Annotated in this window: 49 protein-coding genes (1 of these 49 cut by a window edge); 20 read left to right on the top strand and 29 right to left on the bottom strand. The window is 73.8% G+C overall.

Annotated elements, in window-relative coordinates:
* The 3 genes from ACFY3I_RS26650 to ACFY3I_RS26640 form a co-directional block, all read right to left on the bottom strand.
* Positions 1–148, bottom strand: the start of a protein-coding gene (locus ACFY3I_RS26650; RefSeq protein WP_390863293.1) for a hypothetical protein. The gene continues 692 nt to the left of window position 1, outside the view; only the first 148 of its 840 coding nucleotides appear in the window; it begins with the start codon at positions 146–148; the stop codon falls past the left edge of the window.
* A 135-nt stretch (positions 149–283) separates the two neighbouring features.
* Complete coding sequence (locus ACFY3I_RS26645; protein ID WP_390863337.1) at positions 284–547, bottom strand: hypothetical protein; 264 nt, start codon at positions 545–547, stop codon at positions 284–286.
* Positions 548–779: 232 nt separating this feature from the next.
* Positions 780–1,388, bottom strand: a complete 609-nt coding sequence (locus tag ACFY3I_RS26640; protein WP_390863291.1) for a class I SAM-dependent methyltransferase — start codon at positions 1,386–1,388, stop codon at positions 780–782.
* Positions 1,389–1,530: 142 nt separating this feature from the next.
* On the opposite strand from ACFY3I_RS26640, the gene ACFY3I_RS26635 reads away from it, so the two are divergent.
* The 5 genes from ACFY3I_RS26635 (at position 1,531) to ACFY3I_RS26615 (ending at position 6,656) form a co-directional block, all read left to right on the top strand.
* Complete coding sequence (locus ACFY3I_RS26635; RefSeq protein WP_365291203.1) at positions 1,531–2,304, top strand: MHYT domain-containing protein; 774 nt, start codon at positions 1,531–1,533, stop codon at positions 2,302–2,304.
* Positions 2,305–2,394: 90 nt separating this feature from the next.
* Positions 2,395–4,935 carry a nitrate- and nitrite sensing domain-containing protein gene (locus tag ACFY3I_RS26630; RefSeq protein ID WP_390863289.1) on the top strand — a complete coding sequence of 847 codons (2,541 nt, stop codon included), beginning with the start codon at positions 2,395–2,397 and terminating at the stop codon, positions 4,933–4,935.
* Positions 4,932–5,369: a roadblock/LC7 domain-containing protein gene (locus tag ACFY3I_RS26625; protein ID WP_390863288.1), complete on the top strand. Its 438-nt coding sequence runs from the start codon at positions 4,932–4,934 to the stop codon at positions 5,367–5,369. The genes ACFY3I_RS26630 and ACFY3I_RS26625 overlap by 4 nt, the downstream gene beginning before the upstream one ends.
* A 16-nt stretch (positions 5,370–5,385) precedes the next feature.
* A complete protein-coding gene (locus tag ACFY3I_RS26620; protein ID WP_390863286.1) occupies positions 5,386–5,799 on the top strand; it encodes a DUF742 domain-containing protein in 414 nt (137 codons plus the stop codon).
* 251 nt (positions 5,800–6,050) lie between these two features.
* Positions 6,051–6,656 (top strand): ATP/GTP-binding protein, encoded by a 606-nt coding sequence (locus tag ACFY3I_RS26615; protein WP_390863284.1) that lies wholly within the window; start codon positions 6,051–6,053, stop codon positions 6,654–6,656.
* 3 nt (positions 6,657–6,659) lie between these two features.
* Here the strand turns inward: ACFY3I_RS26615 and ACFY3I_RS26610 are convergent, their stop codons facing one another.
* Positions 6,660–7,088 (bottom strand): PPOX class F420-dependent oxidoreductase, encoded by a 429-nt coding sequence (locus tag ACFY3I_RS26610; RefSeq protein WP_365291193.1) that lies wholly within the window; start codon positions 7,086–7,088, stop codon positions 6,660–6,662.
* A gap of 96 nt (positions 7,089–7,184) precedes the next feature.
* Here ACFY3I_RS26610 and ACFY3I_RS26605 point away from each other — a divergent pair, with 96 nt between their 5' ends.
* Positions 7,185–7,598: a roadblock/LC7 domain-containing protein gene (locus ACFY3I_RS26605; RefSeq protein ID WP_390863282.1), complete on the top strand. Its 414-nt coding sequence runs from the start codon at positions 7,185–7,187 to the stop codon at positions 7,596–7,598.
* Between the two features lie 125 nt (positions 7,599–7,723).
* Complete coding sequence (locus ACFY3I_RS26600) at positions 7,724–8,587, top strand: DUF6397 family protein (RefSeq protein WP_390863281.1); 864 nt, start codon at positions 7,724–7,726, stop codon at positions 8,585–8,587.
* Here ACFY3I_RS26600 and ACFY3I_RS26595 read toward each other — a convergent pair.
* Both ACFY3I_RS26595 and ACFY3I_RS26590 read right to left on the bottom strand, forming a co-directional pair.
* Complete coding sequence (locus ACFY3I_RS26595; protein ID WP_390863279.1) at positions 8,574–9,440, bottom strand: acyl-CoA thioesterase; 867 nt, start codon at positions 9,438–9,440, stop codon at positions 8,574–8,576. The genes ACFY3I_RS26600 and ACFY3I_RS26595 overlap by 14 nt on opposite strands.
* A 64-nt stretch (positions 9,441–9,504) precedes the next feature.
* Positions 9,505–12,018 (bottom strand): DUF3516 domain-containing protein, encoded by a 2,514-nt coding sequence (locus ACFY3I_RS26590; protein ID WP_390863277.1) that lies wholly within the window; start codon positions 12,016–12,018, stop codon positions 9,505–9,507.
* Between the two features lie 145 nt (positions 12,019–12,163).
* Between ACFY3I_RS26590 and ACFY3I_RS26585 the strand changes: the two genes are divergently transcribed.
* Positions 12,164–12,958 carry a metal-dependent hydrolase gene (locus ACFY3I_RS26585; protein ID WP_365291184.1) on the top strand — a complete coding sequence of 265 codons (795 nt, stop codon included), beginning with the start codon at positions 12,164–12,166 and terminating at the stop codon, positions 12,956–12,958.
* Positions 12,959–12,975: 17 nt separating this feature from the next.
* Here the strand turns inward: ACFY3I_RS26585 and ACFY3I_RS26580 are convergent, their stop codons facing one another.
* The 4 genes from ACFY3I_RS26580 to ACFY3I_RS26565 form a co-directional block, all read right to left on the bottom strand.
* Positions 12,976–13,236 (bottom strand): type B 50S ribosomal protein L31, encoded by a 261-nt coding sequence (locus tag ACFY3I_RS26580; RefSeq protein WP_365291182.1) that lies wholly within the window; start codon positions 13,234–13,236, stop codon positions 12,976–12,978.
* Between the two features lie 69 nt (positions 13,237–13,305).
* Positions 13,306–13,776, bottom strand: coding sequence for a DUF5709 domain-containing protein (locus ACFY3I_RS26575; protein WP_365291180.1), 471 nt, complete (start codon positions 13,774–13,776; stop codon positions 13,306–13,308).
* Positions 13,777–13,974: 198 nt separating this feature from the next.
* Positions 13,975–15,756 (bottom strand): ABC transporter ATP-binding protein, encoded by a 1,782-nt coding sequence (locus ACFY3I_RS26570; RefSeq protein WP_390863274.1) that lies wholly within the window; start codon positions 15,754–15,756, stop codon positions 13,975–13,977.
* On the bottom strand, positions 15,753–17,642 hold the full coding sequence (locus ACFY3I_RS26565) for an ABC transporter transmembrane domain-containing protein (RefSeq protein ID WP_390863272.1): 1,890 nt from the start codon (positions 17,640–17,642) through the stop codon (positions 15,753–15,755). Before ACFY3I_RS26565 ends, ACFY3I_RS26570 begins: the two co-directional genes overlap by 4 nt.
* Before the next feature lie 340 nt (positions 17,643–17,982).
* Here ACFY3I_RS26565 and ACFY3I_RS26560 point away from each other — a divergent pair, with 340 nt between their 5' ends.
* A complete protein-coding gene (locus ACFY3I_RS26560) occupies positions 17,983–18,711 on the top strand; it encodes a L,D-transpeptidase family protein (protein WP_390863270.1) in 729 nt (242 codons plus the stop codon).
* Positions 18,712–18,735: 24 nt separating this feature from the next.
* On the opposite strand, the gene ACFY3I_RS26555 is transcribed toward ACFY3I_RS26560, so the two are convergent.
* The 3 genes from ACFY3I_RS26555 to ACFY3I_RS26545 form a co-directional block, all read right to left on the bottom strand.
* The gene (locus tag ACFY3I_RS26555; RefSeq protein WP_390863268.1) at positions 18,736–20,715 is read right to left on the bottom strand and encodes an N-acetylmuramoyl-L-alanine amidase; all 1,980 of its coding nucleotides are present in this window, start codon (positions 20,713–20,715) and stop codon (positions 18,736–18,738) included.
* A 214-nt stretch (positions 20,716–20,929) separates the two neighbouring features.
* On the bottom strand, positions 20,930–22,462 hold the full coding sequence (locus ACFY3I_RS26550; RefSeq protein ID WP_390863266.1) for a M1 family metallopeptidase: 1,533 nt from the start codon (positions 22,460–22,462) through the stop codon (positions 20,930–20,932).
* A gap of 129 nt (positions 22,463–22,591) precedes the next feature.
* A complete protein-coding gene (locus ACFY3I_RS26545; protein ID WP_390863264.1) occupies positions 22,592–23,053 on the bottom strand; it encodes a MarR family winged helix-turn-helix transcriptional regulator in 462 nt (153 codons plus the stop codon).
* A gap of 95 nt (positions 23,054–23,148) precedes the next feature.
* On the opposite strand from ACFY3I_RS26545, the gene ACFY3I_RS26540 reads away from it, so the two are divergent.
* The gene (locus tag ACFY3I_RS26540; protein WP_390863262.1) at positions 23,149–25,068 is read left to right on the top strand and encodes an ABC transporter ATP-binding protein; all 1,920 of its coding nucleotides are present in this window, start codon (positions 23,149–23,151) and stop codon (positions 25,066–25,068) included.
* Between the two features lie 57 nt (positions 25,069–25,125).
* The gene (mltG, locus tag ACFY3I_RS26535; protein WP_365291166.1) at positions 25,126–26,061 is read left to right on the top strand and encodes an endolytic transglycosylase MltG; all 936 of its coding nucleotides are present in this window, start codon (positions 25,126–25,128) and stop codon (positions 26,059–26,061) included.
* Positions 26,062–26,073: 12 nt separating this feature from the next.
* Here the strand turns inward: mltG and ACFY3I_RS26530 are convergent, their stop codons facing one another.
* Positions 26,074–27,150 carry an NAD(P)-binding domain-containing protein gene (locus ACFY3I_RS26530; protein ID WP_390863260.1) on the bottom strand — a complete coding sequence of 359 codons (1,077 nt, stop codon included), beginning with the start codon at positions 27,148–27,150 and terminating at the stop codon, positions 26,074–26,076.
* A gap of 84 nt (positions 27,151–27,234) precedes the next feature.
* On the opposite strand from ACFY3I_RS26530, the gene ACFY3I_RS26525 reads away from it, so the two are divergent.
* Positions 27,235–27,657, top strand: coding sequence for a secondary thiamine-phosphate synthase enzyme YjbQ (locus ACFY3I_RS26525; RefSeq protein WP_390863258.1), 423 nt, complete (start codon positions 27,235–27,237; stop codon positions 27,655–27,657).
* A 39-nt stretch (positions 27,658–27,696) separates the two neighbouring features.
* Positions 27,697–27,954 (top strand): hypothetical protein, encoded by a 258-nt coding sequence (locus ACFY3I_RS26520; protein WP_390863256.1) that lies wholly within the window; start codon positions 27,697–27,699, stop codon positions 27,952–27,954.
* A 23-nt stretch (positions 27,955–27,977) separates the two neighbouring features.
* Here the strand turns inward: ACFY3I_RS26520 and ACFY3I_RS26515 are convergent, their stop codons facing one another.
* The 3 genes from ACFY3I_RS26515 to ACFY3I_RS26505 are packed head-to-tail and all read right to left on the bottom strand — an operon-like array spanning position 27,978 to position 29,979.
* The gene (locus tag ACFY3I_RS26515; protein ID WP_365291158.1) at positions 27,978–28,430 is read right to left on the bottom strand and encodes a hypothetical protein; all 453 of its coding nucleotides are present in this window, start codon (positions 28,428–28,430) and stop codon (positions 27,978–27,980) included.
* Positions 28,427–29,431, bottom strand: a complete 1,005-nt coding sequence (locus tag ACFY3I_RS26510; protein ID WP_365291156.1) for a metallophosphoesterase — start codon at positions 29,429–29,431, stop codon at positions 28,427–28,429. The genes ACFY3I_RS26515 and ACFY3I_RS26510 overlap by 4 nt, the downstream gene beginning before the upstream one ends.
* On the bottom strand, positions 29,428–29,979 hold the full coding sequence (locus ACFY3I_RS26505) for a plastocyanin/azurin family copper-binding protein (protein WP_390863254.1): 552 nt from the start codon (positions 29,977–29,979) through the stop codon (positions 29,428–29,430). Before ACFY3I_RS26505 ends, ACFY3I_RS26510 begins: the two co-directional genes overlap by 4 nt.
* Before the next feature lie 302 nt (positions 29,980–30,281).
* On the opposite strand from ACFY3I_RS26505, the gene ACFY3I_RS26500 reads away from it, so the two are divergent.
* From ACFY3I_RS26500 to ACFY3I_RS26485, 4 genes are all read left to right on the top strand, one after another.
* The gene (locus ACFY3I_RS26500) at positions 30,282–30,884 is read left to right on the top strand and encodes a sigma-70 family RNA polymerase sigma factor (RefSeq protein ID WP_365291152.1); all 603 of its coding nucleotides are present in this window, start codon (positions 30,282–30,284) and stop codon (positions 30,882–30,884) included.
* A gap of 25 nt (positions 30,885–30,909) precedes the next feature.
* On the top strand, positions 30,910–31,698 hold the full coding sequence (locus tag ACFY3I_RS26495) for a zf-HC2 domain-containing protein (RefSeq protein ID WP_390863252.1): 789 nt from the start codon (positions 30,910–30,912) through the stop codon (positions 31,696–31,698).
* Between the two features lie 209 nt (positions 31,699–31,907).
* A complete protein-coding gene (locus ACFY3I_RS26490; RefSeq protein WP_365291148.1) occupies positions 31,908–32,336 on the top strand; it encodes an ATP-binding protein in 429 nt (142 codons plus the stop codon).
* Entirely contained in the window at positions 32,333–32,809 is a 477-nt protein-coding gene (locus tag ACFY3I_RS26485; protein WP_365291146.1) for a hypothetical protein, read from the top strand. The genes ACFY3I_RS26490 and ACFY3I_RS26485 overlap by 4 nt, the downstream gene beginning before the upstream one ends.
* A 27-nt stretch (positions 32,810–32,836) precedes the next feature.
* On the opposite strand, the gene ACFY3I_RS26480 is transcribed toward ACFY3I_RS26485, so the two are convergent.
* From ACFY3I_RS26480 to ACFY3I_RS26445, 8 genes are all read right to left on the bottom strand, one after another.
* Positions 32,837–33,577, bottom strand: coding sequence for a class I SAM-dependent methyltransferase (locus ACFY3I_RS26480; protein WP_390863248.1), 741 nt, complete (start codon positions 33,575–33,577; stop codon positions 32,837–32,839).
* 45 nt (positions 33,578–33,622) lie between these two features.
* Positions 33,623–34,444 (bottom strand): LuxR C-terminal-related transcriptional regulator, encoded by an 822-nt coding sequence (locus ACFY3I_RS26475; RefSeq protein ID WP_390863246.1) that lies wholly within the window; start codon positions 34,442–34,444, stop codon positions 33,623–33,625.
* Positions 34,445–34,609: 165 nt separating this feature from the next.
* Entirely contained in the window at positions 34,610–36,505 is a 1,896-nt protein-coding gene (locus ACFY3I_RS26470) for a hypothetical protein (RefSeq protein WP_390863244.1), read from the bottom strand.
* Entirely contained in the window at positions 36,502–40,029 is a 3,528-nt protein-coding gene (locus tag ACFY3I_RS26465; protein WP_390863242.1) for a DUF5682 family protein, read from the bottom strand. Before ACFY3I_RS26465 ends, ACFY3I_RS26470 begins: the two co-directional genes overlap by 4 nt.
* A 4-nt stretch (positions 40,030–40,033) precedes the next feature.
* Complete coding sequence (locus ACFY3I_RS26460) at positions 40,034–41,197, bottom strand: AAA family ATPase (protein ID WP_390863240.1); 1,164 nt, start codon at positions 41,195–41,197, stop codon at positions 40,034–40,036.
* 34 nt (positions 41,198–41,231) lie between these two features.
* Positions 41,232–46,196, bottom strand: coding sequence for a hypothetical protein (locus ACFY3I_RS26455; RefSeq protein ID WP_390863238.1), 4,965 nt, complete (start codon positions 46,194–46,196; stop codon positions 41,232–41,234).
* Positions 46,193–47,047: a DUF4132 domain-containing protein gene (locus tag ACFY3I_RS26450; RefSeq protein ID WP_390863236.1), complete on the bottom strand. Its 855-nt coding sequence runs from the start codon at positions 47,045–47,047 to the stop codon at positions 46,193–46,195. The genes ACFY3I_RS26455 and ACFY3I_RS26450 overlap by 4 nt, the downstream gene beginning before the upstream one ends.
* 485 nt (positions 47,048–47,532) lie before the next feature.
* On the bottom strand, positions 47,533–47,925 hold the full coding sequence (locus ACFY3I_RS26445; protein ID WP_365291132.1) for a DUF5997 family protein: 393 nt from the start codon (positions 47,923–47,925) through the stop codon (positions 47,533–47,535).
* 83 nt (positions 47,926–48,008) lie between these two features.
* Here ACFY3I_RS26445 and ACFY3I_RS26440 point away from each other — a divergent pair, with 83 nt between their 5' ends.
* Positions 48,009–48,788, top strand: coding sequence for a LysR family substrate-binding domain-containing protein (locus tag ACFY3I_RS26440; RefSeq protein WP_390863234.1), 780 nt, complete (start codon positions 48,009–48,011; stop codon positions 48,786–48,788).
* 237 nt (positions 48,789–49,025) lie between these two features.
* Here ACFY3I_RS26440 and ACFY3I_RS26435 read toward each other — a convergent pair whose 3' ends face one another.
* Positions 49,026–50,468, bottom strand: a complete 1,443-nt coding sequence (locus ACFY3I_RS26435; protein ID WP_390863232.1) for an MFS transporter — start codon at positions 50,466–50,468, stop codon at positions 49,026–49,028.
* A gap of 187 nt (positions 50,469–50,655) precedes the next feature.
* Positions 50,656–51,132, bottom strand: a complete 477-nt coding sequence (locus ACFY3I_RS26430; RefSeq protein ID WP_365291127.1) for an Lrp/AsnC family transcriptional regulator — start codon at positions 51,130–51,132, stop codon at positions 50,656–50,658.
* Between the two features lie 218 nt (positions 51,133–51,350).
* On the opposite strand from ACFY3I_RS26430, the gene ACFY3I_RS26425 reads away from it, so the two are divergent.
* Complete coding sequence (locus tag ACFY3I_RS26425; RefSeq protein ID WP_390863230.1) at positions 51,351–52,838, top strand: FUSC family protein; 1,488 nt, start codon at positions 51,351–51,353, stop codon at positions 52,836–52,838.
* Positions 52,839–52,941: 103 nt separating this feature from the next.
* A complete protein-coding gene (locus tag ACFY3I_RS26420) occupies positions 52,942–53,973 on the top strand; it encodes a lactonase family protein (protein ID WP_390863228.1) in 1,032 nt (343 codons plus the stop codon).
* A gap of 178 nt (positions 53,974–54,151) precedes the next feature.
* Here the strand turns inward: ACFY3I_RS26420 and ACFY3I_RS26415 are convergent, their stop codons facing one another.
* Positions 54,152–55,078, bottom strand: coding sequence for a hypothetical protein (locus ACFY3I_RS26415; protein ID WP_365291121.1), 927 nt, complete (start codon positions 55,076–55,078; stop codon positions 54,152–54,154).
* A 194-nt stretch (positions 55,079–55,272) separates the two neighbouring features.
* Positions 55,273–55,950, bottom strand: coding sequence for a uracil-DNA glycosylase (locus ACFY3I_RS26410; protein WP_365291119.1), 678 nt, complete (start codon positions 55,948–55,950; stop codon positions 55,273–55,275).
* Between the last annotated feature and the right edge of the window lie 176 nt (positions 55,951–56,126).

Below are 56,126 nucleotides of genomic sequence, written 5' to 3'. Positions count from 1 at the left end.
CGGCGCGCGGTGCCAGCTCCAGCGCCGCGCAGGCCTCGGGGTAGTCGTCGCCCAGCACGCTCGGAAACTGCGCCGGCGTCAGCAGCACCGCAGTGAGCACGTACAGCGCCTCGTCGGCGGCGAGAGCCTCCTCGTCCGTCCCGGCCATGCCTGCCTCCCAGTCGTTCGTCCAACGGCGCGCACCCTAGTGCGAGCGGAAGGCCGTTGTCACGACCGGCCACCAGACCCGGAGCTGCGGCTTTCCACCGAGACGGGGACGAAACGACCTCGGTGGGGCGAAGCCTCAGGCGACCGGCAGTCCGAGGAGGTCGCGGGCCACCGTCCCCGGGGACTGCCCCCGTTCCCGTGCCAGGGTGAGGACCGCACGGCAGGCCAGTTCGCTCACCCCGAACGACATCGCCTCCGGCGACACCCAGCCCGCCGTCTCCTCCATCCGGTCCTGATCGTCCTCCGCGCGGGCCGCGACGTGGGCGGCCGCGGCCTCGAACAAGTTGTGCGCACGCCTGTCACGCCGCTCGGGCACCCCCGGGCCCGCTGTGCCAGGCAGTCTGCCCGTGTACGCGCGTATCCGTTCGAACACTCCGGTCACCTTCCCCTGCTCCTGTCGGCTGCCGTTCGCGAACACTCGCCTTCCTCCACCGAACCTAGAGTCGAACTCCCGGCGACAGAAGAGGGCGTCCGTCCCTCGCGAAGCACCGGCGCGCGTCCGGTGCCGGGGCCGGCGGCGGGCAGGGCCTCGCCTCCGGGCGCCCCGACCTCTTCGCCCCGGGCGCCGTCGGTCAGGCCTCGCGGACCGCGAGGGCGAGGAACCGTGCGTCCTCGTCCACGTACGAGGTCAGGTGCCAGCCCGAACGGGCGAGCAGTGGGCCGAGATTGCCTTCCGCGCGCAGGTCGTCGGAGGTGATCCGCCGTCCCTGGCGCGCCGCCAGAGCCGCGCGGCCGACGGGGTGGAACAGGGCGAGCGTGCCGCCGGGGCGGACCACACGCGCCAACTCCCGCAGATTCCGGGCGGGCTCGGGCAGATGGGCGATCAGACCCGCGGCGAACACCGCGTCCAGGGACTCCCCGCGCAGTGGCAGGGCGGCGACGTCCGCGAGCAGCAGGAGCCCGTCGCGTTGCCGTCCGGCGCGCACCGCGGCCTGGAGCATCGCCGGGGTCAGGTCCAGCCCGAGGACCGTGCCCGAGGGGCCCACGGCCGCGCGCAGCGGCGGCAGCGCGCGGCCCGTGCCGCAGCCCGCGTCGAGCACCCGGTCACCGGCGCGCAGCCCCGACTCGGCCACCGCCGCCGCGTAGGCGGGACCGTCGTCGGGGAACCTGCTGTCCCAGCCGGCCGCTCGCGCGGTGAAGAACTCCTGGACGTGCGTGTGGTCGTCGCTCATGTTCCGCATGTTCCCTCACCGTCACGGAGGACGAACCTGCGCGCACGTTCGAGCCGGACGCGATCGTTCCGGCACAGCTCCAGGTCACATTGCATCACCTTTCGAAATGCGCCCCCGTTTGCATTTCCACGCCCCCTAGCGTCCTTTGGCCATGGGACACCTGGACCACGCCACCTTCGGCTGGCTGACCCCCGTGCTGTCGTACGCCATGGCCTGCATCGGCGCCGCACTGGGACTGCGCTGCACCGTCCGCGCCCTCGGCAGCACCGGGCGCGCACGCCGCAACTGGCTGCTCACCGCGGCCTCCGCGCTCGGCACCGGCATCTGGACCATGCACTTCGTGGCCATGCTGGGCTTCGGGGTCAGCGGCACCGACATCCGCTACGACGTGCCACTGACCATCCTCAGCCTGCTGGTCGCCGTGATCGTGGTCACCGCCGGTGTCTTCGCCGTCGGCTACGGCCGCGACCGCAACCGGGCACTTCTGCTGGGCGGGCTCACCACCGGCCTGGGCGTCGCCAGCATGCACTACCTCGGCATGGCGGCCGTCCGGCTGCACGGGGACGTGCGCTACGACCCGATGCTCGTCGCACTCTCCGTGCTCATCGCGGTGGCCGCCGCGACCGCGGCCCTGTGGGCGGCGCTCAACATCAGGTCACCCGTCGCGGTCACCGCCGCGTCCCTGGTCATGGGGGCGGCCGTCAGCAGCATGCACTACACCGGGATGTTCGCGGTGAGCGTGCACGTCACCCCCTCCGGCTCCGCCCTGCCCGGCGCCACGGCGATGCAGTTCATCTTCCCGCTCGCCGTCGGCCTCGGGTCCTACCTGTTCCTCACCTCGGCCTTCGTCGCGCTGTCGCCCACCGCCGTCGAACGCGAGGCGTCCGCCTCGGCCCAGCGGCCCGTCACCAGTACCGCACGCTGACCGGCCGGACCCCGCGCCGTCCCGACCCGCCGCCGGGAGCGGAGCCGGCCCGGCCCCGCGGTCCCCGACCCACTCCCGAGCGAGGAGGCCATGCGTACTTCCCGTAGAACCCCAGCAGCAGGCCCGCAGACACCGGCCCCGCGGCCACCGCGCGGCCGCCGCGCGCACGCGGGAGCCCCCGCCGACGAGCCCGTGGACGTCGTCGGTGCCGCGGCCGGCGACCGGCGCGCCACGGGCCGGCGGCTCCGGCCCCGGACCGTGCGGGCCAAGGTCGTCTGCCTGCTCATGGTGCCGGTGGTGTCCCTGCTCGCGCTGTGGGCCTACGCCACGGTCACCACCGCACAGGACGTCTCCCGGCTGCGCCAGTCCCAGCGTGTGGACGCCGCGCTCCGGACCCCGGTCGCCGGCGCCGTCACCGCGCTCCAGGCCGAACGGACCGCGGCCGTCCGGTACACGGCCGACCCCACCGCCGAACGGGCCGGTGACCTCAGGAGGGCCGGTGCCCGCACCGACCGGGCCGTGGCCGGACTGCGGCTGGGCAAGGACAGCACCGTCGCCGACAGCGGGGAACTGCCCTCCGGTGTCGCCGAGCGCCTGCGGACCTTCGTCACCGGCGCCGGGCAACTGCGCACCCTGCGTTCGGCGGTGGGGGACCGGAGCGCCGGCCGGGACGAGGCCTACACGCGGTACACACAGACCATCGCCACGGCCTTCGCCGTGGACGGCGCGCTCACCGGCGTCCAGGCCGACGACATGGGCGCCGACGCGCGCGTGCTGCTCGAGTTCTCCCGTGCCGGCGAGGCACTGGCCCAGGAGGACGCCGTCCTGGCCGGCGCCCGGCGGAGCGGCGGCCTGGCCGGCGCGCGGCTGAGCCTGTTCACCGGCGCCGTGAACACCCGGCGGGTCCTGACCGACGCCGCCGTAGCCGATCTGCCCGCCGCGCAGCGCACCGCCTGGCATCGCCTCACGGCCGGCCGCGACTACGCCGCGCTGAGCGCCGCGGAGGACGGGATCCTGGGCGGCCGGCCCGGAGCCGGGGCGCTCGCCGCGGCCCCTGAAGGGACCTGGGACACCGCCCACGCGCGCGTGCAGGACGGGATGCGGTCCATCCAGACCGGCACGGCCCGGGCGGTCGCGGGCCGGGCCGATCCGTTCGCCCGCGGCCTGCTCACCCCGGCCGGGGCCGCCGTCCTCTTCGGTCTCCTCGCGGTGGCGGCCTCCCTCGTCATCTCGGTACGCATCGGGCGCGGCCTCGTGGTCGAGCTGGTGAGCCTGCGCAACCGCGCTCTGGAGATCGCCCGGCGCAAGCTCCCCGAGGCGATGGGCAGACTGCGGGCCGGTGAGGAGATCGACGTCCGCGCGGAGGCCCCCCTGGGACCGCCCGCGGAGGACGAGACCGGACAGGTCGCGGAGGCCCTCGGCACCGTCCACCGGGCCGCGCTGCGCGCCGCGGTCGAGCGCGCCGAACTCGCCTCCGGCATCTCGGGCGTCTTCGTCAACCTGGCCCGTCGCAGCCAGGTCCTGGTCCACCGTCAGCTGAGCCTGCTGGACAGCATGGAGCGCCGCTCCGACAACCCCGACGAACTGAGCGACCTGTTCCGCCTCGACCACCTGACCACCCGCATGCGCCGGCACGCGGAGAGCCTGATCATCCTGTCCGGCGCGGCTCCCGGCCGGGCCTGGCGCACTCCGGTCTCCCTCACCGACGTCGTACGGGCCGCGGTGTCGGAGGTCGAGGACTACGCGCGCGTGGAGATACGCAGGTTCCCCGAGGCGGCCGTCACCGGCACGGCCGTGGCCGACCTCACCCACCTGCTCGCCGAAGTCGTCGAGAACGCCGCCCAGTTCTCGCCGCCGCACACGCGCGTACGCGTCTGCGGGGAACCCGTCGGCAACGGCTACGTATTGGAGGTCGAGGACCGGGGCCTCGGCATGGGCGAGGAGACCCTCGCCGAGGCCAACCGGCGCATCGAGCAGTCCGAGGCCCTCGACCTGTTCGACAGCGACCGGCTCGGCCTCTTCGTCGTCAGCCGGCTCGCGGCCCGCCACGGCATCAGGGTGCACCTGCGCACCTCCCCCTACGGCGGCACCACCGCGGTGGTCCTGCTGCCCAAGGCCCTGCTGCACGGGAGTGCGGTGGAACGTTCCGCCGGTCCGGCGGCCGGCATCGGACGGGAACCGGACCGCGAGCACGCGCGCGTGCCCGGCACCGTCCTTCCGCAGGCCGCCGCACCCGTCGCCCCCGCCGTCCGGCCCGTCCTCGCCGCCACCCACGCGCCCCCCGCTGCCGCCGCCCACGCTCCCCGTCCCACCGCGCAACCGGCGCCCGAACCACCTCCCCCCGGAGTCACGACCTTGAGGCCACACCGCCCGCCGCACGACTCCGAATCCCGCGACGACGACCTCCCGCGCCGGGTGCGGCAGGCGCATCTCGCCCCCCAACTGCGCGATCCCCGCTCCGACGAACCCACGCCGGCCCGACGCGGCGAGGAGCGCACCCCCGAGCTCGTCCGCGACCGCATGACGGCCTACCGCGACGGCTGGGCGCGCGGCGGCGGCAGGCGGCCCGGCCGTACGACCACCCCGGAACCCGAAGTGGGCGCCGACAGCACCGAAGGAGACCACGCATGATCCAGGATCCCGGGATGAGGACCGACCACCGGTCCGGCGAACTCGACTGGTTGCTGGACGACCTGGTGCTGCGGGTCGAGGAAGTACGGCATGCGGTGGTGCTGTCCAACGACGGCCTCGCCGTCGGCGCCTCGACCGCGCTCGGACGCGAGGACGCCGAGCACCTCGCCGCCGTCGCATCCGGTTTCAACAGCCTCGCCAAGGGCACCGGACGGCACTTCGGGGCGGGCGGAGTGCGCCAGACCATGGTCGAGATGGACGACGCGTTCCTTTTCGTGGCCGCGGCGGGCGACGGTTCCTGCCTGGCCGTGCTCACCGCAGTCACCGCCGACATCGGCCTGGTCGCCTACGAGATGGCACGCCTGGTCAAACGCGTCGGCGAGCACCTGCACAGCGCGCCGCGGGTCGCCGCCAGGCCGCCCGCCGCCGGATGAACCGGAAGCGCCCCCGATGAATCAGTTCACGACCGGCGCCCCGCGCGAGCCGGGGAGCCAGTGGTACGACGGCGAGGCCGGGCCGCTCGTCCGGCCCTACGCCATGACCGGCGGCCGTACCAGATCCGGCCCCAGCGGGGTGCGGTTCGACCTGATCGCCCTGGTCACGCTCGACCCGGGAGCGCCCGGCGTCGACGACGACACCCCGCACGGCCCCGAACACCGGACGCTGATCGACCTGTGCCGGACGGAGACGCAGTCCGTCGCCGAACTCGCCGCCGGCGCCGACCTTCCCGTGGGCGTGGTCCGCGTGCTCCTCGGTGATCTCCTGGAACTGGGCTGCGTCACCGTGAGCCGTCCGGTGCCCCCGGCACAGCTCCCGGACGAACGCATTCTGCACGAGGTCATCGCGGGATTGCGGGCACTGTAGATGAGCATTCGGAACGAACCGGAGGCGCGCCGGTCAGAACAGACGTGTTCCGGTCCAACCGCCCAGGCGGCGTCGGCAGTTGTCATGATGCTGGCTTCACGTCCGGATCGGACCGACCGGAGCGGCCGGAGCGATGCCGCGTCCCGCGAGGCCCGAGCGGAGTCCCCGGCCTTCAGTCCTCGATCCCCAGTCCTCAGCCCCCAGTCCCCAGAGCAAGTCGTGCGCAGCCGGTCCTCACGAGAGAAGTGATCATGGTCTCCGAGCACTCCGAGCCCGTGACCGACGACACGTCGGCCATGGCGCTGAAGATTCTGGTCGCCGGCGGCTTCGGCGTCGGCAAGACGACCCTGGTCGGCGCCGTCAGCGAGATCCGGCCGCTGCGCACCGAGGAGTTGCTCAGTGAGGCGGGCCAGTCGGTCGACGACACCGACGGCGTCGACCAGAAGGTCACCACCACCGTCGCCATGGACTTCGGGCGCATCACCATCCGCTCCGGGCTCTCCCTCTACCTCTTCGGCACCCCGGGGCAGGACCGCTTCTGGTTCCTCTGGGACGAGTTGTCGCAGGGAGCCCTCGGGGCGGTCGTCCTCGCCGACACCCGTCGCCTGGAGGACTGCTTCCCGGCGGTCGACTACTTCGAGCACCGGCGCATCCCGTTCGTCGTCGCCGTCAACTGCTTCGTAGGCGCCCGGAGCTACGGGGCGCGTGACGTCTCCCGCGCCCTGGACCTCGACCAGGGCACACCCGTGGTGCTCTGCGACGCACGGGACCGGGACTCCGGTAAGGAGGTGCTGATCCGGCTCGTCGAATACGCCGGGCGGATGTACACCGCCCGGCTCCTCGACTCGGTGAGCTGAGCGTCAGCCGGTGAGGTCCTTGAGCGCGACCACCTTCTCCACGGCGACCCGGACCAGCAGTTCGCCCGGGACGCCGTTGCGGGCGCCGAACTCCTGCGCCCGGTCCTCTCCCACGTAACGGGCCGCGATCCGGGTGGCCCAGTCACGCAGCGCGGCCGGTTCCTCCGACAACCGGGCGGTCCCGCTCAGCACCACGAACTCGAAGGGGGGCCGGTCGTCGTCCACGCAGAGGGCGACCCGCCCGTCGCGGGCCAGGTTGCGCCCCTTAACGGTGTCCTTACCGGTGTTGAAGACCAGGTCGTCCCCGTCCAGCAGGAACCAGACGGGCGCCACGTGCGGGCTGCCGTCGGCCCTGACGGTGGAGAGCTTGCCGGTGCGGGTGCCCTGCGAGACGAACGCCCGCCATTCCTCATCGGTCATCTTGTGTGCCATGCCCCCATCCTCCTTGCCCGGACGCCGGTGGTGGGGAAGGCTGGCGGGAGAGATCCTCCCGCCAGGGGGAGACGGCACACGGGGAGACGCAACGACATGGCGCAGAACCAGGGACTCGGCTGGCTGCTCGACGACCTGACCGAGCGCGTGGAGCACGTACGGCACGCGCTGGTCCTGTCGAACGACGGGCTGGTCACCGGAGCGAGCACCGGCCTTCGCCGGGAGGACGCGGAGCATCTTGCCGCGGTCGCCTCCGGGCTGCACAGCCTCGCCAAGGGCTCCGGACGGCACTTCGGCGCGGGCCAGGTCCGCCAGACGATGATCGAGTACGACGACGCGGTCCTCTTCGTCACGGCCGCCGGAACCGGCAGCTGCCTGTGCGTGCTCAGCGGTGCGGAGGCCGACATCGGGCAGATCGCCTACGAGATGACCCTGCTCGTCAACCGGGTCGGCGAACACCTCGGCGTGGACCTCCGGCAACCGGAGCGTTCCTCCTCGATCGACCTCTGACCTGCTGTTTCTCCCCAGACGCGGAGTTGTCCACAGGCCTGCCCGCGGATTCTCCGGAGCGGTTACGGTTTTTTCACGGCGAGCGCATCCGGCGCGAGCCACCCGCTCCACGGGGGAGTACGACCATGACCGGCATCGCCATCGCCCGACCCCGCCCGCTCGGCTGCACCTTCGGCCGCGCCGCCCGTGAACTGGGCCTCAGGCGCTCGGAGCTCGAACTCGGGGTGCACCTCGGCCGGATCCGCACCGTGCCCGACGAGGGCGGCGGAGGAGGCCGCGTCTCCCACGCGGAGATCGAACGGCTCCGGGACCGGGTGGAATCCCTCCGCGAGAGCGTGCGGTCCGTCGGTACGACCGAGAGCGCGGCCCTGATGAACATCCCGGCCGCCCGGTTCACCCGCATCGCGAAACTCGGCCTGGTGACGCCCGTGCACTGGTACCCGAACCGCTACCGGGCGGTGGTCTGGCTCTATCTCGCCGACGAACTGCGACGGTTCGCGGCCGAGGAGGACAACGCCCGTCTCCTCACCGGCCGTACTCCCGGGGAGCTGCGGGACCGGCTGAGGGCCGGAGCGGACCGGCGGGCCCGCAACTGGCGCGGACGGCACTGCGGCTTCCTGCTGAGGGCGGCGACCGGACCGTGGGAGCGGGCCGGAGCGGTGGCGGCCTTCCTGGACCCCGGTGAGATCGACGGCGTGCTGACGGATCCCCACGAGCGCGCGCAGGTGAAGTCCCTGCGGCCGTCCCCGCCGGTCCACGGCGCGGCGGGCACGCCGACCGCGCTGCTCGCCGAGAAACTGATGACGGCGGACGAGCCGGACGAGATCGACTGGTTCCGCGACGACCTGGCACGGGCCGTGGCGGAGGCACGCGCGGTCCGGCCCGCGCCCCGCCCGGCCGGACGACCGCACCCGGTCGGAATCGAGCGCGGGCAGCCGCGCGGCCTGCGCGGCTGGCTGCGCCACCTGCACCGGACTACAGGGCTCTGAACAGCCCCTCCTGGACGACCGACACCAGCAGGCGCCCCTCCACGTCGTAGACCCGCCCGCGGGCCAGCCCCAGACCGCCCGTGGCGATGGGCGACTCCTGGTCGTACAGGAACCACTCGTCGGCGCGGAACGGCCGGTGGAACCACATGGCGTGGTCCAGCGAGGCCATGTCGAAGTTCCGCGGCCCCCACAGGGGTTCGACGGGGACCCGCACCGCGTCCAGCAGGGTCATGTCGCTGGCGTAGGTGAGCGCGCAGGTGTGCACCAGCGGATCGTCACCCAGCGGACCGACCGCGCGCATCCACACCGCGCTGCGCGGCTCGGAGCCCGATATCTCCTCGGTGTTCCAGCGCAGCCGGTCGACATAGCGGATGTCGAAGGGCTGGCGGCGCGCCATCCGCTCCAACTGCTCGGGCAGCTCGCCCAGATGCTTGCGGATCTCGTCGGCGAGCGTCGGCAGCGACTCCGGGTGCGGCATCTCGCGGGCCGGCGGCAGCTGGTGCTCGAAGGCTCCCACCTCAGGCTTGTGGAAGGAGGCGGTCAGATTGAAGATCGTGCGGCCCTGCTGCACCGCGGTGACCCGGCGGGTGGTGAAGGACCGGCCGTCCCTGATCCGCTCGACCTGGTACACGATCGGCACCCCGGGCCTGCCGGGGCGCAGGAAGTACGCGTGCAGCGAGTGCACGGGGCGGTCGCCCTCGGTGGTACGGCCGGCGGCGACCAGCGCCTGGCCCGCCACCTGGCCGCCGAAGACCCGCTGGATGGACTCCTGGGGACTGCGGCCGCGGAAGATGTTGACCTCGATCTGCTCCAGGTCGAGCAGGTCGACCAGTCTCTCGGCCGGGTTGGTCATGGACGGGGTTCTCCTGTGGTCGGAACGGGCCGGGTCGGGATGGGCCGGGTCGGAACGGGCCGGGTCAGAGCTGGCCGACATCGGTGACGCGGACGACCGCGCGGCCCTCGGCGTCGGAGGCCGTCAGGTCGATCTCCGCGCTGATGCCCCAGTCGTGGTCGCCGTTCGGGTCGTCGAAGATCTGCCGGACCCGCCACAGCGCGTTCTCCGGCTCCTCCTTGATCACGAGCAGCTTGGGACCGCGGGCGTCGGGCCCGGTGCCCAGGTCCTCGTACTCGTCCCAGTACTTGTCCATCGCCTCGCCCCAGGCGTCGGCGTCCCAGCCGGCTTCGGCGTCCATATCGCCCAGCTCCTCGACGTGGTCGAGGGCGGCCAGCTCCACACGGCGGAACATCGCGTTGCGGACCAGGACCCGGAAGGCGCGGGCGTTGGCCGTGACCGGCTTGACCTCGTCCGCCTTCTCCTGAGCCTGCTCGGCCGTCATCTCCTCCGGGTTGGCGAGCTGCTCCCACTCGTCCAGGAGACTGGAGTCGACCTGGCGGACCATCTCGCCCAGCCACTCGATCAGGTCCTGGAGGTCCTCGGACTTGAGGTCGTCGGGGATGTTGTGGTCGAGAGTCTTGTACGCGCTCGCCAGGTAGCGCAGCACGATCCCCTCGGTGCGGGCCAGCTCGTAGAAGGACACCAACTCGGTGAAGGACATCGCCCGTTCGTACATGTCCCGGATGACCGACTTCGGCGACAGCGGATGGTCGCCGACCCAGGGGTGGCTCTTGCGGTAGGTGTCGTACGCGTGGAAGAGCAGCTCTTCCAGGGGCTTCGGGTAGCTGACGTCCTGGAGGCGCTCCATGCGCTCCTCGTACTCGACGCCGTCCGCCTTCATCGCGGCCACCGCCTCGCCCTTGGCCTTGTTCAGCTGGGCGACCAGGATCTGGCGCGGGTCGTCCAGGGTGGACTCGACGACCGACACCATGTCGAGGGCGTAGGAGGGCGACTCGGGGTCGAGGAGTTCGAACGCGGCCAGGGCGAAGGTGGACAGCGGCTGGTTCAGCGCGAAGTCCTGCTGCAGGTCGACCGTGAGGCGCACGATCCGGCCACTCGCGTCCGGCTCGTCCAGCTTCTCGACGATGCCGCCGTCGAGGAGCGAACGGTAGATGGCGATCGCCCGGCGGATGTGCCGCAGCTGCTGCCTGCGCGGCTCGTGGTTGTCCTCCAGCAGATGGCGCATCGCCTCGAACGCGTTGCCCGGACGGGCGATCACCGACAGCAGCATCGTGTGCGTCACCCGGAAACGCGACGTCAGCGGCTCCGGCTCGGAAGCGATCAGCTTCTCGAACGTGGTCTCCGACCAGGCGACGAAACCCTCCGGTGCCTTCTTGCGCACCACCTTGCGCCGCTTCTTCGGGTCGTCGCCCGCCTTCGCCAGCGCCTTCTCGTTCTCGATGACGTGCTCGGGTGCCTGCGCGACCACCAGCCCGGCCGTGTCGAAGCCGGCCCGGCCCGCCCGGCCGGCGATCTGGTGGAACTCGCGGGCGCGCAGCGTGCGCACGCGGTTGCCGTCGTACTTGGTCAGAGCGGTGAACAGCACCGTGCGGATGGGCACGTTGACGCCCACGCCCAGGGTGTCGGTACCGCAGATGACCTTCAGCAGACCGGCCTGCGCGAGCTTCTCCACCAGCCGCCGGTACTTGGGCAGCATCCCGGCGTGGTGGACGCCGATGCCGTGCCGGACGTACCGGGAGAGGTTGCGGCCGAATTTGGTGGTGAAGCGGAAGTTGCCGATCAGTTCGGCGATCTGCTCCTTCTCCTCCTTCGAGCACATGTTGATGCTCATCAGGGCCTGCGCCCGCTCCACGGCCTGCGCCTGGGTGAAGTGCACGATGTACACCGGCGCCTGCCTGCTCTCCAGCAGTTCGGTGAGCGTCTCGGTGAGCGGGGTGAACTTGTACTCGTAGGAGAGCGGCACCGGGCGGGTCGCCGAGCGGACCACCGAGGTGGGGCGACCGGTGCGGCGGGCGAGATCCTTCTCGAAGAAGGAGACGTCGCCGAGGGTGGCGGACATCAGGATGAACTGCGCCTGCGGCAGTTCGAGGAGCGGGATCTGCCAGGCCCAGCCGCGGTCGCCCTCGGCGTAGAAGTGGAACTCGTCCATGACGACCTGGCCGACGTCGGCCTGCCTGCCGTCGCGCAGGGCGATGGAGGCGAGCACCTCGGCGGTGCAGCAGATGACGGGCGCGTCGGAGTTCACGGAGGCGTCGCCGGTGAGCATGCCGACGTTCTCGGTACCGAAGATCTTGCACAGCTCGAAGAACTTCTCCGACACCAGCGCCTTGATCGGCGCCGTGTAGAAGGTGACCTCGTCCCGGGCCAGGGCGGCGAAGTGCGCGCCCGCGGCGATCATGCTCTTGCCGGAGCCGGTCGGCGTCGACACGATCACGTTCGCCCCGGAGACCGCCTCGATCAGCGCCTCCTCCTGGTGGGGGTAGAGCGTGAGACCACGCTCCCCGGCCCAGGACTCGAAGGCTTCGTACAGGGCGTCGGGGTCGGCGGTCGGCGGCAGTCGATCGATGAGGGTCACGCACCCATCTTGCCTGGCCCGACCCCCGAGGGGGGAATCGGCTACGAGGCGGATGATCACGACCCCTATGCTGTGTCGCCGACGGAGCGTCATCGCACCCGGTCAACTGGACAGCGGCACACGAGGAATGGGGCGCACAGCGGCCATGATGGGACCAGCACACTCACTGTCGGGAGCCGCCGCCTGGCTCGGCGTCGGAGCCGCGGCCGCCGCGGCCGGGCACGGGATGCCGTGGCCGGTGCTCCTGGTCGGGGCACTGATCTGCGCCGGCGCCGCGCTCGCCCCCGACCTCGACCACAAGGCCGCCACGATCTCGCGGGCCTTCGGACCGCTGTCACGCTGGCTCTGCGAGATCGTCGACAAGCTCTCCTACGCCGCCTACAAGTCGACCCGCAAGCCGGGCGACCCGCGCCGTTCCGGCGGCCACCGCACCCTGACCCACACCTGGGTGTGGGCGGTGCTGATCGGCGGGGGCTGTTCCGCCGCGGCGATCCTCGGCGGCCGCTGGGCGGTGCTGGCGATCCTGTTCGCGCACATGGTGCTGGCGATCGAGGGCCTGCTGTGGCGGGCCGCCCGCGGCTCCAGCAGCGACGTGCTGGTGTGGCTGCTGGCGGCGACCAGCGCCTGGATCCTGGCGGGCATCCTGGACAAGCCGCACAACGGGTCGGACTGGCTGTTCACCCAGCCCGGCCAGGAGTACCTGTGGCTGGGGCTTCCCGTGGTGCTGGGGGCGCTGGTGCACGACATCGGGGACGCGCTGACCGTCTCCGGCTGCCCGATCCTGTGGCCCATCCCGATCGGCCGCAAGCGCTGGTACCCGCTGGGCCCGCCGAAGGTGATGCGGTTCCGCGCGGGCAGCTGGGTCGAGCTCCGGGTGCTGATGCCCGTGTTCATGGTGCTGGGCGGCATAGGCTGCGCGGCCGCCCTGAACGTGATCTGACCGCGGGCGCCCGGGGGTCAGCCGGCCTCCGTGGAGCCGCCTCCGTAGCGCCGCTGGAACGCCGCGACCCGGCCCTCGGTGTCCACCGTGCGGGCCTTCCCGGTGTAGAAGGGGTGGCTCTCGGAGGAGATCTCCACGTCGACCACCGGGTAGGTCCGGCCGTCGTCCCAGTCGATCGTCTGCTCGCTGGTCGCGGTGGACCTGGTCAGGAAGGCGTATCCGGCGGCGCGGTCGCGGAAGACGACCGGATGGTAGTCGGGGTGCTTGTCCTGCTGCATGGCGGCTCCTCGAACGGGGCGAACGGGGCGTACGCGGGGAACAGGGCGGCCGGGCCGGGCGGTTCGGTGTCAGCCGTAGGCGGTGTCCTCGTCGACGATGTGCATCGCGGCCTCCTCTGCGGAGGCCCCGGCGCCGTCGATGCCGACGTCGGTGGCGACCAGGCCGTTCTCGTCGTCCTCGTGCGCCCCTTCGTCGGGGGCCACGAGACGGCCGGAGCGCAGATCGCCGACCTCGTTGTCGAGGAGTTCGCCGTCGCTGCCCTGGCAGTCGCCGATGCCGTCGCCGTCGGGGGCCACCGGATCGGGCAGCTCCTCGGCGAGACGCTGGTCCAGGGTTTCGCCCCGGTGGCCCTCGGCCGCGGTCACCCCGGTGTGCTCCACGGCCCACGGCCGCTCGGGCGGGGACCAGCCCCGGTCCAGGGGATCGCGGACGCCGTCGGCCTCCAGCGTGTCCTCCACGTCGAGCAGTCCCGTGTCCTCGCGGATCTCGGATCCGTCGGGCTGGTAGACGTCGTCCCCCCATCCGTCGGCGGTGGTCACGGCTACCTCCAGGGAGTGAGGCGGCGGTCCGAGTGGCGGGCCGCCGGCACGCTCGGCACGGGCCTCACGCGCCGCGAACCCTCGGGTTCCCGGCCCGCCCCCGAACCGGTGCCGCTCTCCAGCCTTCCACCCCTGCTCGTACCCGCGCAACGGCACGGGGCGCGACCCGCGGCGCGCCGCACCCCGTGCCACGGGTGGTCATCCGTGCCACGACCGCCACAGCGCCGCGTAGGCGCCGTCGGCGGCGACCAGCTCGTCGTGGCTGCCGAGCTCGCTGATCCGGCCGTTCTCCACCACGGCGATGACATCCGCGTCATGGGCGGTGTGCAGCCGGTGCGCGATGGCGACCACGGTGCGGCCGTCCAGGACCCGGGCGAGCGAGCGTTCCAGATGGCGGGCGGCCCGCGGGTCGAGGAGCGAGGTCGCCTCGTCCAGGACCAGCGTGTGTGGGTCGGCCAGGACCAGCCGGGCCAGCGCGATCTGCTGCGCCTGTGCCGGGGTCAGGGTGACGCCGCCGGAGCCCACCTCGGTCTCCAGGCCTTCCTCCAGGGACCGCGCCCAGCCGTCCGCGTCGACCGCGCCCAGGGCCGCCCACAGCTCCGCGTCCTCGGCGTCGGTACGGGCGAGCAGCAGGTTGTCGCGGAGGGAGCCCACGAAGACGTGGTGCTCCTGGTTGACGAGGGCGACATGGGAGCGGACCCGTTCGGCGGTCATCCGGGACAGCTCGGCGCCGCCCAGGGTGATCCGGCCGTCGCGGGGCGCGTAGATCCCGGCGAGCAGCCGGCCCAGGGTGGACTTGCCCGCGCCCGAGGGGCCGACCAGGGCGAGCCGGGTGCCGGGCGCGACCTCCAGAGAGACCCGCCGCAGCACGTCGACGCCCGGCAGGTAGCCGAAGCGGACCTCGTCGGCGTGCACCTCACGGCCCTCGGGGGCCAGCAAGGCGTCGCCGGGCTCCGGCTCGATGTCCCGCACACCGACCAGCCGGGCCAGCGACACGTGGGCGACCTGGACCTCGTCGTACCAGCGCAGGATCAGGTTGACCGGTTCGACGAGCATCTGGGCGATGAGAGCGCCCGTGGTCAGCTGGCCGACGTCCAGCCGGCCGTGCAGGACGAGGACGCCTCCGATCAGCAGCACCGAGCCGAGCACGGTGGTGTGCGTGGCGTTGGTGACCGGGAAGAGCACCGAACGCAGCCACAGCGTGTACCGCTCCCAGCTGGTCCATTCCTTGATCCGGCGGTCGGACAGGGCGATCCGGCGGGCGCCGAGGCGGTGCGCCTCGACGGTGCGCCCGGCGTCCACGGACTCGGTGAGCACGGCGGCCACGGCCGCGTAACCGGCGGCCTCGGACCGGTAGCCGGCCGGGGCCCGTCGGAAGTACCAGCGGCAGCCGACGATCAGGACAGGCAGGGCCGGCAGGATGGCGAGGGCCAGCGGCGGCGCCGTGACCACGAGCCCGCCGAGCAGCAGCACCACCCACACCACGCCGATCGACAACTGTGGCACGGCCTCCCGCATCGCGTTGGCCAGCCGGTCGATGTCGGTGGTGATCCGGGACAGCAGGTCGCCGGTGCCCGCCCGTTCCAGAACCCCCGGCGGCAGGCCTACCGACCGGACGAGGAAGTCCTCGCGCAGGTCGGCCAGCATCCGCTCGCCGAGCACCGCGCCGCGCAGCCGCACCTCGCGCACGAAGACGGCCTGGACGGCGAGCGCGAGCGCGAACAGGCCGATGGTCAGGCCCAGGTGGAGTTCGCGGGCGCCGTCCGACACCCGCTCGATCACTCCGCCGAGCAGGTAGGGCCCGACCATGGAGGCGATCACGGCCACCGTGTTGACCAGGACAAGGACGGAGAAGGCCCGGCGGTGCCGCCGGAACAGCTCGGCCACGTAGGCACGCACCGTGGCGGGGGCGCCGACGGGGAGGGTGGTGGCCGTCGTCGGGGCCGCCGGGTCGTAGGCCGGTGGTGCGACGCCGATCATGCGCTCTCCTCGATCTCTTCAAGTGCGCCGCTCCGCAGCGCCGCTTCCTTCTCCTTGAACCCGCCGCCCCGCGACGCGGCCTCCCGCTCCGCGAGCGCGCCGTCCCGCGACGCGGCCTCCCGCTCCGCGAGCGCGCCGTCCCGTTCCGCGAGGTGCTCGGCCGTCTCGCGGGTCACCACCGCGCGGTACCGGGGTTCGGTGCGCACCAGGTCGCGGTGGACCCCTACCGCCTCGACCTCGCCCTCGTGGACGAGGACGACCCGGTCGGCCCGGTCGAGCAGCAGCGGCGAGGAGGTGAACACCACGGTCGTACGGCCGGACCGCACCTCGCGGACGCCCTCCGCGATCCGCGCCTCGGTGTGCGAGTCCACGGCGGACGTCGGCTCGTCCAGGACGAGCACCTCGGGGTCGGTGATCAGCGACCGGGCGAGCGCGAGGCGCTGGCGCTGGCCGCCGGACAGGGAGCGGCCCCGCTCGGTGATCCGGGCGTCCAGCGGGTCGGTGACGTCCAACGAGCCCTGCACCAGGGCCTCCAGAACGTCCTCGCACTGCGCGGCGGCCAGCGCGTCCTCGGTCCGGACGGCGCCGGAGGCCGGCACGTCGAGCAGTTCGCGCAGCGAACCGGAGAGCAGCACCGGGTCCTTGTCCTGGACGAGCACGGCGGTGCGGGCGGTCTCCAGCGGCAGTTCGTCGAGGGGGACACCGCCGAGCAGCACCGACGGGGCGGCTTCGGCGGGGTGGCCGCCCAGCCGTTCGGCGAGCCGGCCGGCCGCGTCGGGGTCGCCGCAGACCACGGCGGTGAGCCGGCCCGCGGGTGCCAGCAGACCGGTGTCCGGGTCGTACAGGTCACCGCCCGGTACCGCGCCGGCGCGCGAGCCGCCGGTGTCGGTGGCCCGCTCGAGGGAGAGCACCCGGGCGGCCCGGGCGGCCGAGGGCCGCGAGAAGGAGTACGCCATGGCGATCTCGGTGAAGTGCTGCAACGGGTAGTTGAGGATCATGACCGAGCTGTAGACGGTGACCAGTTCGCCGACGGTGACCCGGCCCTGCCGGGCGAGGTGGACGCCGTGCCAGACCACCGCGATCAGCAGCAGCCCGGGCGTCAGCACCTGGATCGCGGCGATCAGGGACCACATCCGGGCGCTGCGTACGGCGGCGCGCCGTACCTCCTGGGAGGCGCGGCGGTAGCGGTCGAGGAAGAGGTCCTCGCCGCCGATGCCGCGCAGCACCCGCAGTCCCGCCACGGTGTCCGTGGCCAGCTCGGTGGCCCGGCCGGCCCTGGCCCGCTGGTGGTCGGCCCGCCGGGTCGCCCGGGGCAGCAGCGGGAGCACGGCGAGCGCCACCAGCGGCAGGCCCGCGGCGACCACCCAGCCGAGCGCGGGCTGGTAGAGGACCAGGCCGACGCCGACCACGACGACGGTCAGGGCGGCCGCGGTGAACCGGGAGACCGCCTCGACGAACCAGCCGATCTTCTCGACGTCACCGGTGGACACGGCCACCACCTCGCCCGCCGCCACACGCCGGGTCAGCGCCGAGCCGAGCCGGGTGGCCCGGCGGGCGAGCAGTTGCTGGACCCGGGCGGCCGCGGTGATCCAGTTGGTGACGGCGGCCCGGTGCAGGAAGGTGTCGCCCAGGGAGATCGCCGCGCCGCACAGCAGGAGCAGACCGCCCGTCAGCGCGAGCCGGGTGCCGGAGCGGTCGACGACGGCCTGCACGGCGAACCCCACGCAGAACGGGAGCGCGGAGACGGCCACGAAGTGTAGCAGTCCCCAGGCCAGTGCCTTGAGCTGGCCACCCAGTTGGTTCCGCCCGAGCCACCACAGGAAGCGGGGACCCGACCGCGCGTCCGGCGCGCCCGGATCGGAATACGGAAGGTCTTGAATCTGCATGGCGTCCCAGCGGCTCGTGTCGGGGGAAGGTGGCGACAAGCCGTGAAAGGTTCGCGTCGGAGCGTGGTCGAAATCAAACGGTTTTCCCGGACGCCCGGCGAAATCCACCGTCTCCCGGCCAGGAGGCACCACCCAACACGCGGCATATATGAAGAAAGTCAGCTAATAGGCAGCTATGTGGTGCCAGGATGACCCGGTGCAGAAGGCGCAGAGGGTACAGAAGGCGCGGGGAGCGCAGACGGTGACAGCGGCACGAACAATCCGAACGCTGCGTGCCGGACCGTCCGGCGGGGTTCGGCGGGCCAGGGTCGTGACGGCGGCGGCGTGCGGCACCGTCCTGATGGCCCTCGCCGGATGCGGGGGACCGGTGGGCGGTGACGGGGCGAAGAACGGCGTACCGGGGGCTCCGCGCAGGACGGCCGGGCCGGCCGCCGGGCCGTCCCGGGCGGAGCGGCCGAGGCAGGCCGCCGTCCCGGGCGACGACCCGGCCGCGTTGCCGGGCGTCGGCGCGCGGCTGCGCGCCGCGATCCCCGCCGACTCCGGCCAGGCTCTGGTCGTGTACGGAGAGGGCCGCGACGCGTCCGACGCCACGGTCGTGCTGTACGGCCTCGGCGGCGACGGCTGGCGCCCGCTGGGCGGCTGGCCCGCCCACAACGGGCGCAACGGCTGGACCACCGACCACCACGCGGGCGACGGGCGCAGCCCCGTCGGCGTGTTCACCGTCACCGACGCGGGCGGTGTCCTCCCCGACCCGGGCGCCCGGCTCGCCTACACCCACGGCAGGGCCTACTACGCGCCCCCCTCCTCCTGGAGTCCCGCGTACCAGCACGACTTCGACTACGTCATCGCCATCGACTACAACCGGCTGCGGGGCGTGCCCCCGCACGACGCCACCCGCCCCTGGGGCGGGGCGCGGGGCGGCAGCATCTGGCTCCACCTGGACCACGGCGGCGGTACCTCGGCCTGTATCGGCCTCTCCGCCGAGGCCATGCGGTTCCTGCTCCGCACCCTCGACCCGGCCCGTGATCCCGTCGTGGTCATGGGGGACCGGGAGGACCTGCTGGCCTAGCGCAACTCCTGGCACCGCGTGGGGTCACCGGCCGGGCGTCCCCGCCGCGCCGGCGGTCGAGCTCACCAGGTCCACGTCGTTGGCGCGGACGTAGGCGAGCCGGTGTCCGAACTGGATCTCGTAGTACTTCTCCTGACCCAGCACCACGGGCTGGGGCACGTCGGAGAAAGTCGACCTGTCGACATAGGAACTGTTGACGCCGGACTGGGTCACGTAGCGCTGACCCGCCCGCAGGTTGTACGGGAGCGGCTCGTCGGACTCCTCCTCCATGCCCTCCGGGTAGGCCTCCTCCTCCGGCAGGGCGCGGCCGTAGACCGGGATCTCGTCCAGGCCCTGCTTGGGTGTCACCATGCGACCGCCCGCACCGACGGCCGTCGGGTGGTCCTTGGGGTTCTTGAACCAGGCCTTGTTGCCCTGGAACCAGATGGCCGTCCACTCGCCGCTGCGGCCGGCGACGGCGAAGGTCTGGCCGGTGGAGACCCGCGAGCCCAGGTCGCTGACGTCCTCCGTGGACTCCTCGCCGTCCGGCCTGCGGCCCGGGTCCTGGATCAGCGGGGCGTCGTCGGCCGGCGCGGTGTGGAGGCGGACCGCGCTGGAGCCGTGCGGCTGGCATCGCGTGCCGTCGCCGTCGCACCCGGTGTACCGCGGTTTGTGGGTGGCGTAGTCCGGGAGGATCATCACCATGTCGCTGTCCGGTCCGGCCGTCGCCTTCAGCGGCGCGCCGAGCAGGTCGAAGTAGTGCCGCCAGTCCCAGAACGGGCCGGGGTCCTCGTGCATCTCGGGGATGCTGTCGCCGGTCGGGGCGGGCACGTTGTCGTGACCGAAGACGTGCTGCCGGTCGAGCGGCACGCCGTACTTCTTCGCCAGGAACCGCACCAGGCGGGCCGAGGACCGGTACATCTGCTCCGTGTACCAGGCGCCGGGATGGGCGAGGAACCCCTCGTGTTCGACGCCGATCGAACGCGCGTTGACGAACTTGCTGCCCGAGTGCCAGGCCTCGTCCTTCGTGCGGATGTGCTGGGTGACGTGGCCGTCGGTGGAGCGGACCGAGTAGTGCCAGGACGCCTCGGTCGGGTCCTGCACGGTCTTGAACATGTTGGGCAGCGTCGACTCGGTGTCATGGATGACGATGTACTCGATCTTCTGGTCCCGTGGCCGGTCGGCGAGGTCGTGGTTGCCGTAGTCGCCGTCCTCGTCGATCTGCACGTAGGGCGCGGCGAGCCAGTCGCAGGCCAGGTCCGGAGGGCACTCGACCTCCTTGGGGCGCGGCGGTGCCTGCGGCCCGGGGTTCGAACGGACGCCGGGGCTGGCGGGCAGCGTGACCTCCTGGCCCTCGGCGGTGGTCCGGTGGGCTCCCCGGCGGATCAGGGTGAAGACGTCGTCGGCGTACGTCGTCGCCGTGGTGACGTCGGGTGTGCCGGGGAAACGTTCCACCGCCTGCCACCAGTCCTCCGGGTCCGAGCTGAGCGGCTTGCCGAGATGCCGCTGCGCGGAGGCGAGCAGGGCCGCGCCGCCACGTACGTTGGCGACGGCGTCCGTCCTGAGCGTCGCGGGCGGCACCTTGATCAGCCGTGCCGCCCGGTCCAGGTCCGCGGGCTGCACGGCGTGTCCGCCCGGGACGAAGGCCGTCCCCGCGGGGGCGCCGTCCGTGCGGCCGCCCGGCGCCGCCGGAGCCGCCGCCGGAGCCGCCGCCGGCGCGGGCGCGCGGCCGCCGTTCTCCACCAGGTGCATCGGCCCGTAGCCGCCCGCGACGCTGGGGGTGCCGGGGTGGGAGTCCCAGCGCGACTGCATGTAGGACACGCTCAGGAGCACGCTGCTCGGCACGTGGAACTCGCGGGCCGCATCCGAGAAGGCGTTCTGCAGACGCAGGTCCTCCGTGTCGTCGCTGCCCGACGCCGGGAGGATCAGCAGCGGTGGCAGCAGCGCGGCCGTCGCGATCAGACAGGCCGTCAGCCGGCAGGTCCGCGTGGTGCCGGGGACGCGTGGGGCGACAGTTCTTCTCATACCTGAGGGTCTCCAACCGCTTGCTGAGGGTCTCCGAGCACGCTCGTCGCAACCAGGTCAAAAGGGACTTCCCTTAACGTCACCCCCCGTACGTTTCCGTGTTCCGCGCGGCACGGCGCGCCGAGCGTCAACCGGGTGGACCAGCGGTCGGGCAGAGGCCACCCGGTCGGCGGCAGCGGATCGGCGTCCGGGGACGGCCGCACGCCGTGCCGGCTCAGTCCTCGACCGGATCCACCCGCCAGTCGGGATGGCCGGGCATCGGCGGCGTGTCCGGCCCGTACAGCCAGGGCTTCAGAAAGGGCGTCAGGTCCCGGCCGGCCACCTCGGAGGTGAGCGCGACGAAGTCCCCGGTGCCGGCCGCGCGGCCCCGGTACCTGTTCACCCAGGTGCGCTCGATGCGGTCAAACGTTTCGTCACCGACCTTCTCCCGCAGGGCGTACAGCACCAGCGCCGAGCCGTCGTACCGCATCACCTTGAACAGCGTCGGCTCGGTGGGTTCGGCGGGCGCCCCGTCGTCGTGGCGCCACTGGTCGTGCTGCTCGTACGCGTCCCGCATGGCGTCCTCCATCGGGACACCGCCGTGCTCGGCCGAGTACAGCCGCTCGTAGAAGCGGGCATGACCCTCACTCAGCCAGAGGTCGGACCAGCGCCGGACGGCGACGCTGTCCCCCGTCCAGTGGTGGGTCAGCTCGTGCACGAGATTGCGTTCCGCGTCGACCCGGCCGCCCAGCAGGTCGTCCTTCGGTACGACGGACAGCGACTGCGTCTCCAGCGCCACCGGCAGGTCGGTGTCCCCGACCAGCACCCCGTAGCGGCGGAACGGGTAGGGGCCGAGCCGCTGTTCCAGCCAGGCGAGGTGCTCGGGGGTGAGCGCCCGGCCGGCCGCGGTGTCCGCGACCAGGCCGTCCGGCACCACGTCCCGCACCGGCAGGCCGCGCGGGCCCTTGCTGTCGAGGACCGTGAACCTGCCGATCGCCAGCTGGATCAGCTGGGCCGCGACGGGTTCCTCGGAGTCGTACGTCCAGCGCACGCGTCCGCCGGGACGCGGGGCGCGCTCGACGAGCCTGCCGTTGGCCACCGCGCTGATTCCCGCGGGGGTGGTGACGCGGAAGGTGACCGGCGCCCGCAGGCTGGGGTGGTCGTCCACCGGGAAGACCAGCTTGGCGCCGTCGGGCTGCGCGCACAGCAGGGTGCCGTCGGCGGTCGGTACCCAGCCGTACTCGCGGATCGCGTCATCGCGCCGCCGCCGCTGGGTGGGATCGGCGGTGTAGGTGACGCGGACGGTGAACGCGCGGCCGCGCGGGATCGGCCGCGCGGGCGTGACGACGAGTTCGTCGCCGTCCCGTACGGCGGTGGCCGGCGTGCCGTCGACGGTGACCCGGTGCAGGGTGTTGCCGGCGAAGTCCAGGTCGAAGCGGGACAGGGCCTGGGTCGCGGTGGCGCTGACGGTGGCGGCGGCCTCGAACGGCGTCCGCGGCGCCCGCCAGTCGAAGTCGAGGGTGTAACGCCGCACCGTGTAGCCGCCGTTGCCGTCCAGGGGCATGAGCGGGTCGCCGATGCCCGGCGCGCCCGGCGACGGGGCCTCGGCCCGGGCCGGCCGGGAGGCGGCGGCCGAGGGGCCGGGGGCGGGGGAGTCGTGGCGGCGGTGGTCGAGGCCGTCGAACACGGCGTCACAGGTGAGGGTGACGGCACCGCCGAGGGCGAGGGCGAGGGCCGCGCGACGGAGGCGAGCGGTCGTGATCTCCATGGGAGAACTGTGGCAGCAGGATGTTCTTATAGCACCATATGTGCCCCTGGGGCAGGCGTTCCTGAGGGGTGGTCGGACCGGGAGCGGCCGGCCGGAGCCGCCGTGCCGAACGGCGCGGCGGCCCCGGTGTCACGCGCCCGCGCAGTGCCTGGCCGTCACCGGCCCGTCCACCAGCGTGTCGAGCAGCGCGCCCAGCGCCACCCGCTGTTCCTCCGAGAGCGGAGCCAGGATCTCCTCGGCCGCGGACCGCCGTGCCGCCCGCAGCTCGCGCAGGGTCTCGTGTCCCTCCCGCGTGATCTCGATCCGGGTCACCCGGCGGTTCGTCGGATCCGGCACCCGGCACACCTTGCCGCTCGCCTCCAGGCCGTCGACCAGCGTCGTCACCGCGCGCGGCACCACCTCGAGCCGCTCCGCCAGGTCGGCCATGCGCGGAGGGGCGTCGTAGTGCGCGAGGGTGCGCAGCAGTCGAGACTGGGCCGGGGTGACGCCCAGGTCACGCGCCTGGAGGTGGCGCTTCTGGATGCGCCACACCCGTCGGGTGAGACGCAGCAGCTGCTCGGCGAGCGGGCCGTCGGAGTCGGGGGTGCTCATACGGGAACAATATCAGGACTATGTTCATTGTGAGTATAGGTAACAGTGAGCTATGCTCCGTGAGTCCGTACACATCGCACCCATCCGCAGGAGCCATGCCCCGAGACGAGATCAACTGGACCCCCGACGGCACCTCGGCCGGACAGCCCCGCCAGGTGCGCCGTATCCTCGCCCTCTTCCGTCCCTACCGCGGCCGGCTCGCGGTCGTCGGCCTGCTGGTCGGCGCCGCCTCGCTGGTCTCGGTCGCCACGCCCTTCCTGCTGAAGGCGATCCTCGACACCGCGATCCCGCAGGGCCGCACCGGACTGCTCAGCCTGCTGGCGCTGGGCATGATCCTCAGCGCCGTCCTCACCAGCGTCTTCGGTGTCCTGCAGACGCTGATATCCACCACCGTCGGCCAGCGGGTCATGCACGACCTGCGCACCGCCGTCTACGGCCGGCTGCAGCGCATGTCGCTGGCCTTCTTCACCCGCACCCGCACCGGCGAGGTGCAGTCCCGCATCGCCAACGACATCGGCGGCATGCAGGCCACCGTCACCTCGACGGCCACCTCCCTGGTCTCCAACCTGACCAGCGTGGTCGCCACGATCGTCGCGATGATCGCCCTCGACTGGCGGCTCACCATCGTCTCGATGGTCCTGCTCCCCGCCTTCGTGTGGATCAGCCGCCGGGTCGGCAACGAGCGCAAGAAGATCACCACCGAGCGCCAGAAGCAGATGGCCGCGATGGCCGCCACGGTCACCGAGTCGCTCTCGGTCAGCGGGATCCTGCTCGGCCGCACCATGGGCCGGGCCGACTCCCTCACCGCCTCCTTCTCGCAGGAGTCCGAGCAGCTCGTCGACCTTGAAGTGCGCTCGAACATGGCCGGCCGCTGGCGGATGGCCGTCATCACCATCGTGATGGCCGCGATGCCGGCCGTCATCTACTGGACGGCCGGCATGGCGCTCCAGCTCGGCGGCCCGCAGATCTCGCTCGGCACCATCGTCGCGTTCGTCTCGCTCCAGCAGGGCCTGTTCCGCCCCGCCGTGAGCCTGCTCGCGACCGGCGTGCAGATCCAGACCTCGCTCGCCCTCTTCCAGCGCATCTTCGAGTACCTCGACCTGCCCGTCGACATCACCGAGCGGGACGAGCCCGTCCACCTCGACCGGGTCAAGGGCGAGGTGCGCTTCGAGAAGGTGTCCTTCCGCTACGACGACAAGGGCGGGCCCGTCCTCGACGGCATCGACGTCACCGTGCCGGCCGGCGGCAGCCTGGCGGTGGTCGGCCCGACCGGCGCCGGCAAGTCCACGCTCGGCTACCTGGTGCCCCGGCTCTACGACGTCACCGGCGGCCGGGTCACCCTGGACGGCGTCGACGTCCGCGACCTCGACTTCGACACCCTCGCCCGCACGGTCGGCGTCGTCTCCCAGGAGACGTACCTCTTCCACGCCTCGGTCGCCGACAACCTGCGTTTCGCCAAGCCGGACGCCACCGACGAGGAACTCCACGCGGCCGCCCGCGCGGCCCAGATCCACGACCACATCGCCGCGCTGCCCGACGGCTACGACACCGTCGTCGGCGAGCGCGGACACCGCTTCTCCGGCGGGGAGAAGCAGCGGCTCGCCATCGCCCGCACCATCCTGCGCGACCCGCCGGTCCTCATCCTCGACGAGGCGACCAGCGCCCTGGACACCCGCACCGAACACGCCGTCCAGGACGCCATCGACGCCCTGTCGGCCAACCGGACGACCGTCACCATCGCCCACCGGCTGTCCACGATCAGCGGTGCCGACCAGATCGTCGTCCTCGACTCCGGCGAGGTCGCCGAACGCGGCACGCACCAGGAGCTGCTGGAACTCGACGGACGGTACGCGGCGCTGGTGCGCCGGGACGCCCGGGTGGAGACGGCGGCCGCGGAGACGGCGGGGGAGCGGCCGGACGGAACCGACGGCGCGGCCCAGCGGGAGACGGTGAGGCGGCCCGGACGCCGCCGGGGCGACCGGGGGCGTCAGTGGGTCACTCCGCCGACAGGCTGACCTCGACAAGCTGACGATATGTCGGGTTTGCTGCCATGTGCGGGCTAACGTTCACGCATGCAGATGAACACTCCGCGACGGAAAGCGGCCCGAGGGGGCGCGTTCCGACGGAACACGATCCGGTCCGGGGCGGCCCGGCGGAAGGCGGTCCGGCTGACGCGTCGGGGCAGGGTCCTGCTCGGTGCGGCCGGCGTCGTCGTGGCGGGCGCCGCGGCAGCGGTGCCGCTGCTGTTCCTGACCCACGGCGCGGGCGACAGGACCGGCACCCTGGTCATCCCGGAGGGCTGGCGGGCGTCCCAGATCTACGACGCCGTCGACAGGGCGCTCGCCCTGCCCGCCGGCAGCACGAAGGGTGCCGTCGGCACCGCAGGCCTGAGCCTGCCCGGTGACGCGGGGGGCAACCCCGAGGGGTACCTCTTCCCGGCCACCTATCCCCTGGAGAAGGACTCGACCCCGCAGTCCGTGCTGCGGTTCATGGTCGACACCGCCAACCGCCGGTTCGGCGGGGCGCCCATCGCGGCCGGCGCGCAGCGCGACGCGATGAACGTCTACCAGGCGGTGACCATCGCCAGCATCGTCCAGGCCGAGGCGTCCGACAAGGCCGACATGGGGAAGGTGGCCCGGGTCGTCTTCAACCGGCTGCAGAACGGCATGCCGCTGCAGATGGACTCCACCCTCAACTACGGCCTCGGCCGCAGCACCCTCGACACCACGGCGGAGGACACCCGCAGCGAGAACCCGTACAACTCCTACCAGCGCATGGGTCTGCCACCGAGCCCCATCGACAACCCGGGCGAGGACGCCATGCGTGCCGCGATGAACCCGACGCCGGGCAACTGGCTGTACTTCGTCACGGTCAAGCCGGGAGACACGCGGTTCACCGCCGACTACGCCGAACACCAGCGCAACGTCGAGGAGTTCAACACGGAACGGAAGAAGAGGACCTCGCCGTCGCCGCTGCTGTCGCCGGAGGCCGCGCGGCCGTCCGGCTGAGCCGCGGGTGCCTCACACGGCGACCGGATCCCCGGCGAGCAGCCGCCTGATGTCCCGGACGGCCTCGCGGCCCGCACGGTTGGCGCCGATGGTGCTGGCCGAGGGGCCGTACCCCACGAGGTGGACCCGCGGGTCCACCATCGAACGGGTGCCCTCGACGCGGATCCCGCCGCCCGGCTCGCGCAGCCGCAGCGGTGTCAGGTGGTCGAGGGCGGCGCGGAAGCCCGTCGCCCACAGGATGACGTCGGCGTCGACATGGCGGCCGTCGTTCCAGTCCACCCCGTCCGCGCTGACGCGGTCGAACATCGGCTGCCGGTCCAGGACGCCGTCCTTCAGGCCCTGCCGGACGGCGTCGTTGAGGGGGAGCCCGGTCACCGAGACGACGCTCCGCGGCGGCAGACCCTGCCGGACCCGCTCCTCCACCAGGGCCACCGCGGCCCGCCCCGCGCCCTCGTCGAAGGGCCCCTCGCGGAAGACCGGGGGCCGCCGGGTGACCCAGGTGGTCGCGGCCGCGTACGGGGCGAGTTCCAGCAGGAGCTGGGTGCCGGAGGCGCCGCCGCCGACGACCACCACCCGCTTCCCGGCGAACTCCGCGGGCCCGGCGTACTGCGCGGTGTGCAACTGGCGACCGCGGAAGGTCTCCTGGCCCGGGTAGCGCGGCCAGAACGGCCGGTCCCAGGTACCGGTGGCGTTGATCAGCGCCCGTGTCGACCAGGTGCCGGCGTCCGTCTCCACGAGCAGCCGTCCGCCCTCGCCCTCGCGTACCGCGCGAACGTCGACGGGGCGCCGTACCCGCAGGTCGAAGGTCCGCTCGTAGGCGGCGAAGTACTCGCCGATCACCTCGGAGGACGGCCGGGTCGGGTCGGCCCCGGTCAGTTCCATGCCCGGCAGCGCGTGCATCCCGTGGACCTTGCCGTACGTCAGGGACGCCCACCGGAACTGCCACGCGCCGCCCGGCGCGGGGGAGTGGTCGAGGACCACGAAGTCGCGGTCCGGCTCGAAACCGGTACGGCGCAGGTGATAGGCGCTGGACAGACCGGCCTGACCAGCGCCTGCGACGACCACCTCGACCTCGCGCAAGTTGTTCACGCTTCTACCAACAGGAGGCCGGCCGGAGATCTTCCCGGCTCGCCCGGCCGCGTCGCGGTCCGGCGGATGGGCGAGGATGGGGGCATGCCGGATGCCTTCACCTCACGCGTGCTGCACGTCGTCACCGGGACCCGCGAGCGGGTCGTCGACCTGACCGCCGACTGCGAGGCCTTCCTGCGGGAGCGCGCGGCCGGCCGCGACGGTCTGCTGAACGTCTTCACGCCGCACGCCACCGCCGGGATCGCGGTCGTCGAGACCGGCGCGGGCAGCGACGAGGACCTGCTCGCCGCCCTGCGCACCCTGCTGCCCGCCGACGACCGCTGGCAGCACCGGCACGGCAGCCCCGGCCACGGCCGCGACCACGTCCTCCCGGCCTTCGTGCCCCCGCACGCCACCCTTCCGGTGATCGACGGCCACCTGGCGCTCGGCACCTGGCAGTCGGTGTGCCTGGTCGACACGAACCAGGACAACCCCGAGCGCCGGGTGCGGTTGAGTTTCCTGGGATGAACTCCGGCCGGCCGGACCCGGCTCCGGCCGGTTCGGCGGGTGACGGAGCAGCACGGCCCGCAGCGCCCGCTCGGTGATCCGGCCGGGAGGGCGGTGCAGGGTCCAGCGACGTGCCTCGCCGTCCATGGACAGCACGGCGACGACGGTCTCCCGCCGTGGACGGCCCGGTTCGGTGTACCGGAACTGGCGGATCACGACGGCTGTGTCGTCGTCCAGGGCGAGCAGGGCGCGCACGCTCTCCCGCAGCCTGCGCAGGTGCGGGCCCGGTCCTGCGGCCGCCGGGTGTGGATGCGGTGACATGGGCAGACTCCTCGCGTTCGTCACTTGGGGGGTGTGCGGACGGTGACCCGGTCCCGGACGGGCGGTTCCAGGGGAGGGCGGGCGGCGCGCCGCCGCGCGGTCGCGGCCGCCTGCTCGACGGCGACGAGCAGCAGGGTCCCGAGCTCGGCCAGGAGACTGAGCAGGGCCTGCGGGGCGGGCTGCAGACCGCGTTCGGTGAACCCGAAGACGCCCACCGTGCGTGAGGCGGCGAAGCCGCCGAGGGCACCCAGCGCCACCCCGGCGGCGGCGATCCTCAGCAGCGCCGGCATCCCGATCAGCATCAGGACGGCGACCGCGAAGGACACACTCGCCTGGACCAGGAACAGCGGGCCGATGACGCGGATGAAGCGGTACCCGTCGGCGTAGAGCCGGGCGTGGATGTATCCGCTCGCGGCGAGGGTGACGGCGGTCGCCACCCGCAGGGCGCGGTCGAGGAGGCTTCGGGGTGTCATGTCAGCCTCTCATCCTTGACCGCCAGCTCCCGGTCGCCCTGCCGGTAGCCGACGGTGCGGATGCCGAGCGCGTCCTTGAGCTGCCGGGCGGGGACGACCTGGGGGGTGGGGGCCGGGGCCCGGCCCGGCTTGGGCAGCGGGTAGGCCGTGGTGGTGGCGGAGTGGAAGGTGATGTTGCCGTCCGTCTTCGTGAAGAGCTGGTGGACGTGCCCGTTGAGGCAGGTCACCGAGGAGAAGCGGCGCAGCAGCGCGATGACGCGCAGCGCGTCGTCCGTGCTCCAGCCCCATCGCGGGTACATGGCGAACAGCGGGATGTGACTGAAGACCACGATGGGCGTGTCCGACGACAGTCCCCGCAGATCCCTGCGCACGAAATCGATCTGTTCGTTGCCGAGATGGCCGAGCTTCTCCAGGCTCAGGGTGTTGACCAGGGCGATGAAGTGCACGCCGTGGGTGTCGAAGCTGTACCAGCCGTCGCCGAGGGTGCCCTTGCCGAAGGTCCGCCGGTAGGCGCGTCCCCCGTCGCCGATGGAGTCGTGCTCGCCGGGCACCGTGAAGACGCGGTCGGTCCGCATGCCGGTCATCATCTGTCTGACCTGGTCGAACTGGGCCGCCGTGGACAGGTGGGTGAGATCGCCGCTGTGCATGACGAAGTCGGGCCGGAAACCGAGCGAGTTGACCTGGTGGATCGCCTCGGTGAAGGAGCCGGCCACGTCCGTGTTGGCCGGACCCTGGAAGCCGATGTGGCTGTCGGAGACCTGCACGAAGCGCAGGGTGCCGTTCACCGTCGTGTCCTGTGCCGCCGGTGCGGCCCCGGCGGCGGCGTCCCGGGGTCCGGCGATGTGGCTGACCACCTCGCCGCCGGCCACGGTCAGCACCACCGCCCCGCCGAACCATCCCGCGTGCCGCAGGAGCTGGCGCCGGCTCATGTCGTGCTCCCGGGCGGGCGCCCCGGTGTCGTCGGCCGGTACTCCCTGGTGAGGATCGAGGTACTCGGTCATCGGGTCACCTCCACGGTGCCGGTCATGAACGGATGGATGGTGCAGAGATAGGTGTACGTACCGGGCTTGGTGAACCGGTGGCTGTAGGTGCCGTGGGCGGTCAGGGCGGCCGAACTCAACGGGCCGCCGGCCTTGGCGCTGGTGACGGTGTGGGCTTCGGTGTCCTGGTTGGTCCAGGTCACGGTCGTACCCGCCGTCACCTTGAGCGTGGCGGGGGCGAACGCGAAGTTCTTGATCGCTACGGCGTCCCCGGCCACCGGCGCGGCGGCCTTCTCGGCGTTCCGGGAGCCCATGGGCATCTTCATGCCGGGCATGGAGGGGGCGCCGGCGGCGGAGCCCGCCGCGTTCGCAGGTCCGGAGGCGCCGGTCATCCCGGCCGTCCGGTGCTGTCCCTGCCCCGGTGTGATGGCGCCGGCGGCCGACGGGGCGTGCGGCGACCGGCCGCAGGCGCTCAGGAGTCCCAGCGCGCCGACGGTGGCGGCGGTGGCGAGGGCGAGTCCGGCCGCGGCGCGTGACCGCCGGCCTGGTGTACGAGGGTGCGGGTGCATGCTTTCGTTCCTCATGATCGTGTCGAGGTGTGCGGTGTGCCGACCGAATGCGCGGACCGAGGTGAAGTCCCGTGCGGAGCGCGGCGGTTCCCGGTCCGAGGGCCGGATCGGCCGGAGGGGGGCCAGGGTGTGCCGCGTACGGCGGCTCTCGTGTGGCTCCACGGGCGGCCGGGACGAACGGTTCGGAGGTTTCGTACCTTTTTGTGGCGTTTTCTCGTACACCCGGCGACGCTCACGGAGAGTGAGCGATTCGGTGCGGTGCATCACAGGACAAAGCGGACGGTGTGCGCGATGATCGCTCTATGTCCTGGCGTTCTCGAAAACGTGGCCCGAGGACCGATCCGGATCGCTCCGCGGACCGTGTCTCTGGTACAGGGACCCTTTCGACCACGGACGAGGAACTGCTGCGCACCCTGTACGCCGAGCACGCGGGCCCCCTGTTCCACTACGCGCTCCGGCTGACCTCGGGTGACCGGCAGTGGGCGGAGGACGTCGTGCAGGAGACGTTGCTGCGTGCCTGGCAGCACCCCGACGCGTTCGAGCCGGCGCGCGGCCCGGCCCGCGCCTGGCTGTGCACGGTCGCCCGGCACCTGGTCATCGACGCCCACCGGGCCCGGCAGGCCCGGCCCGCCGAGGTCGGCGGCGAGGCGCTCGACCGGGCCGCCGAGCGGACACCGGGCGAGGACGAGATCGAGCAGGCGCTGCAGAGCTGGGCGGTGGCCGACGCCCTCCGGGCGCTGTCCCCGGACCACCGCGCGGTCCTGCTGGAGACCTACTACCGCGGCCGGACCATGACGGAGGCCGCGCAGGTGCTGGGCATCCCGGTGGGCACCGTGAAGTCGCGGACGTACTACGCCCTGCACGCCCTGCGGCTCGCACTGCGGGAACGGGGCATCGAGCCATGACCGGGCCGTGCGGGAGGTGGCGACCATGAGCGCGGAGTGCGACGACCTGCGGCTGGCGCTGGGAGGATACGTCCTGGGCACGTTGCCTCCGGCCGAGACGGAGCGGGTACGCGACCATCTCGCCGGATGCGCGGAGTGCCGGGCCGAACAGGCGCAGCTGGCGGGACTGCCCGCCCTGCTGGCGACGGTGACCGCGGCCGAGGTCGCCGGCCGGTCGGAGCCGGCCGCCGACGGCGACCTGGCCGGTCGGCTGGTGGCGCGGGCGGCCGAGACCGCCCAGGTCGGTGCGCCCGCGCGGCCCGCCGGCGCGGGCGAGCAGCGGGTGCGCGAGCCGGGAGTGCTGGAGCGGCTGCTGCGGCAGGCCGCGGACCGGCGCCGCAGGACGTGGCGGCTTCAGCTGGCGGGGGCCGTCGCCTCCCTGGTGCTCATGACGGGAGCCGCCGCCGGCACCTGGCTGGTGACCGCCGGATCCCTGAGCAGCGAGGCGAACCGCCCCGCACCGACGGCGCCCGCCGTCGCGCGCACCTTCTCGGGCAGTGATGCCGCCACCGGCGTCACCGCTTCGGTGAAGGTCTCGCCCTCCGCGTGGGGCAGCGTCCTGCTGGTCTCCGCCAAGGGCGCGCCGGCCGGGATCACCTGCCGGCTGCAGGCGGTCGGGCGCGGCGGGATCAGGGCGGACGCCGGTACCTGGCGGGCGGGCGAGTACCCCGCCGGCACCACGGTCCCGGGCGCGGTCGCCATGTCCCCGAGCGCCATCGAACACTTCGAGATCGTCACCGGCGACGGCCAGAAGCTCGTCACGATCCGGGCGTGAGCCGTCAGCCGTTCCGGAACCGAATCGGCGGTAATCAGGGCAAAAGGTGCGAATTCCTCGAACCGTTCGGCATGCCCCGTCCGTGGAACAGAATGAGCGCTCCTCCACAGGAGCCGGCACACCGGCCGCTCTTCCCACGCATCGGCGGCCCGAAGGTCCCGGTCTCCCACCTTCCGCTCTCCGCACCTCCACAGAAGAGTCAGAAGACCATGTCTGTAACCGATTCCCCCCGCCTGAGCTCGCTGATCTCCCCGCTCCGCCGCCGAGAGGCACTGCTCACCCTGCCCGCGCAGGAGGCGCACGTCCCCGCCGCCCGGCACTTCGCGGCCGACCTGCTGGAGACCTGGAGCGTTCCCGAGACCGAGCGGGACTCCGCCGTGCTCATCGTCGACGAACTCGCGGCCAACGCCGCACGGTACGGCCGCGAGCTCATGACCCTGCTGCTCGTGCTCGACCTCGGCACCCTGCACATCGTGGTCAGTGACTCCGGCACCGCCGTCGAGCGCCCCCACCCGGACATCGCTCCGGACGAACACGGACGCGGCACCGGCATCGTCCAGTGCCTCGCCGAGTCGACCGAGATCCACCAGACCCGCGGCGGCCGCGAGGTCCGCGCCTGCCTGAGGTGTTCCGCATGACCGGCGTCACCTGCGGTGGCATCCGCCGCGGCACACCGGACGAGGGAGTCACCCCCGGCACCGGCGAGCGGACCGCGGGCGAGGAGACCGACACCCTGCCCCCGCACGAGGCCTACGCGAACGCGCCCGCCCTGCGCCGGGAGATGCACCAGGTGCTCGCCGTCGGGGCCGAGCGCGACGGCCGCCAGGCCCGGACCGCCACCCGCCCGCCGGCCGACGCCGCGGTCGCCGAACGCGCCTGGCTGCTGCGCCGGGCGGCCCTCATGGACCGCATGGCCCTGGAGACCTCCGACCCGGGCCCGGCCGGCGCCGCCGCACAGACCGCCGCGCAACTCCTCGCCCACGACCGGAGCCGTCCCGACCTGGTGGCCGGCCCGCACCGGCCCGACACGCTCCCGCCCGGCGCGGGCCCCCGCCGCTACGTCCGTCAGGAGTACGCCGCCTGGACGACCGCGGGGCGGCCCGGATCCTGACCGGCCCGGGGCAGCCCCGTCCACCGTCTACAGGGGCCTGCGCCACACGGAGACGTGCTTCGTCGATTCCTGGGTGAACGGAGAACCGTCCCAGTCCGCGACGCGCCGCTCCGGCTCCAGCCCCGCGATCCTGGCCATCAGGTCCAGCTCGGCCGGCCACGCGTACCGGTGCCGTGAGGCGTCGCGGCGGTAGCCGCCCGCCGAGCCGTCGCGGGTGAGATGGTGCGAGACGAGGATCTGCCCGACCAGATCGAAGGTGTCGAAACCGATGTGCCCGGCGGACACGTCGAACGGCACCGCCACCTGTCCGGGCGGCAGCAACCGCAGCGGCGGCACCCCCAGCTCGATCACGAAACGGCCCCCGGGCACCAGATGCCGGGCCGCGTTGCGGAAGCACTCGACCTGCTCCTCCTGCGTGAGCAGGTTCGAGATCGTGTTGTAGACCAGGTAGACCAGGGAGAACTCGCCGGGAACGGTGGTCGTCGCCATGTCCCCGATCACCACCGGCAGGGTCTCGGCGTCGGCCTTGCGGCGCAGCACGGCCGCCATGTGCTCGGAGAACTCGATGCCCACCACGGGCACACCACGCTCCCGGAGCGGCACCGCGACCCGGCCGGTCCCGACGGCGAACTCCAACGCCCTTCCTCCTCCGGCGAGTTCGGCAAGGAACTCCACGGTCGGCCCGAGCACGGCCGCGGAGGTCATCCGGGTCTCCTCGGTGTCGTAGCGCTCGGCCTCGGCGCGGCCCCACAGTTGACTGCTCGTCATGGGCCGCCACTCTGCCCGGCCATCCGTAACCGCGTCCACGCGATTTCACGGTCGCCGCACGGCCGCCGTCCCGTCCGGATCCGGCGTCGCCGGTGACCGCACCAGACCCAGGCGCTGAGCCTTCAGGACCGTGCCGAGCCGGTCGCGGGTGCCGAGCTTGCGGTAGATGTTCTCGATGTGCTTGTGCACCGTGCGGGCCGAGATGCCGAGCCGCCGGCCGATCGCGTCCGCCGTCAGGGCGTCGGTGAGCAGGAGCAGCACGGTGAGTTCCCGAGGTGTCAGCGCGCACTCCGCCGCCCGCTCCCGCGGCTCGCCGGCCGGCACGGCCGATTCGCGCCACTGCTCCAGCAGTCGGCGCTGCTGCTCCACGGCGGCCAGTACCGGCTGGGCGCGTTCGGCGGTCCGCAGGTGGTCATCGGTGAAGTCCGGGCCGGAGCGGTAGACGAGGCAGCCGGTGATCGGCGCGACCGTCCCCGGCAGCGGGAGCGCCAGGACCTGATCCAGATCCAGGGCCCGGCCGATGACCCGTGCCGTCTCACTCGCCGGCCAGGACCCGCCCGCCAGCCGGCGGGCCGTGACCGGGACACGGCCGGGGCCCGCAGCGTAGTGACGGGCGAACGGGTAGCCCGAGCGGAGGACGCCCAGCTCCCGCGGGCCGAGCCGGTCCAACTCGGCCGCGGCGGCCGCCGACATGCCGAGCGTGCCCTCGCCCTCGTTCCAGTCGTCCAGCTTGTAGATCAGCGTCTCGCCGCCGCACAGTCCGGTCAGCGTGTCGGCGAGCAGGGGCCACAGCCGCTCCGGCTCGCGCTCGTGCAACGCGGCCACCGCCAGTCCGGTGAGGCGTTCGTAGGCCCTCTCCAGCCCCAATAACACGTCTTCCTCTCCGCCACACCCGTACGCAGTTGTACGCATACCCATGCGACGGCCCGTTGTCGCATGCTTCAACCGGGCACCGGGACCGGTCTGGACGACCCCGGACGCGCGGGCCGCCGGCACGGGGGAGCGGCGGCCCGCGTCCGGTCGCCGGCCCGGTCACCCGCCCCAGGCCGCGGCACACAGCGCGCGATCGACCTCGTCCACGTAACGTGCCGCGGTCAGCCAGGCCCGGGCGAACCGGCCCGTGTCCGCCGGCAGCAGGCGGCCGAAGGCGTCGCGCGAGCGTTCCGCCGCGGCCGCGAGCAACTCGTCGAGGATATCGCCGGCCGTGGCGAGACCGTACCGGCGCAGCCGGCCGGTGTCCCCGGCCGGGTTCCCCGGGAAGGCGAGCACACGCCGGCCGCCCGAGGCCGCCTGCTCGACCCGGCGGCGCAGCAGGTGCATCGGCGCCTCCTCGGCCGTGTCCACGGCGGAGGCGGGCGACGGAGCCGGCAGGTCCGCGTGCTGCAGCCGGTCCAGGCCCAGGTCGACACGGCTCCCGGCGAGCGTCGGGTGCTCGGTGGCGAGCAGCAGCGCGCGGGGATGCGGCGCCGCCACCAGACGCACCACCACGCGCAGCGGACGGCCCCGGGCGGCCGACAGCAACCGGAGGTTGTCCCGGTACGGCAGCGCCGGATGATCGTGCGCCACCGTCAGCCGCAGCGGCAGGCCGGCACAGTCGGCCAGCAGCACGTCCCCCGCCGCCTCACGCGCCACGCCGGTCGGCGTGACCTCCAGGAACAGCAGATCGTGGCCACCGCCCAGGGCGCGCGCGACCTGCTCGGCCACCGGCGCCCCCCACAGCCGGTCCAGCGGATCGTCCCGCCAGTCCACGCCGGACGCGCGTACCGCCCGCACCGCCGCGCCCGCCCCCAGCCGCCCGGTCGGCGACACCGTCGCCCCGGAGACCGCGAGACCCGCCCGCGCCAGCTCGCGGTGGCTCAGCGCCGTGTCGCCGATGCGTACGGCCCGGTCGGCGGCGCCCGTCGCCCGGCCCGCGCCGCCCGGGGCCACGTCCGAGACCGTGTACAGCCGGCCGTCGGCGTCGGCGGTCCAGGTGACGGCACCCGCGTAGCCGCTCGCGGTCAGCACCGGCTCGGAGAACAGGCCGAACAACCGCAGCGAACCGTCCGGGGTGTACGGCTGCCGCACGGTGCCGCGCAGTCCGGTCAGCTCCGGACCGGCCGCGGACGGCACGCGGTGTGCCACGAACAGGGTCTCCGTGAGGGCGGACACCAGGTCGGCGAGGCGGAACGCCCCGTCGGCCGCGCGGGCCGCCCGCAACGCGGTGACCACGGAGACCACCGCTGTGGCCGCCCGGGGGAGCCCGGCGAGGCGCGCGGCGTGCGCGGCCCGCAGCAGCTCGGCCTGGAGCACGGCACCGGAACCGTCCGTACCGGCGTCGAGCACGGCCGCCGCGGCGACGAGAACCCCTTCGGCGGCGGTCCGTTGAGAAGGCGTCGCGGATTCCCCGGGGTCGGGGGCCGGGGTCCTCGGGCCGGTCGAGGCGGGGGCCGCCTTGCCTGCCCACCCGGAACCGCCGGCCCCCGCCGCTTCCCCGGCCACGGTGACCCCGCGTGCCGCACCGTCCGCGTCCGCGTCCCGTGCCGCGCCGCCCGCGTCCGCGTCCCGTGCTGCTTCGTCCGCGCCGGCCCTCGGTGCCGGTCCGGCCGGATCCGTCACCGGATCCGTCACCGGATCCGTCACCGGATCCGTCACCGGATCCGCCACCGGGGCCGCCGAGGCCGCCGCCGCGCGATGCAGGCAGTCCGGAGCCAGCAGGCAGCCGCAGCGCACGGCCGCCGCGTCGGCCACGACGCCGTCGGTGGCGCGCAGTTCGAGCTCCGAGCCCTCGTCGTCGACGGTGATGCGAACCGTGTCGCCGTCCCGGACCGACGGGCGTTCCGCCAGCTTGGCGATGCCCGCGTCCAGCCGCTTGCGCAGCCTGGGCGTGAGCGCGGCGACCAGCTCGGCCGTCACCGCCGGTGCGACGGCTGGCAGTTCGAGACTCATGCGATCTTCTCCCCTACCCAGCGGGCGAGTTCGAGGGGGCTGAGAGCGGCGACCGGCATCCCGGCGGCCACCAGCTGTCCGGCGATCCCGGTGGAGTACCGGGGACGTCCCGAGTCGTCCAGACTCGCGCAGCCCAGCACCTGGCAGCCCGCGCCGACCAGGGACCTGACCTCGGCGAGCAGCCCGCCCACCGGGTAGCCCTCCTCGAAGTCGCTGACCACGACGACAAGCGTCCGGGACGGCACCGTCACCAGCTCCCGCGCGTGCCGCAGCCCGGCCGCGATGTGGGTACCACCCCCCACCCTGACCTCCAGCAGCAGCGACAGCGGGTCCTCGACATGGTCGGTGAGGTCGATGACCTCGGTGGAGAACGCCAGGAAGTGCGTGGACAGCGTCGGCACACCGGCCAGCACCGAGGCCGTGAGCGCCGCCCACACGGTCGACGCCTCCATCGACCCCGACACGTCGGTGACCAGGACCAGCCGCCAGTCGGCGGCGCGCCGGGCCCGGCTGCGGAAGACCGGACGCTCCGGGATCACCTGGACCGTGCCGTCCGCCGACCGGCGGGCGGTCGCCAGGTTGGCCCGCAGCGTGCGGGGCAGGTCCAGGCCGCCGCCCGGACGCCTGCTGGGCCGCGGCAGCGTGGTGCCGTGCAACGCGGGGCGCAGCCGCGTGGCCAGCTCACGGGTCAGCGCGTCGACCAGGCGCCGTACCAGCGGGCGGAGCGCGGCCAGCCGGGCCTCCGGCAGTCCGCCCGCGTGCCGCAGCACCGAGCGCAGCAGGTCCACCGAAGGGCGCACACTGTCCGGGTCCAGCTCGGCCAGCACGTCCTGGCGGCCGGTCGCGGCGGCCGCCGCCAGCACCTCCTCCCGGACGCCCGGTCCGAACAGCGCGGCCAGTTCCTCCGACCACTCCCGCACCCCGGGGTACGACGCCTCACGTCCGCCGCCGGTCCCGCCGCCGAGGTCGCCCCGGCTGCCCTCGCCGCGCCCGCTGCCGTACAACTCGTCCAGCGCGGTCGCCAGAGCTTCCGCCCGACCGGGGAGCCGCTCCGTGCGTCGGCCGAGCAGCAGGCGCCAGCGGTCGGCGGGGGCCAGCCGGTGGTCCGTCGGGAGGGCGGCGGCGATGGCGGTCGCGGGCTCGGCCCGTCCCCGGGGCGGCGGCGACAGGCCGAGTGCGCTCAGGGCTTCACGGGCGGCGAGGTCCGCGCGGGTCCAGGTGGCCAGCGCGGCGGGGTCGAGGTCACCGGTGTCGGCCACCCGGTCGGTGCCCAGACGCTCCTCGACCCCGGCCAGCAGACGACCCCGGTCCGCCGGGCTCAGCGTGTCGAAGCCGCCGCGCAGCGCCGGCAGCCGGTCGAGGAAGTCACGGTCGGACAGCTCCGACACCCGTCCGACCAGCGGCTCCAGGGCCGGAGCGGCCGCCTCCAGCAACCGTGCGGCGGCCGTCAACAGCCCTGTCAGCCGGGCCGTGAGCGCGGTCCGGGACTCCGCGTCGACCGCCCCGTCCACCCAGGAGGCGACCCGGCGTCCGAGGTCCCGCGGGTCCTCCTGGCCGAGCAGGACCCGCACCGCCCCGGCCGCACCCCGCATCAACGGGGACCCGTCGGCGGCCAGCCGCGCCAGCGCGTCGGTGAGCCGGATCCCGCCCAGCAGGTCCGCACGATGGGCGAGTTCGAGCAGGGCGTGGGCGTCGGCGGGGTCCTCGGAGCCGGTGAGGCCGTCCACCTGGCGCACCGCGGCGGCGGTCAGCAGTTCGGCCACGGCGACCGTCCGCTCCGCGCGCTCCCCGTCCGCGTCGAGACCGGCGACATGACCGGCCCGCAGTTGGTCCAGCAGCGCCAGCCCGCCGAGGAGTTCGGGCAGGGTGCCGGTGTCCGGGAGCACGGCGGCGGTGTCGCCGAGCCGCTCGTCCACCAGACCGGGCAGACCGCAGTGGGCCGCCTGCTCCAGCCCGTCGAGCACCTGTGCCGCCGTGGGACCGCCGGCCTCCCGCTCCCGGCGTCTCCGCTCGCGCAGCAGGCCTTCGGCCGCCTGAACGAGGGTGACCCCGCGGACCCCGGCCGCCGAGAGCATCGCGGCGGTGGCCGGGGTCCAGCGCACCTCCCAGCGCGAGGTGAGGGCGTCGGCACCGCCGGTACCGGTCACCTGCCGCTGCTCGCCGTAGGGCACCGAGCACAACGCCAGGCGCCGCAGCAGCAGTTCACGGCGCCGGTCGAGAGCCGAGCGCAGGGGGTCGAGCCGCAGGTCCCGGGCGGGGCCGCGATCCGCCGGGCCGGGCAGGCCGAGCGCCGCGAGGTCGGCCTCCACGGCGGGGGCGAGACCGCACCGGGGGGCCCGCGGCGCGGGATTCCCGACGCGGTTGCCGACCAGCACGCTCTCCATCGCCCGGGCGACGGCACGGCCGCGGCCGTAGGGCTCGCCCTGGGCCAGCACGGTCTGGGTGGCCTCGACCAGTTCACCCCGGCCCGCCGCGGGCAGACCGCGCAGACGGGCCAGATCACCGGCCAGCCGGGTGATCTCCCTGGCGTCGGCCGGACCCGAGGGGTGGCCCTGGCCGCGGAGTTCGGCGCAGATGCCGACGGCCGCTCGGGTCAACGCGTCCTCCAGGGCCGCGGGATCGCCCGCCGCCTCCAGGACCATGTGCTGCCAATCCGGGTCGCGGATGCCGGCCGGGTAACCGGAACGCTCGTCCAGGAGGGCGTACGTGTAGGGGATGAGCGAGGTCGTCCACGCGGGTGCGGGTGCGGGTGCGGGTGCGGGTGGGGGTGCGGGTGTGGATGTGGATGCGGGCTTCTGGGGGCCGGCCGCGTCCGCGTCGCGGCGGCCGTGCGGCACAGGCGGCGGGGTGCTCGAACCGGCAACCAGAGCCGGTGTGTGGAAGGCACCCACCACCACGGCGGCCCGCTCGCCGCCGGCCGTCGCCTCCGCCAACCGCAGACGCATCCATTCCTCCCGCCGCAGGTCCACCTCCGGGACGGCCGACTCCTCCCGCAGGGCCCACCCCGTCAGCAGCGCCGCCCGCCGCACCGCCTCCGGGGTCGAACCGGGCGCGGCCGCCTCGACCAGCCGGTCCCAGAGGTCGTCGCCCGGTCGCCCGGTGAGCCGCGAACGCAGGGCGCCCGACAGCCGGCCCGGCCCCTGCGCCGCACGTTCCCCCTCCCGCCACCCCCGGTGCGCCAGCGGCAGGTCGCAGGCGACCACCGGCACCGCACCCCGGGCGGCCCACCGCACCGCCGCCAGCTCCGGGGAGAACTCCGCGAACGGATAGAACGCCGGACCGGCGCCACCGTCGGCAGGCGCCGCCGCGAGGGCCACCGGCGCGCGGGTGTCCTCATGGGCCAGCCACGGCAGCCACTCCTGCAGCTCGGCCGGGAGTTCGACGAGCAGGACGTCCGGCTCGGCCGCGTCCAGCAGCGCGGGCACCGCCGCCGCCAGGGACGGCGCGTGGTGCCGCACACCGATCAGGTACGGCCCGGCCGGGTCGGTGAGGGCCGCGAGGGCCGCCTCGGGGGAGTCGGTCACGTCGTCACGCCTCCAGGACCGTGCGCAGGTCCCACAGCGTCCGCCAGGTCGCCGAGCCCTGTTCGGCCCTCCGCCGCACCGGGCCGTCCCAGTAGCCGCGCAGCCGGGCCGCGTCGGCGGGATCGTCCTTGCGCACGACCCCCAGGAGGTGACCCGGGAGCAGGCCGAGGACGTCGCGGTCCCCGGGGAAGTAGGCCGCGGCCAGGGCCAGCGCGCCCGCCACCGACACCGCCTCCGCCGTGCTCATCACCGTGGACGGGCGTTCCACCTCCCAGCCCTCCGCCGACCGCCCCTCCCGCAGATCACGGAACGCGGTGACCAGCGCCTCCAGCACCGCGTCGTCGACCTGGAAGGGAGCCCCGGCCCGCTCCACCGACGCCCGCGCCTGGCCGCGCACCAGCGCCGTCTCGGCGTCCAGGTCCGGAATCGGGCCCACGGTCTCGAAGTTGAACCGGCGCTTGAGCGCGGCGGACATCTCCGAGACGCCCCTGTCCCGCAGGTTGGCGGTGGCGATGAGCGTGAAGCCGGGCGCCGCGTGCGCCAACGCGTCCTCGGTGCCCGCCAGTTCGGGAACCGCGATGCGCCGCTCCGACAGCAGTGACACCAGGGAGTCCTGGACCTCGGGCAGACAGCGGGTCACCTCCTCCACCCGGGCGACCGCGCCCCGGGACATCGCGGTGAGCACCGGCGAGGGCACGAGCGCCTGCCTGCTGGGACCCTGAGCCAGCAACAGTGCGTAGTTCCAGCCGTACTTGAGCTGGTCCTCGGTCGTACCCGCCGTGCCCTGCACGACCAGTCCGCTGGTACCGCACACGGCGGCCGACAGCAGCTCGGACAGCATCGACTTGGCGGTGCCCGGCTCGCCGACCAGCAGGAGGCCCCGCTCACCCGCGAGCGTCACCACACAGCGCTCGACCAGGGCCCGGTCGCCGACGAACTTGCCCTCCACGACCAGCCGGCGCGGCACCCCCGCGGGCACCTCGGCATCGTCGGGCAGCCGCAGGGCCTGCCCGCCGCTGCCCATGACGAAGGTGACGACGGCACGGGGCGTGAGCCGCCAGGCGGGCGGTCGCGGCCCGGCGTCGTACGCGGCGAGGAAGGACAGTTCGGTGGCGTACCGGTCCTCGGGCGGCACGATCTGACGGAGTGGAGCGGTGTCGGCGGTCATCGGTGGTCGTCCTTCGCGATGGTGCGGATCGTGGTCATCGGCGGCGGCCCGCCCGGGTGGCCCGGGTGGTCAGCTGCTCGTACGCCGGCCCGTCGCCGGCCCGCACCCGCTCCCAGGCTCGGGCGAACAGCTCCGGTACCGGGACCAGGGGCAGGGTGCGGGCGCCGTCGGAGACCGGGTAGAGCGCCTCCTTCCAGGTCTCCAGCGGCAGGGCATGGGCCTTGAGGTCGCGCCAGCCGCCGGGCAGGAAGAGGGTCCGGCCGGCGCGCGGGCGCTTGGCCTCGACGACCAGGCCGCTCGCCGCCAGTTCGCCGCGCGCCCTCTTCGCGCGGGCGGGCTTCCAGCCGGTCCAGCGCGCGCAGTTGCGGTCGGTCGGGTCGGGCAGCGCCAGCAACTGGAGGTAGAGCGCCGAGGCGTCCGCGCCCAGACCATGGGCCGAGGAGACCTCGGCGACCAGCCCGGGCACGCTGACCGTCGGGTCCTGGGCATAACCCGCGGACCCCTCGGCCGCGAGGGCGCGGGCGAGGTCGTCGCCGAGGATCGTCCGCACGGAACGCAGCGAGCCCGCACGCCCCTCGCCGACCAGGCCCTCCAGGAGCCCGAAGACCGGGTCGTCGGCTCCGCTCAGCGTGGCCGTCCGGACCAGCACGCGCTCCGTGTCCGAGTACCAGGGGCGCAGCACCAGCGTGTCACCGGCCCGGGTCAGCCCGTCGGCGTCGGCGCCGCCGGACGCGGGCAGACCGAAGATCTCCCGCAGCCGGACCGAGGTCGCGCCGCCCTTCTCCGTCCACTCCAGGCCCAGTTGCAGCAGCAGTTCGGGGTCGGAGAGGCGGCGGCGCAGCGCGGTGTGCCCGTCCGTCAGCCCGGCCCGCAGCGGATGCCCGTACGGCAGCAGGTACGCGAGCGCCGCCAGGCTCTCCACGGCGCCGGCCAGTGCGTACGCGCTGGGCACCGCCGACGGGTCGGCGGGTGCGAGGTCGCCGTCCTTGTCGGGCCGGAGCACCGTGGTGCGGGCGAGCCAGGGGGTCCGCCCGGGGTTGAGCACCGCCTCGGCATGACCGGCGCCCATGCCGGCGAGGTCGGCGCTGAGATCCTCCGGGAGGCGCAGCAGGGTGCCGAGGCGGTCGGCCCAGACCCTGGACGCGGCCGCCGTGTCGGGGCCCCGCGTCCACAGCACGGCCGGGTCGTCCGGCAGCAGCGCGCCGAGCAGCGCCCGCTGCTCGTCCGGGGCCAGGCCGTTCAGCAGGCCGCCGCCGAAGGCGCGCTGACGAGGCTTCAGACCGATGGTGGCGAGGCCCTCCGCACCGGGTGCCTGCGGGTGTCCGGCCAGCAGCACCGTGGCCTGGAGCGGACCGAGCGCTCCGTGCGTCGCGGCCACCAGTTCCTCGACGGCCTCCGGCCGCCAGGGAGCGGCGCCCTTCTCCCGGACCAGCCGGGTCAGCGCCGCGAGCCGGTCCGCCGGGACGCCGGTGGCATGCCGGGTCTCGCGGACCAGCGTGAAGTGCCCCACGGCGGCGAACACCCCGGTCGGATCGTGGTCCAGGGCCAGCCACTCGACCTGGCCGTGCCGGGCGTCCACGCTCTGGCAGCCGAGGATCACCACCGTCCGGCCGTCCCGGCGCAGCACCTGCCCCGCCCGCTGCTGCTTGTCGTGCGGTTCGCTCAGCACCACCTCGCGCAGCGTGGACCCGAGGCCGGGGAGCGGTCCCTCGGCGAGCGCCTCGAACAGGAGCAGCAGCGGCTCCCGCTGGACGTCGGTGAGGGCCGGCGACGCGGCGCGGTAGGCGAGCGGCCGCAGGGCGCCGAGGACGGGCGGCCAGATCGCGCCGACGCCGGGAATGGTGTGCTCGTCGCTCAGCCAGCCGTCCGCCACCGCGGAGAGGTGCTCGCGAACCGGCAGCGGCCTGCCGTCGGCGGGCCTGCCGGACAGCACGTGGTTCACCGAGCGGATCTGGCGCAGCGCGGCCCAGCCGGTCTGCCACGCGTTCTGCAGGGACACGATTCCGGCGACGCCGTCGTGCAGGGCACGGTCCACGCCGTGCTCGGGGGAGTAGTCGGCGAACATCCCCTCGGTCCGCTGCCGGGGCTGCCGGGGCCGGTCATCCGCGGGCTCGGCCAGGGACGCGGCCGACTCGGCGACCCGCAGCGCCGCCCGGACCAGCGAGGCCACCCCGGTCAGCAGCCGCCGGTCGGTCAGTGCGGGCAGCGACCCCGCCACCGCGGCCACGGCGACCTCGTCCACGGCCGGCACCGCAGCCCTGGCCCGCTCGTCCTCACCGGCCCTGGCCAGCGCCTCCTTGCGTTCGTCCAACGCCTTGGCCGCGGCCCGCATCAGCGCACCGGCCGCCTCGTCGGTGAGGGCGCGCAGCACACCCGACCCCTGTACGTCGCGAGGGCGCAGGGCGTGCCAGAACGCGACCGGCGGCACCAGCCGGGTGCCGGCCGCGTAGGCACCGCCGGACTCGCCGAAGGAGACCCGCCCGAGCTCGGTGCCGTCGTCGGCGTGCAGGGCGACGCTCTGGTACGTCTGCGCGGCGATCGGCTCGGCTCCGCCCGGCAGCCGCAGTGGGCCGAGCGGCACTCCCGGGGCCCGGCGGTCGCGGGCCGCCCGCAAGGTCGCCGTCCGCCCGTCCGGCGTACCCGCGACGGTCCGCCTTCCGGCGCCGTCGTCCTCCGTGCGCACCCAGCGGCCCAGGACCGTGCCGTCGGTGCCGAACGGGCTGTGCTCGAGGCCGGGCTGCAGCGGCAGCACCTCGCAGGAGTCGTGCAGCAGGGCGGCGTCCTCGCGGACGGCCGACGCCAGCAGCGCCGGCAGCGAGGCACGTCCGTGCTCACCGGTCGCCGGGTCGTACTCCAGCCACACCGACTGACGCCCCTGCCTGCCCTGACGCCAGTACGTGGTGCCGTCGCCCAGCACCGGCCGGCTCGCCGGCAGGACCGTGTCACCGGCGTGCAGGGTGCGCCCTCCCGTGGCCCGGCCGCCACCGGGCAGCGGGACCGACGCGTTGGCCGCGTCCATGCCGGACCACCAGCCGGGCACCTGCTCACCGCCGAGCGGGAAGACGTCGGAGGGGCGGTTCGACCAGTAGCCGTACTGCTTCGAGCCGTTCCGCCACAGCACCAGCAACTCGCCGTCGGCGTACCGGAACCGGGGCCGCTGCCAGCGGTCCAGATCCGTCGGCAGCCGCAGGTCGTGCGTGAGCAGCAAACCCTCGGGGCCGACCACGACCGCCTTGTGACCGCGCGCCAGGATCAGCGCGGGCCAGGCCTCGGTCACCGACAGCGCGTTGTCGCGGTCCTTGCGCACCTCGGAGTCGAGCTGTGCCAGCGCGTCCTCCAGCGCGGGCCAGCCCAGTTCGTCCAGGATCCCGGCGCGGAGCGTGCGGCCGAGGACCGGCACGACGTCGTACGCGGTGAGCCGCCGGACCGCCGGCGCGCTCTCCCGCAGCACCGCCCGGAAGGGGCGCAGCCGCTGCAGCCTCGCCTCGGCGCCGGGCAGACCGGATGCGGCGGCGAACTCCGTCGTGGCCTCCCGCAGCCACTCGCGCAGCACTTCACCGAGGACCGGATGCGCCGCCACCCGGGGGAGGTCCGCGGGAAGCCGGCCGCTTCCGAGCCCTTCGACGGCCTCGAACAGCAGGGTCCGGTAGCGGGGTTCGGCCGCCAGCGCCTTGAGCTCCCGCTGCCCCGGCCGCTCGTCGCCCAGCCAGATGCCCAGCGGCAGATGGACCTGCGTGTCCGCGTCGGGCACGGCTAGCGCGACGCCCTCCGCCACGCACAGGTCCAGCAGATCGAGATCGGCCCCGGCCTGCCAGCGTCCGGTGAACAGGTCCACGGGCCGACCGGACGCCCGCAGCGCGGACGCCATCCGCTCGACCAGGGCCAGCGTCGCGGGGGAGCGGTGGGAGTACGCGGCGCCGTGCTTGCGGTGCTGGGCCCAGCGGCTCAGCCAGTCCGCCGGATCCACGCCGTGCCCGGCCGCACCGCCGCCGTCGCCGGTGAGCAGCAGATCCGCCCCGCACTCGGCGAGCAGTGCCAGCCAGAACTCGTCGTCCGCCACCTGCCGGCCCAGCCCGGCCGGCATGATCTCCAGCAGCCGGACCCGGATCTCGGGCCGGGAGTCCGCGAGGACCGGCAGCACGTCGCGGTAGGCGTTCCAGAAGGAGGCCGGAGCCCGCACGGCGGCGGGGGAGGCGAGCAGGTCGGCGACGAGGGCGCACTCCTCGGCGCGCCGGTCGAGACCCGCCGCCCTGATCAGACCCCGCGCGTCCTGCGGCAGGGAGGCGTACGGGGGCATCCCGGCCGCGCAGCGCTCCACCGTCAGCTGCCGGAACTGCGCCCAGGCGACGGCGGGTTCGAGCCGCCTGGCGAGATCCCTCACGTACTCCTTGAGCGCCTTGACGGTGAGCGCCCCGGCGAACGCGAACTCCAGGAACACCGCACGCTGCCGCTCCTCGTCCACGGCCAGCGCGTGCACCCGCTCCGCCTCGCGGGCCTTGCCGAAGAAGGCCGCCGCATAAGTGGTGTTCTCCTGCTGGAGGAAGACCCGCGCGGCCTGTTCGTAGAAGGTCGGCAGGAAGTGCGGGACGGCCCGGCCGAGCCGCTCGCCCAGTGCCTCGAAGCCCTCCTTCGCGTTGCCCGGCTTGGACTTGGCCTGCCGCGCCAGCCGCTCGACGTCCTTGACCAGGGCGAGGGCGTGATGGCCGTTGGCCGGGTCGTGCACCAGCGCCCAGGCGGGGAAGCCCAGGGTCTCCCGGCGGACCTGACCGACCTCGGGCGCCACGGGCTGCCGGGCGAGACCGAGGAACTCCAGGGCCAGGTCCTCGGCCTCGCCGAGGGTGCCCGGCACCAGACGCACCACGGGGCGGTCGTCCAGCGCGGGGTGGGCGTAGGTGCGGGCGGTCAGGACGTCGGCGTCCTCGCCCTGTGCGGCGCCCGACGGCAGGATCGCCCCGGCGTCCAGCAGCGCGGCCGTGGTGGTGTCGTCGTAGGTGGTCATGCCGCCCGCTCCTCGTCCTCGATGTCCCGCCCGGCGTACAGTGCCGCCGCCATCCGCATGCCCTCCGACCAGGCGACCGGGCCGACCTGACCGAGCTTCAGCGCGCGGCCCGCCGGGTCGGTCCACACGAGCGGGCCGGTCTCGGTCTCGTAGTACGCGTCGAAGTCGCCGACCCACACCCGGGCCTCGATCCCGCGGCCCTCCTCCAGCACGGAGCACACCGCGTGCCCGCCGCGCACCCGGTACCCCAACTGCGTGGCCCTGCCGTGCAGGAAGCGCAGCTCCTTGAAGACGCCGCCCGCGTACTCCTCGACCTGGGCGGCGTCCGCGTCCAGGTCGGCCGGACGGTGCCAGACCTCGCGGAAGAGCTGCCCGGCCTTCTGCTCGACGCCCAGCTCGACGGCGAACTCCCGCAGCTCCTCCAGGTCTTCAAGGAGCACCGGATGCGGCAGCCGGACCAGGTCGGGGGCGATGCGCACGGTGTCGCCGTCGAGATCCACCAGGCCGAGCCCGCGTTCGGTGTCGGCGTCCCGCAGGAAGCCGGCGACCTCGCCGTCGGCGCCGGTGACCACCACGTCGCGCAGGGCCGCCTGCCAGGACGGGTCCGGCCAGACACGGGTGAGGACCTCCAGCGGCACCGGCAGCGACCGGGTCATCCACCGCTCCACGTCGGCCAGGCACTGCCGTTCGTGGCGCTCCAGCCATTCGGCGAGCTGCCGCAGTCCCACCACCGTCGGGTCGTCCGCCAGCTTCGGGGGCACGGACTTCAGCCGCCGCCCCGCCGCGTTGCGGCAGACCACCTTCCCAGCGTCCAGGGCCACTTCGTAGTCCCCGGCCGTCACCCACCCCATGCGTGCCTCCCCGCACCGCAGTGATCAAGTGATGGCGACTGTAGGCGAGACCACTGACAACGCCCTCCGCGGCCGACGGAGACGGTGGAAAAGCACGGCGCGTCGCAGGTGGGAAGGGGGCCGCGCCCGACCGCGCACGGCCGTACGGGGAGGAACGGAGCCACGGGGAAAGGGAGACGCGGGGGTGCCCGTGGGCACGGGAACGCATGCGGACACGCGGGCACGGAGACGTACGGCGGGGCGCGGGCGCACGGCGGGATACGGGGTCGTACGGGCAGACGGGGACGCACGGGTCCGCGGGTCCGGAGACGATCGGCGGGGCACGGGACGCACGGCGGGGCGCGGGGACGCACGCGGAGACGGAGACGGAGACGCACGGGTGCCCGCGGGTCCGGAGGCGATCGGCGGGGTACGCGAACGGCCCCGGTCCGCGCGGCTGTCGCGCCCGGACCGGGGCCGTACGAACGTCGAGCGGGCGGGGGACCTCAGCCCTGCCCCGCCTCCTTCTCCCGCTTCAGGTTCTTCAGGCGCGCGCCCTCCTTGCGGACCTCCGCCTGGGTGGCCCGCTCCTTCTCCAGCCACTCCGGCCGCTCGCGCCTGAGCTCCTCGATCTGATCGGAGGTGAGCGGCTCGGTCACCCCGCCCCGGGCCAGCCCGGCGATGGACACGCCCAGCCGCTCCGCGACCACCGGACGCGGGTGCGGGCCGTTCGCCCGCAGCTCGCGCAGCCACTCGGGCGGGTCCGCCTGGAGCTCGGCCAGTTCGGCGCGCGAGACGACACCCTCCTGGAATGCGGCGGGCGTGGCGGGCAGGTACACACCCAGCTTCTTCGCCGCGGTCGCGGGCTTCATCGTCTGGGTGGTCTGGTGCGAACTCATGAGGTCAAGGGTATCGGCCGGGTGCGAAGGCGCCGACCACGGCCGATGCGGGCCCGCCGCCGTCGGGCGGTTAACCTGGCCAGGTGACAGGCTCGGAGGAAACACCGTCGTTCCGGCTCGCGTACGTTCCCGGCGTGACGCCCGCCAAGTGGGTACGGATCTGGCACGAGCGCCTGCCCGGCGTCCCTCTCGGTCTCCACCAGGTCACGGCCGCCGAGGCGTCCGGGACGCTGCGCGCGGGTGAGGCGGACGCGGGTTTCGTACGGCTCCCTGTGGACCGCACGTTCTTCAGCGCGATCCCCCTCTACACCGAGGCCACGGTGGTCGTCGTACCCAAGGACCACGCGATCGCGGCGGTCGAGGAGGTCACCGTCGCCGACCTCGCCGACGAGGTCCTCTGCCATCCCCTGGACGACGTCCTGGACTGGGACGCACCGCCCGGTGAGCCCGCCTTCGAGCGCCCGGCCACCACGGAGGACGCCGTCGAACTGGTCGCCGCCGGCATCGGGCTGCTGGCCGTCCCGCAGTCGCTGGCCCGGCTGCACCACCGCCGGGACCTCACCTACCGGCCGCTCACCGACGCCCCCCAGTCGACCGTCGCGCTGGCCTGGCCCGAGGAGGCCACCACGGACCTGGTCGAGGACCTCATCGGCATCGTCCGCGGCCGCACGGTCAACAGCACCCGGGGGCGCCAGACCGATCAGCCGCCGCAGGCGTCCCAGGGCGCGCGCACGCAGCCGAAGCGGACACCGAAGGCGACGGCGGCGGGCCGGGGCGCACAGGGCCGTGGCGGAGCCGGCGGGGCAAAGCGCGCCCAGTCCGCCAAGCCGGCGAAACGCGGAAAGCCTCGCCGCCGCTCATAGGGGGCGACCGGCCGCCACACCCGGTGAGCGGGCGGCCGCGGCTCCCGGTGAGTGACCTGCCGCCACTCCGGGCATGCGACCCGTCCGGGCTCCCGGCATGCGACCTGTCCCCGCTCCGGGGATGCGGCCCGTCCCCGCTCCGGGGATGCGGCCCGCCTCGCTCGGGGCGTGCGGCCCGTCGCCGCTCCGGGGATGCGGCCCGTCCCCCCTCCCGGCAAGCGAACGCCGCCGCTCCGTTCAGTCGTCCTCCGGCCCGTTCGACCGTTCCCTCAGGTCGGCGACGGCCAGGCAGAGGGCCACCAGGATGAACCCGACGGACGTGAGCAGCCCCAGTTGGAGCGCCTCGGTGGCCGGGCCGCCGTTCGCGAGGTGGGCGAAGTACACCGCGCCCACCACGGCGATCCCCGCCGCCGACCCGACGCGCTGGCCGGTCTGCAGCACCCCGCCGGCCGCGCCGGCCCGCTTCACCGGGACGAGCGTCAGCGTGAGCGTCGTGTTCGGCGAGACGGTGACGCCGGAGCCGATCCCCCCGATGATCATCGGTACCACCGCGGCCCACCCCAGGTCCTCCACCGGCACCAGCCACGCCACCGCGGCGATCCCGAGCAGTCCCACCGCCACCCCGCTCAGGCCGAAGACGACCACCTTGCCGCCGTGGCGGATGACCAGGCGGCCGCCGAGGGCGGCACCGACCGCCGAGGAGATCGCGAACGGCATCACCGTGAGGCCGGAGGCCAGCGCGCTGTAACCGGCCGAGTTCTGCAGGAACAGGGCGAGAACGAAGAAGACCGTGGTGAAGCCCGCGAAGTAGCTCAGGCTGATCAGCGCGCCGCGGGTGAAGGACCGCAGCGAGAACAGGTCCAGATCGACCAGGGGGGCCCGCCCGAGCCGGCCCATCCGCCGTTCCCACATCCAGAACAGGCCCAGCAGCACTCCGCCCACCGGCAGCAGCGCCCACTTCAGCCGCCCGGTCCACTGCTGCTCCTGCACCAGCGGCAGCATCAGGGCGAGCATCCCGGCACCGAGCAGCATCACCCCGACCGGATCGAACTCCTCCCGCCGGCCCGGCGCAACGGGGAACCGGGGCAGCAGCCGCAGGCCCGCGGCGAGTGCCGCGACCCCGATGGGCACGTTGACGAAGAACACCCAGCGCCAGCCGTCGTCGGTGCCGACCGCGTCGATGATCACACCGCCCGCCAATGGGCCGACCGCGGTCGACACGCCGATGACACTGCCGAGCAGCCCGAAGGCCTTGGCCCGTTCGGCGCCCTGGAACATCTGCTGGATCAGCCCCGAGGTCTGCGGTGCCACCATGCCCGCCGCCGCGCCCTGGACGAGCCGGGACACCACCAGCCAGTCGGGGCTCGTGGCGAGCCCGCAGGCCGTCGACGCCACCGTGAACACGGCCAGCCCGAGGAGGAAGGACTGCCGCCGTCCGCGCATGTCGCCGAGCCGGCCGGCCGGGACGAGCGCCAGCCCGAAGGTCAGGGCGTATCCGGAGACGACCCAGGACTGGGCGGCCTGCGTGGCGCCGAGCCCGTGCTCCATGGAGGGCAGCGCCACGTTCACGATGGAGGTGTCGAGCAGCGAGATGAAGCCTGCCGCCAGACACACCCAGAGCGCCCGCCACCGCCGGTCCTCGGTGGCCGGCCGCCGCGGTTTCGCCCAGGTCGTGGTCATGCGGCCACGCTATGCAGTCATCCCCGGTGTCGCACGACCGGCGGAGCGAACGGCTGGCGCACTGCTCCTTCCGGGTGACCGCGGGCGCCCTTCCGGGGTTACCGCCGGTGCCCTTGCGGGGTGAACCGCGGGCGCCTTTCCCGCTGGGGTGACCGCCGGCGTCCTCCCGGGGCGACCGCGGCCCCCGCTACCCGCGTGCGGCCCGGCCGACGGACTCCACCAGGGGCAGCAACCGGTGCGGGACGCGTTCGCGCAGAGCCACCTCCGTACGGGTGCGGACCACGCCCGGCAGGCTGATCAGCTTCTGGATCACGTCCTCCAGGTGCGCGTTGTCCCGCGCCACCACCCGGGTCAGCAGGTCCCCGCCGCCCGTGATCGAGAACGCCTCCACGATCTCCGGCACGGCGGCCAGCGCGCCACCGACGTCGTCGAGATGGCCCTGGGTGACCTCGATGTGCACGAACGCCAGCACCGGATGGCCGAGTGCGGCGGGGGAGAGGGCCGGACCGCTGCCGGTGATCACGCCGTCCCGTTCCAGCCGGTCCAGACGGGCCTGGAGGGTGCCCCGGGCGACTCCGAGGATCCGGGCGTACTCGCGCACGCTGGTGCGCGGCTGCTCCAGCAGGAGTCGCAGGATGCGGGTGTCGAGCTCGTCCACGGCCATGGTGGGCGACTGTACCAATGGCCCAAGGCCGGTCCGCGCCGAGCTGGGCCAATGGTGTGAGGGCTTGCCGAAGAAATCCAGTAGAGGTGCACCAATGGCACAGTCGAATCGAGAACACTTGAGCCAGTCACCCCGACGGTGCTCTCATGGGGATGTCGATGGCGCCGCGGACCCTCCGCGGCGCCATTTCCGTGCCGTCGACGGGAGGGGAAGCAGAAGTGCTGAAGAGGGCGTTCACGGCTCCGGACCCGGGGCGGCTGCGGCTGCGCTTCGCCGCACGGGCCGTGCTGGGCATCGGCCTCGCCGTCGTGCTCTGCGGAGCGGCCGGGCACTCCCTCACGGGCGCCGTGACCGGCGGGCTGGCCGCACTGCTCGCCCTGTTCACGGTCGCCGACGCCACCGTGCGCGGGCAGGCCGTCACCACCGCGCTGCTGCCCGTCGTGGGCCTGCCCGTGCTGGCCGCCGCCGCCGGGTTGCACGACCTGCCCGTAGCGCGGGACCTGGTCTTCCTGGCCGTCGTCGGCGCCGGCGTCTACGCGCGCCGCTGGGGGCCGCGCGGCCACAGCCTCGGGGTGTTCGCCTTCATGACCTACTTCGTGGCCCAGTTCCTGCACGCCACACCCGGACAGCTGCCCCGGCTGTACGCCGCGGTGCTGCTCGCCGTGTTCACCGCGGCCGCCGTCCGCTTCGGCCTGTGGTGCTACGAGCGCCGCCTGTCCCCGCCGCCGGTGCCCGTCCCGTCCGCGGGAGGCGGTCTGGCCCGGGTGACCACCCGGCAGGCGGTCCAGGCCACCGCGGGCGCGGGTTTCGCGCTCGTCGTCGGGCAGGTGGTGTCGGGGCAGCGCTGGTACTGGGCGGTCGGCGCCACCTGGTGGATCTTCGTCAACACCACCTCGCGCGGCGAGACCCTGGTCCGGGGCTTCCGCCGGGTCCTCGGAACTGTCATCGGTGTCGCGCTCGGCCTGCTCGTCGCTGTCCCCGTGCACGGCGCCCCCGTCCCGACCGCCGTCCTGCTCGCGGTCGCCGTCTTCGGCATCTTCTACTCGGCCGCGGTGTCCTACACCTGGATGATGCTCTCGGTGACCTTCCTCGCCGAGCTCCTCTACGGTCTCCTCGGCGTCCTCACCCCCGGCCTGCTGGCGCTCCGGCTCACCGAGACCGCGGTGGGCGCCCTAGGCGCCGCACTCGCCGTGCTGTTCGTGCTGCCGGTCACCACCCACCTCGTCACCGACGGCTGGATCCGGCGCGCGCTGCGCTGCGTGCACGCCTGTACGGCGGAGGCCGCCGCCCGGCTGGCCGGGTCCACCGGCGCCGACCCGGCACCCCGGGTGGCCGAACTGGAGCAGCTGCTGGGCCGGGTACGGCTCTCGGTCGCCCCCCTCGTCCACCCGCTGGCCCCGATGACCGGCCGCAAGCGCCGTGCCCGCCGGGTCCTCGCCCTGCTCGACGACTGCGCCCGGGAGATCCGCGGCCTGGTCGCGGTCGCCGCTGATCCGGAGGCCTCCCACGACGCCCGGCTGGCGGCGGCCTGCTGGCGGGTCGAGGCGGCCGTGGAGGCGCTCACCCGGGGCTCGGCACACGACGCGGGTCCCGCCGAACCACCCGCCGAGCCCGCCCTCGCCCATCTGCACGGCGTGGAGCGCGCGCTGGCCGAACTGGCCGAGCCGTTGCGCACCCCCTCGGGCTCACCCCTGGTCGGCGCCTGAGACGCGCCGCCATGGACGTCCTGGTCTAGACCGCGAACTGCTACCGTCGGCCCCGGACCGGCTCGTACTGACTCGTACCGGCTCGTATCGAGAGGGGACATCGGTGGCAGACGGCGGCAGGCGGCGCAGGGCCTTCATCGGGTCGTTCACGGCGGCGGGCGGACCGGGAGTGGTCACGGCGGCGGTCCATCCGCACAACGGCGCCCTGGCCCTGCTGGAGAGCGTCGGCGGCGTCCACGACCCGTCCTACCTGACGCTCGCCCCCGGCGGGCAGACCCTGTACGCGGTCAGCGAGACCGCCGACGGCGCGGTGGCCGCGTACCACGTCCAGGACGACAAGCCGCGGCTGGCCGGACCGCCGGTCCCCGTCGAGGCCAGCGGCCCGACCCACCTCAGCCTGTTCGACGGGCACGTCCTGACCGCGAACTACGGTTCCGGCAGCGTCAGCGCCGTTCCCGTGCGTCCCGACGGCACGCTGGCCGGCACCGCGTCCGGAGTACTCCGGCACACCGGCTCGGGCCCGCACGAGCGACGACAGCGCGGCGCGCACGCCCATCAGGTGCAGCCGGACCCCAGCGGCCGGTGGGCGGTGAGCGTCGACCTCGGCACGGACTCGGTGCGTGTGTGCACCCTGGCGGGCGGTGCCCTGGCCGTCCACCGCGAGTTCGCGCTGCGCCCCGGCTCCGGCCCGCGTCACCTGGCCTTCCACCCCGGCGGCCGGTACGCCTACGTGGTCAACGAACTCACCCCGACCGTCACGGTGTGCCGCTGGGACGCCGAGACCGGCGCCCTGAAGCCCCTGGCCGAGACCCCGGTGCTGCCCGGCGCCCCGGCGGGCGACGCCTACCCGTCCGGCATCGTCGCGTCGCCCGACGGCCGGTTCGTCTGGACGGCGACCCGCGGCGAGGACGTCCTGACGACGTTCGCGGTCGACGGGGACCAGCTCCGCCCGACGGCCACGGTCCCGTGCGGCGGCCACTGGCCGCGGGCCCTCACCGAGTCCGGAGGCTTCCTCTACTCGGCCAACGAACGCTCCGGCGACATCACCTGGTTCGCCGTCGACCAGGAGACGGGCGTGCCGCGCTACGACGGCTCGGTGCGGGTTCCGGCGGCGTCCTGCGTCGTCTTCGACTGAGGCCGACCGGAAGGGCGTACGACTCCAGGGCGAAGGGCGGCCGGACGGCGGGCCCGGACGCTTCCGCGCGGACACTTCCGCACACGCCGCCGCGCACCCCGCCGCACGCCCCGGAAACAGGACGACGGGCCCCTTCGAGGAAGGGACCCGCCGACGTACTCACGCTCACGCGGAGAGGTCAGCGCACCGGCGTGCCCTGCGGCTGCTGCGGAGCGATCCCCAGCGCCGTCGTGTACTTCGCCAGCGCCAGCTTGCCGATCGCCGGGTAGGGACCGAGCGGCTCGGCCGTGGCGCACCCCGCCTCCTCGGCGGCCGCCGCCAGCAGGCCCTCGTCGATCTCGGGACCGATGAGGTACGGCGCCAGCGCCAGCTGCTGCGAGCCTGCCGCCCGCAGCTGCTCCGCGATGGAGGAGATGGAACCCTCCTGGTCCAGCGCCGCGGCCATCACCGGCACGGCCAGCCGCGCGGCGAGCAGCATGCCGGTGATCCCGGCGGCCTGCACGGCCTCCTCGCCGCCCACGGAGGCCAGGATGATGCCGTCGGCGGCCGTCGCCACGGTGAACAGACGGGCACGGTCGGCGCGGGCCAGACCGGCCTCCGAGAGCCGCACGTGCAGCGCCTCGGCGAGCAGCGGGTGCGGGCCGAGGACATCGGTGAGGTCGGCGGCGATCCGGCTCTCCATGACGGCCTGGCGGACCTGGCGCAGCAGCGCGCTGTCCGGGCCGGCCAGCAGCGGCACGACGACCGCGACCGGGCCGTCGGGCATCTTGACGCCCTCGACACCGGCGGCGACGGCCTGCTCGTAGCGGGCGGTGCGCTCCTCGGAGGTGCGGGTGAGCACGGACTGCAGGGTGGGGAACTCGGCGTCGTCCCCGTCCAGGTACCCGATCCGGGCGTCGAGGCCGGGCAGCTCGGAGCGGGCGATGCTCACGACCTCCTCGGCGAGACTGCGGGTGGCCGCGCTGGGCGTACCCGGTACGGCCAGGAGGAGCGCGGGCGCGTCCTCGGGAGCCACCAGCGGCTCGGGTCGGCGGTGCCGCCCGGGCTGGCGAGGTCGCGGCATTCGTACTGGCAGGCCGGACGCGGGCCCAGTGGGGGAGCTCATGGCGACGCATGTTACTGGCTTATTGGGCTCCCCTGTTCGGGGAGGGTGCAGGTGAGCGGTATCCGTCCGGTTTTGTCTGATGAGTTACGCATGATTCGGGGGTGAACCCGTCAGCTGTCGGACACTTCACGTACCGGTGCGATCAATCCCCTTTTACGGGGGTCTCGCCGACTCCTGCGCTCACCGCGACCGCGTCACGGCAGACGCCAGTCGACCGGCTGTCCTCCCTGCTGGACCAGCAGGTCGTTGGCCCGGCTGAACGGGCGGGAGCCGAAGAAACCGCGGTCCGCCGACATGGGCGAGGGGTGCGCCGACTCCACCGCGGGCAACTGGCCGAGCAGCGGACGCAGGTTGCGGGCGTCGCGGCCCCACAGGACCGACACCAGCGGCTTGCCGCGCCCCGCCAGCGCCCGGATCGCCTGCTCGGTGACCTCTTCCCAGCCCTTGCCCCGGTGTGCGGCCGGGCTGCGCGGAGCCGTCGTGAGCGCCCTGTTGAGCAGCAGGACGCCCTGCCGGGTCCAGGGCGTGAGGTCGCCGTTGGCGGGCTGGGGCAGGCCGAGGTCGGTGTTCAGCTCCCGGAAGATGTTGATCAGGCTGCCGGGCAGCGGGCGCACCTCGGGCGCGACGGAGAAGGAGAGGCCCACCGCGTGCCCCGGTGTCGGGTAGGGGTCCTGACCGACGATCAGGACGCGGACGTCGTCGAAGGGCTGCTGGAAGGCCCGCAGGACGTTCGGCCCGGCCGGGAGGTAGGTGCGTCCCGCGGCGATCTCCGTGCGCAGGAAGTCGCCCATCGCGGCGATCTGTCCGGCCACGGGCTCCAGGGCCTTCGCCCAGCCGGGTTCGACGATTTCATGCAAGGGTCGTGGTGCCACGCCGTCACCCTACTGCCGTACACGGGTCGGTGATCAAGCCGCGGTCGCGGGACGACCGGGGATGACCGGACCGTCACCTTGCATGACAGGAACCGCGGTCCGTGGACCGCTCGTCGGCGCGGACCGGAGCCGCCGCGCCGGGCCGGCCGGAGAAGCCGCCGGGACGCGTTCCCGCA

The organism is Streptomyces sp. NPDC001068 (assembly GCF_042897315.1).
Lineage (GTDB): Bacteria > Actinomycetota > Actinomycetes > Streptomycetales > Streptomycetaceae > Streptomyces.
This window is presented reverse-complemented; position numbering and strand designations above follow the sequence as displayed.

Bases quoted from the DNA above. Each gene is read 5' to 3' on its own strand.
- ACFY3I_RS26640 (WP_390863291.1), bottom strand. From the start codon at position 1,388: ATGCGGAACATGAGCGACGACCACACGCACGTCCAGGAGTTCTTCACC.
- ACFY3I_RS26635 (WP_365291203.1), top strand. From the start codon at position 1,531: ATGGGACACCTGGACCACGCCACCTTCGGCTGGCTGACCCCCGTGCTG.
- ACFY3I_RS26630 (WP_390863289.1), top strand. From the start codon at position 2,395: ATGCGTACTTCCCGTAGAACCCCAGCAGCAGGCCCGCAGACACCGGCC.
- ACFY3I_RS26625 (WP_390863288.1), top strand. From the start codon at position 4,932: ATGATCCAGGATCCCGGGATGAGGACCGACCACCGGTCCGGCGAACTC.
- ACFY3I_RS26620 (WP_390863286.1), top strand. From the start codon at position 5,386: ATGAATCAGTTCACGACCGGCGCCCCGCGCGAGCCGGGGAGCCAGTGG.
- ACFY3I_RS26615 (WP_390863284.1), top strand. From the start codon at position 6,051: ATGGTCTCCGAGCACTCCGAGCCCGTGACCGACGACACGTCGGCCATG.
- ACFY3I_RS26610 (WP_365291193.1), bottom strand. From the start codon at position 7,088: ATGGCACACAAGATGACCGATGAGGAATGGCGGGCGTTCGTCTCGCAG.
- ACFY3I_RS26605 (WP_390863282.1), top strand. From the start codon at position 7,185: ATGGCGCAGAACCAGGGACTCGGCTGGCTGCTCGACGACCTGACCGAG.
- ACFY3I_RS26600 (WP_390863281.1), top strand. From the start codon at position 7,724: ATGACCGGCATCGCCATCGCCCGACCCCGCCCGCTCGGCTGCACCTTC.
- ACFY3I_RS26595 (WP_390863279.1), bottom strand. From the start codon at position 9,440: ATGACCAACCCGGCCGAGAGACTGGTCGACCTGCTCGACCTGGAGCAG.
- ACFY3I_RS26585 (WP_365291184.1), top strand. From the start codon at position 12,164: ATGATGGGACCAGCACACTCACTGTCGGGAGCCGCCGCCTGGCTCGGC.
- ACFY3I_RS26580 (WP_365291182.1), bottom strand. From the start codon at position 13,236: ATGCAGCAGGACAAGCACCCCGACTACCATCCGGTCGTCTTCCGCGAC.
- ACFY3I_RS26570 (WP_390863274.1), bottom strand. From the start codon at position 15,756: ATGATCGGCGTCGCACCACCGGCCTACGACCCGGCGGCCCCGACGACG.
- ACFY3I_RS26565 (WP_390863272.1), bottom strand. From the start codon at position 17,642: ATGCAGATTCAAGACCTTCCGTATTCCGATCCGGGCGCGCCGGACGCG.
- ACFY3I_RS26560 (WP_390863270.1), top strand. From the start codon at position 17,983: ATGGCCCTCGCCGGATGCGGGGGACCGGTGGGCGGTGACGGGGCGAAG.
- ACFY3I_RS26555 (WP_390863268.1), bottom strand. From the start codon at position 20,715: ATGAGAAGAACTGTCGCCCCACGCGTCCCCGGCACCACGCGGACCTGC.
- ACFY3I_RS26550 (WP_390863266.1), bottom strand. From the start codon at position 22,462: ATGGAGATCACGACCGCTCGCCTCCGTCGCGCGGCCCTCGCCCTCGCC.
- ACFY3I_RS26545 (WP_390863264.1), bottom strand. From the start codon at position 23,053: ATGAGCACCCCCGACTCCGACGGCCCGCTCGCCGAGCAGCTGCTGCGT.
- ACFY3I_RS26540 (WP_390863262.1), top strand. From the start codon at position 23,149: ATGCCCCGAGACGAGATCAACTGGACCCCCGACGGCACCTCGGCCGGA.
- mltG (WP_365291166.1), top strand. From the start codon at position 25,126: ATGCAGATGAACACTCCGCGACGGAAAGCGGCCCGAGGGGGCGCGTTC.
- ACFY3I_RS26525 (WP_390863258.1), top strand. From the start codon at position 27,235: ATGCCGGATGCCTTCACCTCACGCGTGCTGCACGTCGTCACCGGGACC.
- ACFY3I_RS26515 (WP_365291158.1), bottom strand. From the start codon at position 28,430: ATGACACCCCGAAGCCTCCTCGACCGCGCCCTGCGGGTGGCGACCGCC.
- ACFY3I_RS26510 (WP_365291156.1), bottom strand. From the start codon at position 29,431: ATGACCGAGTACCTCGATCCTCACCAGGGAGTACCGGCCGACGACACC.
- ACFY3I_RS26505 (WP_390863254.1), bottom strand. From the start codon at position 29,979: ATGCACCCGCACCCTCGTACACCAGGCCGGCGGTCACGCGCCGCGGCC.
- ACFY3I_RS26500 (WP_365291152.1), top strand. From the start codon at position 30,282: ATGTCCTGGCGTTCTCGAAAACGTGGCCCGAGGACCGATCCGGATCGC.
- ACFY3I_RS26495 (WP_390863252.1), top strand. From the start codon at position 30,910: ATGAGCGCGGAGTGCGACGACCTGCGGCTGGCGCTGGGAGGATACGTC.
- ACFY3I_RS26490 (WP_365291148.1), top strand. From the start codon at position 31,908: ATGTCTGTAACCGATTCCCCCCGCCTGAGCTCGCTGATCTCCCCGCTC.
- ACFY3I_RS26485 (WP_365291146.1), top strand. From the start codon at position 32,333: ATGACCGGCGTCACCTGCGGTGGCATCCGCCGCGGCACACCGGACGAG.
- ACFY3I_RS26480 (WP_390863248.1), bottom strand. From the start codon at position 33,577: ATGACGAGCAGTCAACTGTGGGGCCGCGCCGAGGCCGAGCGCTACGAC.
- ACFY3I_RS26470 (WP_390863244.1), bottom strand. From the start codon at position 36,505: ATGAGTCTCGAACTGCCAGCCGTCGCACCGGCGGTGACGGCCGAGCTG.
- ACFY3I_RS26460 (WP_390863240.1), bottom strand. From the start codon at position 41,197: ATGACCGCCGACACCGCTCCACTCCGTCAGATCGTGCCGCCCGAGGAC.
- ACFY3I_RS26455 (WP_390863238.1), bottom strand. From the start codon at position 46,196: ATGACCACCTACGACGACACCACCACGGCCGCGCTGCTGGACGCCGGG.
- ACFY3I_RS26450 (WP_390863236.1), bottom strand. From the start codon at position 47,047: ATGGGGTGGGTGACGGCCGGGGACTACGAAGTGGCCCTGGACGCTGGG.
- ACFY3I_RS26445 (WP_365291132.1), bottom strand. From the start codon at position 47,925: ATGAGTTCGCACCAGACCACCCAGACGATGAAGCCCGCGACCGCGGCG.
- ACFY3I_RS26435 (WP_390863232.1), bottom strand. From the start codon at position 50,468: ATGACCACGACCTGGGCGAAACCGCGGCGGCCGGCCACCGAGGACCGG.
- ACFY3I_RS26430 (WP_365291127.1), bottom strand. From the start codon at position 51,132: ATGGCCGTGGACGAGCTCGACACCCGCATCCTGCGACTCCTGCTGGAG.
- ACFY3I_RS26415 (WP_365291121.1), bottom strand. From the start codon at position 55,078: ATGAGCTCCCCCACTGGGCCCGCGTCCGGCCTGCCAGTACGAATGCCG.